The sequence below is a fragment of the Marinobacter sp. F3R08 genome (assembly GCF_018860425.1).
Classification (GTDB): Bacteria; Pseudomonadota; Gammaproteobacteria; order Pseudomonadales; family Oleiphilaceae; genus Marinobacter.
The window spans coordinates 170,102-226,664 of sequence record NZ_JAHKPI010000020.1 but is presented as its reverse complement, the minus strand read 5'-3'; the positions used below and the strand labels follow the sequence as shown (position 1 = coordinate 226,664).

Here is a 56,563-nt window from a genome sequence, read left to right as displayed (position 1 = left end):
CGGCACTGGGGGCCTCCCTGGTTCAAGGACTCGCAGGGTAATACCACTAAACAGTCGGCCTATTATCTTTCCGCCAACCGCGGGAAGCATTCGGTGACGGTGGATATCGGCAGCCCTGAGGGTCGCGTACTGATTCAGGAGTTGGCGGCAGAGTGCGATGTGCTGGTCGAGAATTTCAAAACCGGCGGGCTCGACAAGAAAGGCCTGGGTTACGCAGATCTGTCCAAAATCAATCCAGGGCTTATCTACTGTTCGGTCACCGGGTTTGGTCATACCGGTCCGATGGCTGCGGATGCTGGCTACGATTATCTGATACAGGCACAGTCCGGGTTGATGAGCATTACCGGTGTTCCTGACGGTCAGCCCGGCGCAGGCCCGATGCGGGTAGGTATGGCGGTCGCCGACCTGACCACCGGTATGAACGCCGTGATTGCCATCTTGTCGGCTGTTCATCACCGCACGAATACCGGTGAGGGGCAGCATCTCGACATGGCGTTGCTGGATGTTCAGGTCAGCTGGATGGCGAATCAGGCCCAGAATTATTTCTGCAGCGGCAAGGTGCCTGGTCGTACGGGAGAGTATCACCCCAACCTTGCACCCTATCAGCCATTCCCCACGAAAGACGGAAAGGTGATCATTGCGGTCGGAAACGACGGTCAGTTCCAGCGTCTGTGCAAGGCACTGGGCCAGCCGGAGCTGGCGGAAGATCCGCGCTTTGCCACCAACCCGCAGCGTGTCCTCCACCGGGAAGAGCTGGTGGGAAAACTGTGTGAATTCACGCGTACCAGAACCAGCCGGGATTGGATGGATTGCCTGGTCGGCGTACATGTTCCCTGTGGCCCCATTCAGAATCTTGCCGAGGTCTTTGAAGACCCGCAGGTGCAGGCCCGCAATATGAAAATTGAGCTGGAGCATCCTCAGCTGGGCAAAGTGCCGGGCATTGCTAACCCGATCAAGTTCTCCAAAACCCCGCAGGTCTATCAAAAAGCGCCCCCGTTGCTGGGTGAAGATACCGATGCGATTCTTGAGCGCGTGCTTGATAAGTCGCCTGAAGAAATCGCGTCGCTGCGGGCCAGGGGTGTTCTCTAGGTTAGTCGTAAAACTCTTTCAACTTTCTCCATCGCCAGAAGCCGTCGCGCAAGCACGGCTTCTGCTATTCAATCTCACAGGAGAGCCTCACTATGGTGGTTTCCTATCGCCGAGTAGACGAACTTGCTGTTATCACGATTAATAACCCACCGGTAAATGCCCTTTCACACGGCGTCCGCAAAGGCGTTCTTGACGCCATAACCACCGCCCAGGCAGACGACTCCAAAGCCGTTGTTATTGTGTGCGAAGGTCGCACGTTTATTGCCGGTGCTGACATCAGCGAATTCGGCAAACCCATCGAAGCGCCGTCTTTGCCTCAGGTTAATGCGGCGATTGAAGCCTCGGCCAAGCCGGTGATTGCGGCAATTCATGGCACTGCCCTGGGCGGAGGCTTTGAAGTGGCGCTGAGCTGCCATTACCGTTGCGCGCTTGATTCGGCTGCGGTCGGGCTTCCCGAGGTCACCCTTGGGCTGCTGCCCGGCGCAGGGGGAACCCAGCGAGTGCCCCGGCTAATTGGTGTACAGGCGGCGCTTGATATGATCACCAGCGGACAGAAAATTGCCGCGGAGAAAGCACGTGCGTTGGGGCTGATTGATCGCGTGATCGATGGCCCTCTTGAAGAGACCGCACTGGCTTACGCTCGTGAGCTGGTGGCAGCGGGTGCCGGCCCCCGGCGTGTCAGCGATACCTCCATTCCGGCTGAGAGTTTCGATAGTGACGCGTTCGAGGCCTATCGCAAGGTGCTTCGCAAGCGTAAGCGCGGGCAGGAAGCGCCACAGCGCATAGTCGATTGTATCGAAGCTGCCATGGCGAAGCCGTTCGATGAAGGGCTGGCTTACGAACGCTCCCGATTTGTCGAGTGTTGTGAGTCGGAGCAATCGGCGGCATTGCGGCACATGTTCTTCGCTGAGCGTCAGGCGCCGAAGGTGCCGGGGCTGGGTAAATCCATTGCTTCTCGAGCTATTGATCGCGTAGCTATCATTGGTGCCGGAACCATGGGTGGTGGAATCGCCATGTCTTTTGCCAATGCGGGTATCCCGGTCACTTTGCTGGAGCTCAATCAGAAGGCTCTGGATGCTGGACTGGCGCTGATTGGCAAGAATTACACGACCACCGTCAGCAAAGGCAAACTCTCGCAAGAGCAGGCAGCTGCGCGTCAGGCATTGATCGCCGGCACCACGGATTATGAAGCGCTGGCCGATGTTGATCTGGTGATCGAAGCGGTTTTTGAAAGTATGGATGTCAAAAGACAGGTATTCGGTCGCCTTGATGAGGTCTGCAAAGAAGGCGCGATTCTGGCGTCGAATACCTCATACCTGGACGTCAACGAGATTGCGGCAGCAACCTCGCGTCCTCAGGATGTCGTGGGATTGCACTTCTTCAGCCCGGCAAACGTTATGCGGCTGCTTGAAGTTGTCCGTGCGGAAAAGACCGCGGAAGACGTGATCGCGACCGCTATGGCTCTGGGTAAACGCATCGGTAAAGTACCTGTGCTGGCCGGCGTTTGCTATGGCTTCATTGGCAACCGGATGTTGCGGCAGTACGCGCGTGAGGCCCAGCTTTGTATGATAGAAGGGGCAGAGCCCGAGCAAATCGATCGCGTACTGACCGGGTTTGGCATGGCCATGGGCCCGCTGGCCGTGGGTGATCTGGCCGGTCTGGATATCGGCTACAAGGCGCGACAGGCGCTGACGGATGAACAGAAAGGCGACCCGCGCAGCTACTGTATTGCAGACACACTGGTTGAAATGGGACGACTGGGGCAAAAGACCGGTGCCGGGTACTACCGTTACGATCCCGAGACCCGCGCCCGCTCAGCGGATCCAGAGGTTCTGGCTGTCATCGAGGAGCAGGCCGGGCAGCAGGGCGTGGAACGTCGTGTGCTCGGCGATGAGGAAATTCTTGATCGGCACCTCATGGGGTTGATCAATGAAGGCTTCCGCATTCTGGAAGAAGGCATTGCCCAGCGCCCGAGTGACATCGACGTCGTATATGTGCACGGTTATGGGTTCCCTTCGTACCGGGGCGGGCCCATGTTCTATGCCAGCCGTCGCGGCCTGAGCGCGGTGTATGAATGCATAGAGCGTCTTTATAAGAGTACCGGCGAGGCGCATTGGGCCCCCGCCCCATTGCTGAAAAAACTGGTCGAGTGCAACCTGACTCTTGACGACTGGATGGCCGGAAAAGACTGAGTTCAGAAACTCGGAACCGGGGCAGGGCGTAGCGCTCAGTCCCGGGATTTTCCGGATGCAAGCGGCTTGCATAGTCCATTCGTCACTGTCATTATCCGCCGCTTCGAACAACTGTCCGATTATCGAACGGTTGCTGGAGCTAATTAAGAGGGGATGAGTCAGGATGAGTCACCACAAATCAGATGCTGCCGGTGCAGACAAGGAATTCCTGTCTACATTTGCGCGCGGACTCGATGTTATACGGTCCTTTGACACCGATACGCCATCGATGACCTTGTCGGCAGTGGCGGAAAAAAACAACCTTTCGAGGGCTTCTGCGCGTCGTTTTCTGCTGACGTTGCAAAAGCTCGGCTATGTTTCCCAGGATGATAAAAAGTTTGGCCTGACCGCCAAGGTCCTGGAACTTGGCTATTCGTATCTGGCGTCGCTGGATTTCTCGGAAACCGTTACACCGATCATGGAAGAGGTCTCCTATCAGTTGGGTGAATCCTGTTCCGCTCTGGTGCTCGATGGTGTCGATATTGTCTATGTCGCCCGAATTCCCCGTCGTGGTTTGATTCCGATGAACCTTCAGATCGGAGCGCGTTTACCAGCTTACGCCACGTCCGGAGGGCGGGTTCTGATGGCTTCGCTGCAGAGCCCTGAGCTGGAAGATGTCATGGAAAAAACGCAGTTTGAACAACTGACCGCTTACACCAAGGGGCCGGAGGCGCTCAGAACCGAGTTGAGCAAGATTCGCTCTGATGGCTATGCGATTGTGGATCAGGAACTCGAGCTGGGTATGAGGGCGCTGGCTGTGCCGGTGTTTGATCGTCGTGGTACGGCCCGGTTTGCGCTGAACTCCAGTAGTCATGTCAGCTCGGTTTCGATGGAGCACATTGTCAGTGAGTATGTACCCATCATGCAGCACGCTGCCCGAAAACTCACCGAAGTACTGCCCTGAACGCTTACCTGAATGCATTAGCCCCCGTTGAAAAGGGGGCTGTTTACCTTCCTCCTGCGCCGCTTGAAGGCGTCTTTTCCTGATTCGGCTCTGTGCTGTGTTCTGCTCTGAAAATCTCAATGATGGGGTGGGGTTAGCGACACTCGTTGCTTTCATTCGTCCTGCTGCGCGTCTTTTTTCGCTGAAGGTGGTGGATGTGTATGGGGAAAAATCTTGCACCTTGTTCGCGAATATGTGAGATTACGTACCCGCGCAATATGCGAACATAAGTTCGATAAACGAACATTTATCTTTGCTGAGTAGGATAACCATAAAAATGCTGAAATTCGTGAAGAGTCGTGTAAGAAACAAGTTCCTGTACGCCCTGACGGCAGTATCGCTGTCCTGTGGTGGGTTGGTGCAGGCGGATGAATGGCCTGAGGACAACATACGTCTGGTGGTTCCCTATTCTGCAGGTGGTACAACGGATCTCCTGTCTCGGAAGGTTGCTGATCTGCTGCAAAAAGAGCTGACGACCGTGGTCGTGGAGAACCGTCCAGGTGCCGGATCTACCGTGGCGACCGGCCAGCTGGCGCGCGGCGGGCGTGGTTCCGATCATATGCTGTTGATGGCATCTCCCGGTCATACCATTGGCGCCTCCCTGTATCCGAACCTTCGTTATGATCCGGTGGCTGACTTCGCCTTTGTGCGCAACGTGATTAATATTCCAAACGTGATGGTGGTGCCGGGTGATAGCCCCTACAACACCGTCGCTGAATTTGTTGAGGCTGCCCGCAAGCAGGAAATGTCGTTCAGTTCGCCGGGTATCGGCAGTTCGGTTCACATGTCTGGTGAGCTGTTCAAGAACCTGACTCAGACCCAGCTTGTTCACGTGCCTTTCCGCGGCTCGGGTGAGGCGCTTCCAGCCCTTCTGTCCGGCGATGTGGATGTGGCTTTTGAGAACATGCCAACGGTTTATCCCCATATTCAATCCGGCAAACTCAAGGCGTTGGCCGTGACCACACCGAGTGCGTCCGAGTTCTTGCCAGACGTACCAACAATGCAGGACGCGGGCAAAGGCTATGGTCTTGAAACCTATGAAACGTCTGCCTGGTTTGGTCTGATCGCGCACAAGTCGTTTCCTGAAGAAGGGATGGTCAAGCTTCAGGCGGCACTGGATAAGGTCATGGCCGGCGAAGAGTTCACGAAGTTCCTGCCGCAGTTTGGCGCAGAAGCCGGAACCGTTGTGGGCGACGACTTCCGCCAGTTTGTTCAGGGCGAAGTTCAGAAGTGGTCTGACGTTGCAGAGAAAGCAAATCTGAAACGTTGATCCAGGCTGCGTTCGGGGCGGAGCTTACCTACCGGTAAGCCCGCCTTTTTCTTTGAGACAGATCGTTATACAGGGCCTAATCATGGAAAAGTCTGAACTGCAATTTGCCGCAGCCAGTGAATCCCATTATGGCAGGTGCAATCCGAACTCGATTCTGGGGGGCACTTTTTCTATTCTGGCATTGGGCTTTTTGTTCTACGTAATCCCCGCGTTCATCGAGATACCTGCTTACATGCAGCACCCGCTGCTGTCACCGCGATTCCTGCCTCAGCTGGCGGGTTGGCTGGTGTTGGCGCTGTCTCTCCTGCTGATGATTGATGGCCTGATAAAACCACCAAAACGCAGTGAGACGGATGAGTTTCGTCGCGGTGTTCCCATCATGCGCCAGGTTCTCATGGTCGCCGCCGGTATTGTCTACGTGCTGTTTTTTGAGGAGCTCGGTGCCATCGGCAGCGGTGTTCTGGCCAGTGTTCTGCTGTTCCTGGCAAGCGGATTGCGCACTATCTGGGTGTATGCCCTGGCAATTATTTTTCCCGCTGTTGTGACTTTGCTGTTTATTTATGTGCTCAACGTTCCTCTTCCTCCTGGAACGCTTTGGGAGTCGCTCTCACTGATCTGAACCGCGCTCCTGATTCTCAGGAACGCACGTCGATAATGGCGTTCGTCTGTTCTCAGGTATTACGTATTTGGGTTGCTCATAATGGAAAACTTTTCTGAAGTACTGGCCCTCTTTCTGAGTGTCGATAATTTTCTTGCCATTGCGGCTGGGGTGCTGGTTGGCGTTGTGGTTGGTGCTATTCCCGGGCTGACGGCCACCATGGCGGTAGCTCTGGCGTTACCATTTACGTTTTCAATGGAGCCGGTCACTGCCATTCTGCTGCTGGTTGGTATCTATAAAGGCGGGATGTACGGTGGCTCGATTACGGCCATTCTGATCCGTACCCCGGGCTCTCCTGCTTCCGCCTGTACGTTGTTGGACGGCTATCCCATGGCGCAGCAGGGCAAGGCCAAGAAGGCCTTGAAAACGGCGCTCTATTCATCGGTCGTGGCGGATATGATATCCAACGTTGCTCTTATCTTCTTTGCGTCTTATCTGGCGAAGATTGCGCTGAACTTCGGGCCTCCCGAGTATTTCTGGCTGATTTGTTTCTCGCTGACCATTATCGTTTCGGTATCGGGTAGTTCGGTGGTCAAAGGCTTGATTGCGGCTGGTCTGGGTATCATCGTTTCCACCATCGGTCTGGATGCGGTATACGGTACCCAGCGACTGACTTTCGATAACTACAACCTGATGGACCGGGTTTCCTTTATTCCTTTGTTGATCGGCCTGTTCGCCATTCCTGAAGTGATTGAGTTCTATACTTCCAAGGTCGCTCCGCACATTCGTACCGCGGTCAGTGGGGCATCGCTGACATGGAAAGAGTTCAAGGGGCTGTTGAAAACGATTGTCCGCGGTAGCGTTATCGGCGTTATTATCGGTGCGATCCCGGGCACCGGAGCCACCTCGGCAGCGTTTATTTCCTACAGCGAAGCCAAGCGAACGTCACCCCGGAAAGCGAACTTTGGGAAGGGTGAAGTGGAGGGTGTGGCAGCAGCCGAGTCGGGTAACAACGGTGTGGCCGGCGCGACATTGATTCCGCTGCTTTCACTGGGTATTCCGGGCGATGTGATCACGGCTATCATTCTGGGAGCCTTCATGATTCATGGCCTCACACCCGGCCCGGTTCTGTTCCAGGAAAACCTGACGCTGGTCTATGCGCTGTTCTGCGGCATTATGGTGAGCTCATTCGTGTTGGTGTTTGTTGGCAACGCGGCGATTCGTTACTTTTCTCTTATTGCCGATATTCCCAAAACCATCCTGTTACCCATCGTGCTGATGTTCTGTATTTACGGGGCTTATGCGGTCAATAACAGCACTTTTGATATTGGCCTGATGCTGGCTTTCGGTGTTCTCGGTTTCGTGTTCAACCGGACGGGCATCGCCGCGGCACCCTTCCTGATAGGGTTTATTCTCGGTCCTATGTTTGAGGACAACCTCAGGCGGACCATGCTCATCAGCAAGGGAGATCTTTCGATCTTCTTCCGGGGGCCGATTACCTGGGTGTTCATCCTGCTTACCGTAGCTTCCCTGATTTTTGCGATTCGTCGCTATTGGGTGGCCCGGAAAGAAGATGCGTTAGCGTGATGACGTTGGCGTGATCTGAAAAGGCAGGGGGCGAGCTCGCCCTGTGTATGACTGACGAGCCCCGGTATTACCGGGGCTCGTTGCGTTGGGGCTTATACCCGTTCGATCAGGGTCGCAATTCCCTGACCAACTCCGATGCACATGGTGCACAGAGCGTAGCGTCCACCGGTACGCTGCAACTGGTAGGCGGCGGTCATCATCAGGCGTGTGCCGGACATGCCCAGTGGGTGCCCAAGGGCAATGGCGCCACCATTCGGATTCACCCGCGGATCGTCGTCGGCAACGCCAAGCTCCCGCAGGACGGCCAGCCCCTGGGCGGCGAAAGCTTCGTTCAGCTCGATCACATCAATGTCCTGGATGCCGATGCCGTGCTTTTCCAGCAACTTGCGGGTGGCCGGTACCGGGCCTATCCCCATGATGCGCGGTTCAACGCCAGCGGTGGCCATGCCCAGCACTTTCGCCACAGGCTTGAGGTTGTGTTGCTGCACTGCGTCGGCGCTGGCCACGAACATGGCGGCGGCACCGTCATTCACTCCTGACGCATTGCCAGCGGTAACGCTGCCGCCTTCGCGGAACGGGGTGGGCAGTGCGGCGAGCTTGTCGAGGGTAGTGCTGCGGGGATGTTCGTCAGTGTCGAATACCAGCGCTTCCTGTTTACGACGAGGTATCAGAACAGGCACGATTTCTTCGGCAAACACACCGTCGCTCTGGGCTTTGGCGGTCTTTTGCTGCGAGCGCAGTGCGAACAGATCCTGATCTTCGCGAGACACCTTGAACTGTTCGGCAACGTTCTCGGCGGTTTCCGGCATGGAGTCCACACCGTATTCTTTCTTCATCAGCGGGTTCACAAAGCGCCAGCCGATGGTGGTGTCCTCGATTTTCTGATTGCGGGAGAAGCCGCTGTCGGCTTTACCCATCACATAGGGCGCCCGTGACATGGATTCGACGCCACCTGCCAGTACGAGATTCATTTCACCACTGCGAATGGCGCGAAAGGCCGTGCCCACTGCGTCCATGCCGGAGCCACACAACCGGTTAATGGTAGTGCCTGGTACTGAGGTAGGTAGTCCGGCGAGCAATGCTGACATGCGCGCTACATTGCGGTTATCTTCTCCGGCCTGGTTGGCGCAGCCCATGATGACTTCGTCGATGGCGGCCGGGTCCAGTCCGGGAGCCTCTGCCAGCAGCGCTTTGAAGATCTGAGCGGCCAGATCATCCGGGCGCACACTGGCCAGGGTACCGCCAAAGCGGCCGATGGCCGAGCGGCGGGGATGGCATAAAAATACGTCAGTCATAATAAACCTCAATGTTGGCCGGCATGGTGGGCATCGGTGCGTGCTTTCAGGCTGCGCAGGATTTCCAGCTCTTTTGCCGTGGGTGCAGGGGTGGTTCCGAGTTCGTCGGCGAAGCGGATTTCCCAGCCGGTCGCGTTGATCACGTCTTCACGGGTCACACCCGGATGTAACTGGTGCACGACCAGTTCTCTGGTTTCCGGATCTGGTTTGAGAACGCACAAGTCGGTGATGACGACGGTTGGTCCCCGACCAATGTTGGGAACGTTGTCCCGGGCCTTGCCGTCACGACCGAAGCCGACCGTCGTAAGAAAGTCTACGTCTTTCACAAAGGTGCGTTTGGAGTGTTTCAGGGTGATAAACACTTCTTTTGCGTTGGTGGCTATTTCCGGTGCGCCGCCACCTCCGGGCAGGCGGACTTTGGGCGCCCGATAATCGCCAATCAGTGTGGTGTTCAGGTTGGCGTAGCGGTCAATCTGGGCGGTGCCCAGGAAGCCAACACTGATGTGGCCGCCCTGGAGCCAATAGCGAAACATCTCCGGTACAGACACGGTGGTCAGGGCTGACTGACACAGCTCTCCGTCGCCGATGGACAGGGGTAATACATCGGGCCTGGTCTGAAGGGTTCCGGATTCATAGATCAGGGTGATATCCGGCGCATGTGTCAGGCGCGCCAGGTTTGCGGCTTCGCTGGGCAGGCCGATGCCAACAAAGCAGGTCATCTCGCTGGTCAGTGCGCGGGCAGCAGTAACGCTCATCATTTCTGAAGACGTAAATTCAAGGCTCATCACGCAGCTCCTTTCTCAAACACGTTGGCTTTCATCCAGGCCTGGAAGGCCTCCCGGTCTCGGGCAATGCCGTCCCAGTCTTTGTAAAAAGCGTTGTCGCGGTCGTAGTAGCCCAGGGCGTAGGATGGGCTGGCCCCCTTCGGTGCCTCGGCAATTGCCGTAATGGCCCAGGATGGAAGAACACAGGCATTCACGCCGGCGTTGAGGTCATCGACGATTTCCTCAACGGTGACGATGCTGCGACTGGCGGCCAGCACCACTTCCTTCTGAATACCGACAATGCCTTCGATCAGTACGTTGCCGTTGCGATCAGCGCGCTGGGCATGAATTACGGCCACATCCGGACGGACGGAGCGCACTGCGGCCAGGCGCTCACCGGTAAATGGGCAGTCGATGAACTCGATCTGGTCATTCACCTTGGGCAGATCGCTACCTATATAGCCGCGCAGCACCGCGAAGGGCAGACCCGCAGCGCCGGCATCGTAGGCACAGGCCATCGCTGCGTGGCTGTGTTCGAGAATTTCGATACTGTTGGGCCAGTCGTTTTCCAACGCATCACGAAGACGATGCAATGAGCCGACCCCCGGGTTGCCGCCCCATGAGAAGATAAGTTTTTTCGCGCAGCCTGCCCCGATCATCTGGTCGTAGACCAGATCTGGCGTCATCCGGATCAAGGTGAGATCACGCTTTTTCTGCCGAATGACCTCATGTCCGGCGGCGAATGGAATCAGATGGGTGAACCCTTCCATCGCCACGGTGTCACCATCGTGAATGTGCTTGCTCACCGCTTCACGGAGAGAGAGAAAATCAGCCATCGGAGATCCTCATAGTGGTTGATGTTCGCTATCTGAACATAAGTTTTATATGCGAACATGATCGCTTGATTCGATTTACATCGTCAAGGCCAAATGTGCCCAGGCGCAGGGTGTCGGTCCGTTGTTCGCACTGCGAACATGCTGATAGGATATTCGCCCAGATGAAAACACTGAAAGGGTCGAGAATGGATGAACCTAGCCTTAAGCCCGGAGACCGGGATTTTGTAAGTGCCCTGGCGTCGGGGCTTGAAGTGCTGCAAGCCTTCGATGGTGAGTCTCCGCGCATGACGTTGAGCGAAGTTGCGGCGCGTGCCGGTATGGATCGTGCCAAGGCCCGGCGTTTCGTTCTAACGCTGCACGCTCTTGGATTTGTGAAGCGAGTGGGGCGCCAGTTTGAGCTGACACCCAAAGTTCTGCAGCTGGGTTACGCCTATCAGGCTTCCAACCAGTACCGCGCGGTGATCGAGCAGTACCTGGGCGAGATTACGGCGGAATTGGGGGAGTCCTCGTCACTGGCGGTGCTTGATGGCCAGGACGTGGTTTACGTGGTGCGCTCATCGGCCCGCCACAGGTTGATGGCCATTACTCTGTCGGTCGGTACGCGGTTGCCGGCTGTCTATACATCCATGGGCCGGGTATTGCTTGGTCAGCTGACGGATAAGGAGTTGGACAGCTTTCTGGAGAGTGTCGAGCTGCACCCCGCCACGCCCAATGCCATCAGCGCCAAGGAGCCTATGAAAAAGGAAATACTGAACGTTCGGCAACAGGGTTTTGCCATTGTCGATCAGGAACTGGATTCCGGTCTGCGTTCGGTTGCGGTGCCGGTATACACGAGCAGCAATGTGTTGCTGGGCGCGCTTAACATCAGCACCAATGCGGCGAGGGTGGACATGAAAACTCTGATGACGGTCTATTTGCCCCGGTTGCAGGATGTTGCGGCGAGAATACAGAGAATCACGCAATAGTCAGTGCCAGTGCAACGCCATGCTTGCTCTCATTCTAAATCGCTCTCTGGACTCTCTGGACTCTCTGGACTCTCTGGACTCTGTGGGCTTGGGAGACTCAGGCAGAACTCCGGGCACCAAGGCAGTGGGCCTGTTCGGAATTGCAGCTTTGCCCACCCTTCTGGTCTAGAATAATGCGTGTTAATTGTGGAAACGTTAAGTAGCAAACGCTGGTACGTAAGTGCCATAACTTAATAATTACAGTAACCCGCCATGAATCTGTCTGATATTGACCTGAAGCTGTTGCGAGTTTTCCATGCGGTCGTTGAAGCTGGTGGCTTTACCAGTGCCCAGACAGTGCTCAATGTCAGCCCTTCCACGATCAGTTCGCACATGAGTCAGCTGGAGGCAAGGATTGGTTTCGTGCTTTGTGAGCGCGGCCGGAGTGGATTTCGGCTAACCACCAAAGGTGAGGCTTTTCATCAGAATGTACTGGCATTCTTCGGAGCCGTTTATGCACTTGAAGCCAGTGCCGAAGGGCTTCGTCGGGGCACTATTGAAAGTGTGCGTATAGGAATAATTGATAATCTGGTTACTGACAAAAACTGCCCGCTCCACAAAGCACTTGGCGATCTTTTTTCCCAGCCAGACAGCGCCATTGAACTGTCCATTCAGGTGCTTTCGCCCCAGGACATTGAGAGGGAATTGTTGGAGCAGAACCTGGACATAGGCATTGGGATTTTTTATCAGTCTTCGCAGAGTCTGGATTACCGCCCTCTTTATCAAGAGAGGGATGTGTTGGTGTGCTCCGGCAGTAACGCCCTTGCTAACCTGAAAGATCCTCGTAAGCTGGCCCAGGAAATTACGTCGGCGCCCAAAGTTGTTCGCAACTTTATGCAAAAACAGGAATTTCCATTTATTGGGGACGACGATAACAGTGTGATCGCTGCGGTAACGAATGTGGAATCCGCGGCTTTTATGATTCTGAATGGCCCGTTCATTGGTTTTCTGCCCTACCATTATGCTCAGCGGTGGATAGCTTCTGGTGATCTGATGGGGCTTCTCCCTGATAAATTTATTCGTTATTCACAGGTTTCCCTGGTCACGCGAAGAAATGACCTGCAGAGATCTCCCGTTCTTACCAATTTCATTCGTCGCCTTGAAAAAGAGCACAAGGTGCACCGTCACATTGCGAGATGATCTGTTTCGGTGCGAAACCCTGGCTTGCTTCAGGAAAACCGTAGTAAACATGGAAACACCGCTATTTTAGCGTTCCCCGCGAATACCTAGGATCGTTGTCATGAACGAAATGGTGACATGTTCGTTCACCCCGACACTGACTCTGAAAAGGATTCGTCATGAAACGTTCCATCACTTCGCTTGCAGCTTCATGCATTATCACTCTGAGTGCCACTCAGGCGGCCACCGCTGAAGATCTTGCCCATGTTACCGCCGGACACCTGATTGCTCTCGATATGGCGCCATTGTTTGTAGCGAAAGAATCTGGTTGTTTTGCCAAGCATGGTCTGGAAGTGGAGACCCGTTTTTTTGCCAACCCTGGGGATAACAGTGCTGCCCTTGCTGGCGGAGCTATCGATTTCAGTACCAATCCCTTCACTCTGGCGTTCTTCGCGGCCAATAGTGGTGTGCCCATCCGGGTTGTCAGCGCAGCCGGTGGCTGGGGTGTTATGGAGGTAGTTGCAGATGGTGATCTGGGGCTAAATTCCATGGAAGACCTTCGTGAGTATATCGAGTCTGATGGTCCTCGATTGCGAGCAGCAGTATTGCAGGGTGACACCCTGGAGCTGATTTTGGTCGCTGAACTGGAGCGTATGGGGTTGGATGCCGATGCACTCGAGTTTGTGTATTTTGATGATCTTCTGGCGATGGTGGAATCTTTCCGTAGTGGCAACACGGATATTCTCAGTCATATCAAGCCCTACACCTCAGACATGGTTGCTAGCCGCGGCGCCACGGTCATTACCAATAATGCTGAAGCATGGGCTACCAAGGCTCCTAATACGGTTGTCAGTGTTCTGGACAGCACTCTGCAGGAACGGCCGGAGTTGGTTGAAGGCTATCTGAGAGGCCTTCGTTGCGCTGCTGATATCATCAACAATGACCTACCGACGGCTCTGACCTATCTGGAGGATGGCAACTACTTCCGTGTTTCAGAAGGCGCACTTGAACAGGCATTCGAGTCTGCACCTGAACCCATCAGTTTCGATCCCGATATCGAGTCTGTACAGAGAGTATTGGATGACCTTGAAGGTCTGGGCTATATCAAGCCGGGTACAACTGCTGACAGCATATTCCGCACAGCCATGATCAAAGAACTGGAGCAGGAGTAATGTCTACCCCGGCATGGGACAAGGCGGCCCCTTGGGTGGTGGGTGGGATTTCTGTGGCCTGTGTCATCGCTGCATGGGAGATTGCAGGCGTAGCCGAGTTGCCGGTGACTACCGTGCTGCCGCCTCCCAGCCAGTTTATGGCAATGGTGATAGAGAGTGATTTCCGGATAGGGCTGGGGTCGCAGTCCGCCACACTCCTGGAATCTTTATCCTCTACATTCGGGCGGGTGTTTGCTGGCATGTTATTGGCCTTTGTTGCGGCAATCATCACCGGTGCAGCTATCAGCCTGTCCCGGTTCACCACCTGGTGTGTCAGCCCTTTTCTCTATCTTCTGGCACCCATTGCGCCTATCGCCTGGATACCCACTGCTATCGTGGTGTTCGGTATTAACAACGCCACCGCGATCTTTATCGTCTTTATGGGGGTCTACTTCATTCTGACCATAGGCACACTCGCTGAGATCCGGCGAGTGCCGGCAGAGTATGGAATTGTTGCGGGCAATCTGGGGGCTAGTCGTTGGCAGCAGTGGCTGTTCGTGGTGATGCCAGCCATTCTTCCGGGTGTTTTTACTCTGCTTCGGACAAACTTCATAGCAGCCTGGATGGCCGTATTGGTAGCCGAAATGGTTGGGCTTCGAGATGGGCTTGGCGCGATCATCATGATGGGCCGTAACCTCTTCAATAATGAACTGATTATGTTTGGAATGCTCGTTATTGGAGTCTCTGGCTTTGTTGTAGATCGTAGCCTCGCGCTGATTGGAAACCGGATTCTCTGGTGGAGAGTGTGATGGCGGTAGCAACGGAGAGTCAGGAGCCCGTATTCAGGCTCGATGACCTGACTGTGAATTTTCGTGGGCAGTCCGGCCCTGTGCCCAGCCCTTTGCAAGGGCTGAATCTGGACATACGTGCGAATGAGATAACAACGATTCTGGGCGCATCTGGCTGTGGCAAGAGCACGTTGCTGAGAACGCTTGGGGGCTTTGTTATCCCAGAGGATACCGGAGGGGTGCTTTACAAGAAGCAATTCCTGACCGGACCGACAACCGACATCGTTATGATCTTTCAGGAGAATAACCTTTATCCCTGGCTGACCGTAAAGGGGAATGTTCGGTTTGGTCTGCGGTTTCGCAAAAACGCACCCGAGGATCTCGATAAAGCTGTCGCTGACATGTTGAGTAACGTTGGGCTTTCGGATGCTGCGCGGGCATACCCCCATCAGCTGTCAGGCGGCATGCGCCAACGCACAGCCATTGCCCGTGCTCTGATAACGCGCCCGAGAGTGTTGCTGCTGGATGAGCCTTTCAGTGCCCTGGATATTAGTCTGAAGCGGCGGATGCATTCGATGATTCATACGCTGCAGGAAGAAACCGACATATCGATGGTTATGGTGACTCATGATGTTGAAGAGGCCATTACTGTGGGAGACCGGGTCCTGGTCCTTGGCGGGAATCCGGCGAATGTTCTTGTGGATGCGGACGCGAGAGGGCCGGAAATGCGGGATCGCTACTCGAAAGAATATCTCAACCTGCAGAAAAAAATAGAGGAAGTCATCTTCTAGGGGGCGCGTTATGAACGGTATTCACGATATGGGAGGGCTCCACGGTTTTGGGGCGGTGACTGTGGATCCGGATGAACCGGTTTTTACCAGTCGCTGGGGGAGTCGAATCTTTTGCATGACGCAGGTTATTGACACCCTGGGCGTCTGGAACCTGGATGAACATCGTCACGAAATTGAACTGATGGCGACGGAAGCCTATCTCTCGGATACCTATTACGGCCGCTGGATGTTTGCCATGGAGCGGATTCTCGAACGCCGCAATATTCTGAGCAGGGAAGAAGTGGATCATCGCGTTCAAGAAATTGCGAGCGACAAGCGCCAGTTTACGCCGGTCCAGTCTGCCGGTCGCAACTGGCCTTTGGCCGAGGGCGATAAAGTACCTTGGGGTGCATGGCGTAAGGAAAAAACCGTTCAACCGGAATTTTCGGAAGGGCAATGGGTGCGGGTGAGAAATATTCACCCTCCGGGCCATACCAGGGTTACCAATTATACCCGAGGCAAAGCCGGAGAGGTTTTTCGGGTAAATGCTCAGGCCTGGGTCTTTCCGGATACCCGTGCGCATTATCGCGGTGAGAACCTGCAGGCGGTGTATACGGTGCGTTTTGATGCGCAAACACTCTGGGGCGAGGAATATGCCGAACCCAATTCATACGTTTATATCGACCTTAGTGAAAATCACTTGGAATCGATTCAGGAGGATTAGACATGGGTCATAAACATGCGCACCCGGAAAAGGCCTGGCAGGCCATTCGCACGGAGGCCATCGAGAGCCTGCTGAACGAAATCAATGTGTTGTCATCGGATGATGTCGACCGGGTCGTTAAGCACTATGAAGAAAATGTGGGGCCAAAAACCGGGGCCAGAGTTATTGCCCGTGCCTGGGTCGACCCGGAGTTCAAGAAACGGTTGTTGGCGGATGGGCTGGCGGCCTGTGAAGAGCTTGGAATAGGCGGTCCTGAGACGGAACTGCTGCACGTGGTGGAGAACACATCAACGGTACACAACGTAGTGGTCTGTACCCTCTGCTCATGCTATCCGTGGCCAATCCTGGGGCTGCCTCCAGTTTGGTACAAATCCAGTGCCTACCGCTCACGCCTGGTCAGAGAACCACGCAAGGTGCTTTCCGAGATGGGCGTTGTTTTGGCTGACGAGATCGAAGTCCGGGTCTGGGACAGTGTTTCCGAAATCCGCTATCTGGTTATGCCTGAACGTCCTGAGAATACAGAGCAGCTGAGCGAAGCCGAGCTGATTGATCTTATCAGCCGTGATCACATGATTGGGGTTGCCCGCGACATCACGCTGAACAGTCAGGAAAACTAACATGCAATCAGACACACTCTTAACTGCCTTGCGCCAGACAGGTTTTGAAAACCTGACCTTTAATACGCCCTGGTCTGCGCGATTGTTTGGTATGACGCTGGCGGCCAGTAACAAGCAGCTTTTCACCTTGCAGCAATTCCAGACAGCGTTGATCGATCGGATTCGTGAGCAAGAAAAAGACGGATGCATCACCACCGATGAGGATTATTACAGCTGCTGGCTGGAAGCCTTGCAGGGTCTTCTGGAGGCAAAAAACTTATGGCAGGCGGATCAGCTCATGAAGCGGGAAGCCGAGGTCGTTGAGGCGGCGCACCACCGGCAGGAGCATCAACGGCAAGGCCAACATATTATTCGACCCGAGGCTGTCAAATGACTATCCCAGGTGATCCTTACGATTTTCCGATTGAAGGTCCGTTACTGCCGGGTAAAACCGCATTGATGATTATTGATATGCAACGGGATTTTTGTGCCCCGTCGGGCTACATGCATACCCGTGGCGGTGATCTGGGGCCGGCACGGGCGATTATTCCACGCATTGCGGCGGTCCGCGAAGCGTGTTGGAAAGCGGGGATAGAGGTTATCTATACCCGGGAAGGGCACCGCCCCAACCTTTCCGATCTGCCCCGTTGCAAGCGTATGAAGACAGCGTTGGCCGGCGCAGAGATTGGCAGTCAGGGGCCGCTCGGCCGGTTGTTGATTCGCGGGGAGATTGGCTGGGACTTTATTGACGAGTTACAACCGGAAGATGATGAAATCGTCGTTGATAAGGCGGGGACGGGGTCGTTTCACGGCACTGATTTGCATCACATTCTTGGCACCAGGAAGATTGAGAACCTGATTATTACCGGGGTGACCACGGGGGTTTGCGTCAATTCTACGGTTCGTGAGGCCTCTGACCGGGGCTATAACGTGCTGGTGCTGGAGGACTGCTGTGCAGAGCCGGATCAGAATACCCACAATATCGCCATTCAGCTATTGAAGGTTGAAAGTGGTTATTTATCGACGATCTCTGACTCAGTGAAGTTTCTGTCGGCGATGCCTCAGGTATCCAGTCAAATGGATAATCCGAACGCGAAACCATCGGAGATGCAAAGATGAAACTCCTTTCGCTAAAGCATAATCGCAGTATCACTGTAGCCGCTGGATTTGCGTTACTTGCGTTCTCGGGCTTTGCTTCCGCTCACCACCCCATGGGCGGGGAGACGCCATCGACGCTCTGGCAAGGACTGCTATCCGGACTAGGGCACCCAATTATCGGCATGGATCACCTTGCCTTTATCGTCGCCATCGGTTTGCTGAGCGCTTTTGCTCAACTTCGCTCGCTCCTGTTTCCAATGACTCTGGTGGCAGCAACAGCAGTGGGTGCCGCCCTGCAGTGGAGCGGAGTGTCTCTACCGTACGTGGAGTTCCTTGTGGCGCTCTCCGTTATAGTGGTCGGGGTTTTTCTGCTACGTACCCCGGAACATCTGAAAGTCGCAGGGGTGGCCGGCTCATTGGCGGCGGTTTTTCACGGCCTTGCCTACGGTGAATCTATTATCGGAGCAGAGCCCGCACCCTTAGGTACATACCTTTTGGGCCTGAGTCTGATTCAGATGGTCATTGCGGGGACGGCCTTTATTTTAGGTGGCCTGGCGCTGCGCAACGGCTCGGTAGCGTTGTTGAAGATCCGTAAGTTTGCGGCAGCTGCGATAGGGTGCATTGGACTGGTAGCGTTGTCGGCTGCTGTTGGGGGCTAGCCTGGCCCGCGAAATCCGGACAGCTCCGAAGAGTACTTTTTAAAATTCCGACAGAGCCAGCTCCATTTCCTGTGCGAATTTTGCGGCGGCTACGGGCAGAGCGCGATCATGATGCATTCCCATAACAAGCTTTCCCACTGGCAGCCGGCGGTCGGTTAGCGGTAACGCGACGAGGTCGTTTGACTGCGACAGGTCACTGTTCTCACTTCGCGGTGAAATGCCGATATCAACCTGAAAGCAGACGCCGCCGGCCAGTCTGGCGAAGTTTCGCATCATTTCGTATGAGTTCGACTCAAGAGCGGGTTCGATATTAATCGATGAATTGGCGAGAAAAGTGTTCAGCAGCACCCGCCCCCCCAGCGAGGGGGCGGGAAGGGCTACCGGGTAGTCCAGGCAGTCCAGAACTCTGACCGACTCCTGCTGGGTGAGGGGATGATCGGCAGCTACCAGGGCTCTGACCCGCTGCTCTACAACCATCAGGGGCCTGAACTTGGCTTCCGCTGGTGGGTTCAGTGCCAGCCCGAGATCGGCTTCAAAGTTCAACACCCGCTGCATCACCTCTTCCCTGCCGCATACGGTTGTTCTAAAGGCAACCTTCGGGTATCTGCATTGAAAGTCTGCGATCAGACGTGGAAGAAAGTCTGCGCTCGCAGCTTCAATCACCGCCAGCCTCACTTCACCTCGCCGGAGCCCGTTCAGGGCTTCAATTTCCGACCTCATTCGTTCAGTTTCCGCCATCTGGCTGCGGGCATAGACGACGAATATTTCCCCTGCAGACGTCAGCCGGACACCTCGTGGCAGGCGCTCGAAAAGCTGTGCGCCCACTTCACGTTCGATGTCCAGGATTCGTCGGTTAACCGCTGAAGAGACGATGTTCAGGCGCTCTGCCGCTTTGCGGATTGAGCCGGCTCTGGCCACTTCGTCAACGTAGTGAAGGTAACGGGTGTGCTGCACGCTGGAGGTCTCTTTGTGTGGATGGTTACCGGGCAGGGCGCCTTGGGTTCGGCGCCTGGCATAGTGATGCCTTTTGAGCATCACTATGAGCTTAAAACATCGCTTGTCAAGCTCACTGGTCGATCTCTATTGTGGTGTTGATTCACGGTATTCCCGTTGCATATGAGAGGCAGACATGAAAAACGACCGAATGAACGCAGGCGTAGTAAGGCCGATCCTGATGATGTGGCTGACAGTTCTTTTTACAGTGGTTTCACAGACAGCCGCTGCAAGCGATCTGAAAGACGTGACACTCCGGCTGAAATGGGTGCATCAAGCTCAGTTCGCCGGATTCTATGCTGCGAAGGAGAAGGGCTTTTATGAAGAGGCCGGGCTCAATGTCGAGATTCGTCCTGGCGGTGTCGACTTTCCCGCTGTGCAAATGGTTGCATCCGGCAGTGAAGATTTCGGTATCACCGGTGCCGATCAGATCTTGCTCGCCAGAGAAAAAGGCGTACCGATTCAAGCCGTAGGAGCTGTCTACCGGAAAACACCGTTTGCCTTGTTCGCACTGGCGGACTCGGGTATCGAAACGCTTGAAGACCTGCAAGGAAAGCTCGTGGGTGTAAAGCTCGGAGGCAATGAGGAGTTGACCTATCGGGCGATGGTCCAGGCTGCCGGTCTGAATAAGACGGCGATAAGAGAGATCCCGGTTAAATACGATCTCAGCCCTTTGTTGAACGGTCAGGTTCAGGCGTGGCCTGGCTATGTCATTAATGAGGTTATCTCAGTGGAGGAGAAGGGGCATGACGTGAATGTTATCTCCCCCGAAGACTACGGCATCAACTTCTACGCCGATACGCTGTTTACCCGTAATGACCTCATGGAGTCCGATCCGGCAGTGGTGCAGGCGTTTGTGCGTGCCAGCTTCCGAGGCTGGGCCTATGCCCTGGAGAATCCGGAAGAAGCGGCCCGTTTTGGTCTCGAATACAGCGACCGACTGAACTTTGAGCACGAGCTGGCAATGATGAAAGCCAGTATACCTCTGCTTGCTCCTGAACAGCCCCCGCTGGGCAATATGACCGAAATGGCATGGCAGGATCTACAGGAGCAATTGCTATCCCTGGGGTTCCTGGACGAGAAACAGGAACTTGGAGATGTCTACACAAACGAATTCCTGGAACAGGCTGAATAATGCAACCGAACGCGCTTCATGCTTCGGCGGACTCTCCTGGCGGTGACGCCCTGTCGGGAGATCCGCTCCTGACCCTGAAGAACTGCAGCCTCACCCTGAACGATACGCACATATTGCGCAATATTGACCTGGATATCAGGCAGGGTGAGTTCGTATCGATTATCGGGCCGAGCGGCTGCGGGAAGTCCACCACGCTCAGGCTGATGCTTGAACTACTCAAGCCGGATGCGGGAGCCAGGGGCGATGGGGGGCAGGTGACGTTCCCGAAGGTTAAGCCGCGCCGTGGCATGGCATTTCAGAAGCCGGTTCTCATGCCCTGGCTGACCATTCGGGCAAACGTAGAGCTGAGTCTCTCTCTGGGGCCGCAAAAAACGCCCCAGAGCCTTCGCAGGGGCAAGGCTGAAACCGCTCTTGAACTGGTCGGATTGCTGGATTACGCCAACTATTACCCGAAACAGCTGTCCGGGGGTATGCAGCAGCGCGTCGCACTTGCCCGGACACTGGCGGCTGAACCGGAATTGCTGTTGATGGATGAGCCGTTCGGGGCGCTCGACGAGATGACCCGAGACACCCTGAATCTTGAACTGCTCAGACTCTGGGAGAACCGGGCAAACGGACTCAAGAGCATTGTCATGGTTACTCATTCGCTGCACGAAGCGGTCAGTCTGTCCGATCGGGTGGTGGTGCTGAGCAGCCGTCCTGCGGGAATACGGACCATTATTGATGTGCCGCTGCCGAAGCCACGAAGCGCCGGTTTTGTCAGCATTGAGGAAACGCCGCTGTACCAACAGACAATCGCCAGGCTGCGACGGGAGCTGCATAGTGATGACTGATGTATCCAAACGCCGGCCCCTGGAGATTCTCAAGCGTTACGACGCACTGTTGTACCCGTTGGTGTTTATCAGCCTGCTGCTTGTTGCCTGGGAAGTGTCCGTCGATGCTTTCGACATCCCGGCCTACATGCTGCCGGCGCCGTCTGATGTGCTGGATGCGATGGATTCGGCCTTGTTGCACCATACATGGGTAACGCTCCAGGAGACTTTGTGGGGCTTTTTGATTGCGAACATTGCCGGCTTTTTTGTTGCCGTCATGTTTGTGCATTTCCGGCCTGTGGAGCTAGGCCTTTTCCCCGTGGCCATTGCCCTGAAAACAACACCTTTGGTGGCACTGGCGCCCTTGCTGGTGGTTTGGCTGGGCACCGGCATGGCGTCAAAAATTGCAGCGTCAGCCCTGATCTGCTTCTTCCCTGTGTTGATTAACAGTGTAAAAGGCTTGCGATCCATCGACGCCGAGAGTGATGAGCTTTTCCGGACCTATCAGGCCAGCCGGCAGGAAATATTCTGGAAGCTACGTCTGCCGGCCAGTCTGCCGTATGTCATGTCGGCCCTGAAAATCTCCAGCTCGCTGGCGGTAGTCGGAGCGATTGTTGGTGAGTTTGTGGGGGCAAACGCCGGGTTGGGCTACGTGGTGTTGGTATCGTCTTACCATCTGGATACCGACATCATGTTCTCCGCTATTTTTGCTGCAGCCTTTATCGGGCTGGCTTTTTTCTGGATTCTTGAGGCGATCGATCGCCGTTTTATCTTTTGGCAGCAGGAAGGAGCTGACTGATGCATTGCCATATCCATACTATCCCGATTGATCATCCCGGGGATGTGAGTGCGCTCCGGATCGCCCTCGACAACGGCGACATCCTGGCCAGTGAGGTTATTGCCATACTTGGCAAGACCGAAGGCAACGGTTGCGTGAATGATTTCACCCGGGCTTACATGTCGAGTGAACTGAAGGCGTTGTTCCGGGAGTATCTCGGTAATGAGCGGGCAGCGACCATTTCCATGGTTATGTCAGGGGGGACGGAAGGTGTTCTGAGTCCTCACCTGACGGTAGTGAGCCGCACGGGCAAGGCATCGGCGGATTATCGTCGAACGGACGGTAAAAAAGCCTTTGCTGCCGGTGTTGCAAGAACGCCTGTGATCACCCCGTCGGCCTTGGGCCGCGAGGAACAGATTCGTCTGGTATCCGAGGCAACCAGAGCCGCTATGGCGGACGCCGGCATTGTTGACCCGGCAGATGTTCATTTTGTTCAGGTAAAATGCCCGTTGCTGGTGTCTTCTGACCTTTCAGACACGGAGGGGAGCACCATTACCACCGAAACCTATAAATCCATGGCCTATTCCCGGGGGGCATCGGCACTTGGCATTGCGATAGGCCTTGGCGAAAACGGGTTCGCAGATGCGGCCGCCGCTGCCGGGCTCAATTGCACGGATTTTCAGAGTTACTCTGCGGTTGCTTCTGCGTCCGCGGGTGCAGAACTGGATTGTTGTGAGGTGGTTGTACTGGGTAACTCCCCTGCGGCTGAGGGTGACCTGTTTATATGTCACGATGTTATGGCTGATGCGCTGGATGCAGGCGTGCTTGAGCGAGCGTCTCAGAGCGCCAGGGCGCTTGCACCCGAAGGGTTCGACATTGTTCAGATACTTGCAAAAGCCGAGGCCGATCCCAGCGGCCGTGTTCGGGGCTATCGCAACACCATGTTGGACGATTCGGATATCAATCACACCCGTCACGCCCGCTCTGTGGTCGGTGCGGTGCTGGCCGCAGCGACGAGCAACCCGATGATCTATGTGTCTGGTGGCGCTGAGCATCAGGGGCCGCCCGGTGGTGGCCCGCTTGCACTGATTGCCCGTCGCGCCGTGGATTAGGCGCGACGGGCCGGCTTCACAGATCGATGACGATCTGATCCTCTGACGGGACAGCGCAACAGGTCAGCACCTCGCCTTTGGCGGGAGTGATCATCGGTTGGCGCGGGTAATGCACATTTCCGGAAATCAGCCGGGTCGCGCAGGTGCCGCATTTGCCCGAGCGGCAGTTGTAGCTCGGCGTCAGGCCAGCGGCCTCGGCGGTTTCCAGGAGCGTACCACTGTCATTGACCCATTCTGCCCCGACGCCGGATCTGGAGAAAATGATGTTTGCACGTTCAGGAAGTCTGGCTGTCGGAATGGCCTTCTCCGGTTGATCAAGTTCGCCGGCGCCGAAGAACTCATAATGGATATGCGAGCGGTCGACCCCGATTCCGCGTAACCCCGAATACAGTGACCTCATAAAGCTCTCAGGACCGCACAAGTAAAACTGGTAGCCGCCAAACGGGAGAAACCTGACGAGAGCATCCATGTTGAGCCGCGACTCGATGTCGTGTGTATCCCCGAGTTTGTCTTCCTGCCTTGGTGCGCTGTATGCAGTGAACAGGTGAAGCCAGTCGTATCGGCGGGCCATTGCCTGGAGTTCGTCCCGGAACACCTGACTGGCACTGTTCTGGGTGGCATGGATAAAGTAAACCGTGCGCTCAGGCGCGCCGTCTTGGAAGGCCGTTATCTGTGCGTCGAGCATGGCCATCATCGGTGTGATACCGACGCCGCCGGAGAGCATGACGACCGGCTGGGTACCCTCATCCAGAACAAAGTCGCCCGCAGGTGTGCCGACCTCGATGACATCTCCATTGTCGAATCGATCGTGCAGGAGACTGGAGGCCAGACCATCGTCCTCACGCTTGATCGAGAGGCGATAGTCCTTCCCGTTGGGCCCTTGCGAGATCGTGTAACTGCGCTGAATCTGCTGGCCTTTGTGCTGAAGCTTTATTGGCAGGAACTGGCCCGCCGCATGCGGCTCAATCGGGCCACCGTCGGCAGGCGTCAGATAAAACGAGGTGATGGTGTCGCTCTCTCTGAGTTTCGAGTCGATCTGGAAACGCCGGTAACCACCTGTTTTGAGAGCCGCCAGATACGCTTCGTTCCAGATCCCTGTGGTATTGAGACCAGGCCATTGCTCGGAAACAGTCGCGTTGGCGGGCACCGCCTCGGTGGCGTACCACATCTCCTCTGGCACCACGTCAACGATACGTTCTGCGCCCTCGAACAACCTGACGCGGTCGGAACTCCAGTCGATGGTCCCTTGTCCGGTCAATATTATTGCCTCCCCCGTTTTGAAGTCCGGCACGAACAAGCTGACTCGTCCATCACTCTCAATGTTGCCCAGTGTGTTGAAAAAGCGATTGCCGGAGAAGTCGGGAAAGGAGAGCGCGCCGTCGTCGTTGATGCCGAGAAATCCCGGCCGACCGCCCCGGTGCGATGCATCGATTCCAGCACTCCCTCCGTCAAGTGCACCGGCTGCGCGGGAGGCGATAAAAAAGGTGTCGGCAGACTCGATAATCCGGCGAACCTTCGGATCACTGATGTCAGCGCGCTGACGCGTTGCCGCCGGGAGTTTGCCCCGGGTAAGGGGTAGGGAGCGGGTTTGAATGTATTGCGGGCAGTTCCCGAAGCTCTGATCAACCACGATGGTCATCGCGTCAGTCGTGGAATGTTGTATCCGACCGTTAACCCGGTTGCGGCGTCGGTTGGTCAGATCAATGCCAACCATGCCAATGCTGGCGCCGGGCGACCGATCCAGGCCGAGTTCGTTTGAAAGAACCGGGGCCCGTTTCACGGCAAGCGTATTCGCAGTCGGAGAGGCCAGGAAGCCCGGTGGTCCGAAAGCAGGAACGCACCATGGACGACCGGTTTGATCGAGCAGCCCCATAAACAGCATTGGCAGATTCTCAAAGAAGTCACGGTGCTGCTGAGGCATCTCGGGGCGCACAAAGCTCTCCGCCTGCTTCAGCCACTCACCCGACACATCGGCATGCGTCTGTACGGCACGCTCACCGGCATGAAAGACACTGGGAACCTGTGACATGGGGCCTTCCTCGGTCAGGCGTTTTCAGGGAGCGGGGTACGGGCCATGCCAACGAAACGGTCCTGGCTCTCGATTTTTTTCAGCCATGCCCGGATTGATGGGTAATCGTCCAGGCTCACACTACCCTCTGGTGCATGGGCGGTATAACTGTAGCCGGCCACATCGGCAAGTGTCATGGCCGATCCGCTGAGGAAGTCCCGGCTTGCCAGAGTTTGCTCCATGACTGCAAACAACCGATGCGATGCAGCCTTGGCAGCCTCATGATCCAGTGTTGCATTGAATACCACCGCCAGTCGCGCAGCGCAGGGGCCATAAGCGATTTCTCCGGCGGCCACTGACAGCCAGCGCTGGACTTCAGCGGCGGATGCGGGACTATCGGGTAGCCAGGTGTCATCCGTGGAGTAGGATTTCACCAGGTAGATCAGAATGGCGTTCGAGTCCGCTAGCGTGAAGCCGTTGTCGTCGATGGCGGGGATCTGTCCAAACGGGCTAATGGCTAAAAACGGAGGTTCCTTGTGTGCCGCATTGGCGACATCGATGTCTATGACCTCGTAAGGAAGGTCAAGCAGCGCCATCATGAGCTCAACCCGATGGCAGTGGCCGGACTTTGGATGTCGGTACAGTTTGATCGGAGCAGCATGGGTTGGGAAGTTAGTGTTCATCATTGGAGTCCTGCAGGCGAAGAATGGAGAGTTTTTGCGCTCAATGTCGTTAGGTGTTAATAAAAGGTAGGGCTTTCCATAAAGATGCGGTAGACCGTAATTTTGAGACATCGCCTTCCATTTTATGGATACCTCAGGCAGGAACAGAGTTGGGCCGGGTATCCTTTTCCCGCGATCACGCCCAGTTCCTGTTTGGACATCTGAACGTCAAAAGCGATTGGTTACTCTATGCCTGACAGACTAAAAACGATGGCCATGCTGGTGAAAGTCATTGACGAAGGCAGTATCTCGTCAGGTGCAAGGGCGTTGAGAATGCCTGTTGCAACCGTCAGCCGTCGGATTTCAGAACTGGAAGCCGATCTGAAGGCAGAATTGGTGTTGCGCTCCCCTCGAGGGATTACGTTAACCGATACCGGAACCGCCTACGTGGCGGCCTGCCGGAGGATTCTGGATGAGGTGGCTGAAGTTGAGCGTGATGCGTCAGGCGAATTTTCTTGTCCTCGTGGAACCTTGACGCTGACAGCTCCAATTGTATTCGGGCGCATGCATATGTTGCCGGTGGTCACGGATTTCCTGCAGAACCATCCGGACATCAATATCCGGCTGCAACTCGTGGATCGCCAGGCGAACCTTGGCGAGGAGCACATTGATATGGCCGTTCGCATTGGTTTGCTTCCAGACAGCAGTCTCATCGCGCGTCAGGTCGGCGAAGTACGACGTATCGTCTGTGCAAGCCGGTCTTATCTGGATGAGCACGGAAGACCCCAGACGCCACGTGATATCGAAGGGGCTCCGTGCATCAACTTTGATCAACAGTTAGCTGGCCAGACATGGCCATTCGAGGCTGGAGGGGAGGCGCTTCGGATTCCTGTCGACACCCGTTTGTGGGTAAATACGGCTGAAGCCGCCATTGATGCGGCCGAGGCAGGACTTGGCTTTACGCGGGTGCTTTCCTATCAGGCCGCGCCAGGGCTGGAAGCCGGGCGCCTTGAGACCGTTTTGCCGGATTGGGAAGCAGCGCCTTGGCCGATCCATTTTGTATATGAGCAACGGGCTCTGATCCCCCAGAAGCTGCGTGCCTTCATTGATTTTGCTGCGCCACGTATCGCACGCCGGCTTGGTTAGTCTCGTTTCTCCAGCGCTCGGCGGGTCAGGGCACGGGGTGCTGCAGACCGCCTTCCCTCACCCAATCCCGTTACCGCCTGTTTGAACAACCTGATAGAAGCTATAATCTCGGGGCCATGATCGTTTGATCCGGCAAGTCAACTATAGAGGGGATGTGGGTTTGCTGCCGGATAGTTGTCGTTGGGTAAGTCGGTGTTTTGCCCTTATAGGGATTTTGCTGTGGGCGTTACCGGGCTGGAGTGCAGAACGTCTGCTGGTGCTGGAAGACGGCATGGCGCAGCCGTTGGACAGCTTTGTGTCGCTGTTGCAGGATCCCGGCGGTGAGCTGACGTTTGAGCAGGTACGCAGAGAAACCAACGCTTTTGAGGCAACAGAGCCAGGTGACCTCCATCAGGGCTACACGCCTGACGTGTTCTGGATGCGAATTGAAGTGGCGTCCCGCTCGAGCCGGCGTCTGGACCGAATACTTGAGTTTACTTACGCCTATCTGGACGACATTCGCCTCTATCGGGTGAATCCCGATGGCACGTTTGAACGGATGCGGTCAGGGCGTACCCTGGCGCCGGCAGATCGAGTTGTGAGTCATCGCAAACCGGTGTTTCCTCTTTCGTTTGAGCCTGGGGAGCGGGTGACGCTGTATCTGCGGATAAGCACCCATGCCAGCATGACTCTCAACGCCCGTTTGGCGCCGACCTTTACCTTCTACGAAGACAGTGATCAGGAATATGTCTGGCTGGCATTGTATTTTGGAATGCTGGTGGCGTTAGGGGCTTATAATTTCCTGCTGTTTCTTGGTACCCGCCAACGTTCTTTCCTGTTGTATTCGCTGTTTGTTTTCAGCTTTGGTATCGCCGCCTCCAGCATGAATGGCCTGGGGCCTTTGCTGTTGTGGCCCGGAATGGTCGGGGAGTGGGGTAACCGCATTCTGCCAACCGGGTATACCCTGGCCGCGACCCTGGCGGTGATGTTTGCCCGCAGCTTTCTGAATATGCGCCGGATTGCTCCGCGCTGGGACCGGGCGCTGTTGGTCCTGGCAATCTGTTGGTGGTCTGGGACTCTGGTAACACTGCTGGTGCCAGTGCAGGACGCTCTGAAGATCATGTCAGCGATGGGCGTGTTGACCACCGTATTCCTGATAACCAGCGGCATTGCAGGTATACGTTATCGCATTCCGGCGGCCCGGATATATTTGCTGGCCTGGTTGATGCTATTGGTGGGCGCAGCGTTGCTGTCGGTCCGTAATCTGGGCTGGATCCCGTCCAATTTTTTCACGGTGTACGGCCTGCAGGTAGGCTCCGCCATTGAGATGGTCCTGCTGTCCTTTGGCCTGGCGGCCCGGTTTAACGAGCTCAAGCGTCAGAAGGAGAGGGCTCAGCGCAAGTTGGTGCTATCACTGCAGCGACAGGAGCGTGAACTGGAACAGCGGGTTATTCAGCGTACGTCAGAGTTGGAGGTCGCCAAGGCCGAACTGGAACGCCGGGTAGTGAAAGACCCGGTCACCGGGCTCTACAATCGTTATGGCCTGATGATTCATCTTGAAAAATACACACAGCGGGCGTGTCGGAGGGATGAACTTCTGGCGGTGATCCTGATCGATCTGGATGGCTTTAAGGCGGTGAATGACCGGCACGGCCATGAAGCGGGGGATGTCTTGCTGGCGGCCATTGCTCAGCGCTTGCAGAAAGAGGCGAGGGAAAGTGACTGCGTGGCCCGCATGGGGGGGGACGAATTTGTGGTGGTCACCGAGAACGTTGTCTCGGAAGCCAGCGTTCTGGAAATCGGCCAGCGGTTACGCGAAACCATCACGCAGCCGGTAACTCTGCCTTCGGGACAGTCGGTCCGGGTTGGCGCCAGCGTGGGTATCTGCACTGGCCGGGGTGGGGAACAGTCCGGCAATGACCTGATTCGAGGCGCGGATGAGGCCATGTACCGGGTTAAAAAGACGCGAAAAAACGACGTTTGTCTGTTGGATTAGGAGGTGGGCACAGCCAGCATTGTCAGATGGGTTACGCCATGTTCGCAATCAGGCTGCGTTGATATCTAACAGATCTTTGGACAAGGGCCGAGAGCCCCCGGTAGGTTTCCGGGGGGCTCGACTCTAGTCAGCCTCTGGCTAAACTCTCACCAAAATACGCCCACCCTGACTGAGTATTCTGGATTCAAGGTTGAATCTATGCGTTGACCTTCTGGAAGGTACTTCCACATCGGGCAGAGACGCCGATATCCAGGCACAAAGCCTGCTCCAGTTCATCTGCTCTCAGCGACTGCTTGGCCCGCTAACGCGCCCATGACGACTGCGCTCAGTAAACCATTTCCTGACAGATAACCGCTGTCTCCCGCGCCAGATACGCCCCGAGCTGCTCCGCCTGCAGCAAACAAATTAGGAAGTCTCTCGCCTCGCTCATCGAGTACTCGGCCATTGGCAAGTATCTCAAGTCCGCCTTGAGTATGAAAAAGTGCGCCGGTCACTTTGATCACATGGTAGGGCGGCACTAATTCCTGAACTGCAGGGAAGGTTCGGCCAAAGCGGTCTGCGGTTCCATTCGTCTGCAGCGTTCGAATCTCATCAAAGACCTGGTGAACGTCTGCTGACGGGAGTTGCAGCTTTTTTGCCATATCATCTATCGACTGGAAAACTTTCACGGCTCCCGCGGCATGTGCATTACGATAGTCTTCGAACTGCAGGCATTGCTCATGAATGCGCTCGTCAAAAACGTTGAAAGCGACGCCTTCAGGTTGAGAGAGAACCTTTGCGGCCTGCTCGGAATAGCCACCATGTTCGTTAGAAAATCGTTGGCCGTGCAGATTAAGCTGAACGCCACCCTGCATCATGACCGCCCACGAAATAAGAGTCTGATGCGGCCACGCGAGAGATCCATGGCCTTGATAAGCTGCAAGGTCTTTCAGGCTGGCATTCAGGGCTTTACCCCATAGAATTGCCTCACCTTGATTACCTTCATGGCCGTAATACAGAGCACTCTTCATCTTTGGAATGTGTTGGCCGATCAGTTCGGGATTACCTCCGTATCCATTGCATGCGAGTAACAGGTTTTTGCAGCCAATCGTTTCGATGTTGCCGTCAGGACGTTGATACGAGATCCCATGAACCCGTTTTTCTTTATCAATATGCAGGGTGGTTACCCTTGCTTCAGTCAGGATCGGAAGCTCTGCCTTTTCTGCTGCGTTCAACAAACACGCCATAAGCTCTTCACCGGTACGCCGTGGAGTGCAATGCATTCGCATGCTTGTATGGCCCGGATAAAGAAACCCCTCAACTAATTCGAAAGGGATGTTATGTTCATCCGCCAGCCACTCAATCACTTTTCCAGAAGCCTCCGCCAACGCCTTTACAATTGCTGGATCAGATTCGTGACCGTTCTTTCGGGCAATGTCCTCAGCCATTTGCTCAGGGCTGTCTTGAACACCTGCGGCCTTCTGAAAGCGGGTGTTGGCTGCGGGCACGAAGCCAGAGGACATGAAGGTGCTGCCTCTCGGAGTGTCATCGCGCTCAAGAATCACGGTTTCTATTCCGCGAGACATTGCAGCCAGGCCGGCGACAAGACCGCAAGCACCACCACCTACAATCACCAGTGGAACTTCGAGTTCAAAATCTATTGAGCTGCCATCTTCTCTGACATCTGCCATGGATCAGCCCTCCCGAAGCGTTTGCTGTTTGACAGCGTCGAAAATCTCTCCGGCTGTCGCTTGCCAAACCCCCGAATGGCTCATTATGTATTCCAGTACCAATTCCAGGCTGCGGATACGATGCGGCTGGCCGATTAACCAAGGGTGAATGTTTAAAGCTAACATTCGCCCCCCCTGACTATTGGACTCTTCCAGGAGAAAGTCGAAAGCATCTTTAACTTGTTCTACCCAGGAGTCTTCCGAGTGCAGGTTCTGGCCAATGATGAATTGATCCTCAATCTCAGTGGACAGTGGCATCATGGTCAGTGGGCCGCGTTCGGTGTCGAAGCGGTAGGGCATGTCATCGTTTACCCAGTCGCAACAGTACTCTATGCCATTTTCTGCCAGCAGTTCCGGCGTGTTCCAGCTTTGGTTTTTTGCTGGGCTCAGCCAGCCGCGAACCGGTGAGTCTACGAGACGTCGAAGAGTGTCAACAGATCGTTTTACTATCTCGGACTCCTCTTCGATATCCTGGCCACCATAGTGAAGGTGATCCATGTTCCAGCCGTGACAGATAAATTCGCCACCGGCTTCTTCGAGTTGTTCCATCAGGTAGGGGGTTTCGAGGGCCAACTGACTGTTGATGGCAAAGGTTGGTTTTATATCGTAACGTTCGAAAGCCTTCAGGCAGCGATAGATACCCACTCTATTGCCGTAATCCCGCAACGTGAAGTGGCGCAGATCCGGGTAGGGCATGGTCATGCCGTTGGGTACTTTGAAAGGTTTTCCCCGCTGATTCAGAGGATAAAACTGCAGCGAAGTGTTAATCCAAACGGCCAGCGTTTTGCCATTGCCCCACTGAACAGGCGGTCGATCGGTAAGCATTGACCATTGGAAACGGTTGTGGTCGTGGCCATAGGAACGTTTTGAATATTCAAGATAGTTCTTGTCGAGGGTCATTTTGCAAGCCTCTTTTTGTTCTCAATGTCCGCCAGCGTGGAATCGTAATGATGAGTTATGTAGTGCTCGGCAATCTCTCTGCCGGTGGCAACCCAAACGTCGCTGTGTCCAGTGATGTATTCCAACGCCTCCTCAAAAGCTTTCATCCGATGAGGGCAGCTAACCTGATAGTTGTGCGTTGGAATGCACATAACGGTACCTGATTCTTTGCCTTCCTCGTAAAGGCGATCAAAGTGCCGCTTCAGCATCGTGGCGTAATGACGAGGCTCTACTTTGTTAACGGCGTATACGATGGTGTCGTTCATTTCCAGGGAATAGGGCATCGAAATGAACTGCTTGCCATTGCGAACACGGACCGGGGTGGGTTGATCATCGTGGAAGAGATCGCACGTATAGAAGCCTGCTTCGTTCCCAAACAGGTCTGATCCTGCCTCAGCAAATAGATCCAGGGTTCGCTCGGAATGCGACAGTGCTGGAGCCAAATACCCTGCGCATTTTTGACCTGTATGCCTATGAATGGTTTCAATAGAGTCGCGAATCATTTCACGCTCTTGTTCTTCGCTTAGGCCATAGGTATATCGGGTGTTGTAAATGCCATGGCTGAACAACTCCCAGTCTCTGTCGCAAACCATTTCAATGATTTCTGGATGGTGCTCACACAAAGCCACCGAGAGGGACACTGAGCCTCGGATGCCATACTTGTCCAATAAATCCATCTGTCGGCGATGGCCGACCCGGTTTCCATAATCGCGAATTGTATAGCCAGGTAAGGCCGGGCTTGGCTGTGGCCAGGCCTTTCGGTGAGGGTTGTTTGGTGGGTCAAGCTCGTAAAATTCAATGTTGGGCGCAACCCAAAAAGCCACTTTTGCGCCATTGGGCCATTCGATTTTGGGGCGATTATGGTAGGGCCAATAATCGTACACTCCCAGACTCTCTTTCATAACATTCAGCCTCTTGTTTCCGTGAGTCCATAGCGGCGACCATGTCCTTGGATGGGGCCGCCGCGTACAGAATCAGCAGGTCCGCTCAGTCCTTCGGTGCGGCCGTTTCGTCCAGCCAGTTCAGGACGTCATTAACCTTCATCACGTCGGCGTATTTGAGGTGCAGGTCTGTCAGGTTGGCGTAGTGGTAACTTTCATGCTTGTCCGCGACGCATTCCTCAGGGACGATAGTTCGGTACCCGCGCGAAAGGCTTTCAACTGCAGTTGCCCTGATACAGCCGGAGGTTGATCCACCGGTAATGATGACGGTGTCGACCTGATGCCAGACCAGCAGAGACTGCAATGGGGTCTCGAAAAACGCAGAAGGCATCCGTTTGGTGTAGATCACGTCCTTGGCCGTGTCTATGTCAACGCGCTCGTCGAAAGCAGCTCGATCAGACCCATATTTAATATTCTGAAGCGAGTCGGGAGTGTCGGTGCGCGTGCCCCATACACCTGCGTCTTCCGCCGAGTCCAAGAAGGATACGTGGGTCCATACAACGGGCCACCCCAGAGCACGGAATCGCTTGGCAAGCTCGTTTACGTACTCCAGCTGACGAGGATCTGTCTCGTAGGCTGTTTTGTACAAGTCTGTGCGTGTGTAGGACTTTTGTGGATCTACGTTAACCAGTACCGCTTTTTTGCCGAATCCAAAAGGAACCCTCTGTGGGTTTTGCATCACCTCGTGGAAAATTTCTTTTGCAGTTTTGTCTGTGGTAATCATGTTAGCGTTCCTGAATTCTGTTGAGTTCCGGTTTCAGCGTGAAGAGTCTTCGTATTGTTGCCCTAATTCCAGCATATCTTTGGTGCCCAGATAATCGTTGAGCTGCTGGAAATCCAGCATCCGATCCCGGAAATTATTGGTCGTACCGTCGCGCTTGAGAGTGTCAAAGAAATTGGATGCCATGTGCGTGAATGCACGCACCAGCGCTCCTGGGAATATCACCAGAGAAAACCCCATGTTTTGAAGCGCTGAGGCATCTTGAAGTGGAGTGTCTCCCCCCTCAACCATGTTCGCCATCACGGGTGTTTTTCCTTTGAAAAGACCCATAACGAGGTCAATCTGGTCGGACGAGCGGATTCCTTCCACGAAAATCAGATCGGCTCCTGCTTCATGATAAGCCTGAGCGCGTTCCAGAGCTTTCTCGATACCTTCGGTCGCTATGGCATCAGTTCGACCTATAATCAAAGTCTGATCGCTTAACCTTGCATCCAGGGCGGCCTTGATTTTGCCTACCATCTCGCCCTTGCTTACCAGAGTTTTACCGCGCAGGTGACCGCACCGTTTTGGATAGGTTTGGTCTTCCAGTTGAATTGCATTCGCGCCAGAACGTTCTAGCAAGCGTACGCTTCGCATGACGTTTAGTGCATTACCAAACCCCGTGTCACAGTCGACAACGATCGAGATATCACTACGTTCACGAATGTGGGCAAGCGTGTCGTTTACTTCAGTTAAACTCATGAGCCCGATGTCGGGGCGTCCAAGTTTGGTGTAGGCAAGACTGGCACCGGACAAATAAACCGTATTGAAACCCGCCTGTTCAGCCAAGGATGCGCTTAGAGCATCGTAAACGCCGGGAGCCACTACAATGTCAGGGCCCTGCAGTCGGGTTTTGAGGCTGGTGTCAGCATTGATTGAATGTGTATGAAGCATGATTGTTTTATTGACCTATTGACCATGTTGGAGTGATGCGGATGTATCTGGATCCGTGGAACGTGATTAATTTCTGATGTGTCTCATCGCCGGATCTCAGCCAGATCATTCCAGACATCCTGGCGCACCAAAACGTCATCCCGAACTTCAAATCTATCGATGAAACGAACGTTTTTGAAGGCGCTCCCGTCCGGCAGTTCGCCAGCCAGAGTGCCGATGACGAAGACTTGAATAGCTTCCATTTCGTAGGCAACGGTAACGGAATCCAGTGTCTTCTGAACAAAGCGATAACGGCTCTGAGACCACTCTACTAATTGATTCAGAGAGGAGAACTCGGCACTTCCGGGGAAAGTCATTACAAAATTGTCGCTTAGGTAACTTTGTGCTGTATCGAGCTGGCGCTGCTCCATAGCCGTCAAGTAGCTTTGTACTAAAAGCGAGGGGTCTTTTGTGCCACTGCCTGGTTTTCTGATCTCACCGCCGCGGGAATAATCTTCGCTATTGAATTCGTTAATCCAAACGGAAATGGCTTCCGGCTTGGCTTTGGTGATGCCTCCGATTACTGCCGTGAGAGCCTTGGATAAGCGTCCCTTCAGTGCATCGCTGTAGCCCGACAGCAAGTTGACCTGTAACATCGGCATTGGAAATCCTCTTCTTGAGTGAAGACGTTCTCGGTTCTTGTTTGACTGTTTTCCTGTTCTATTAATAATACATTTATATGTGCTATTCCTGTGAGCTGTCAAGTGTTGATGGCCGGGTAATCCTTGAGGTAGATCATATGGCGACATCCTTACAAGTGAGCGGCCCTGGTGGCACGAAGTCTCATCAGCTGTTCCTTTTGTTGAAAGATGCTATTTCTAGCGGGCGCATGGCTCCGGGTACGAAAATCCCTGGGGAACTCAAGTTGGCGGATGAGCATCAGGTGTCGCGTGTGACGGTGCGTCGAGCCCTGGAAGCCCTGACTGCTGAGGGGCTCATAATGCGAAAGCCAGGTGTTGGAACTCTGGTCTGTGAGCAGCCGATTGGAGCCACGGTGATGACTGCGAGTGTATCCAACCTGCTTCCGAACATTTCGAAAATGGGAGAAAACTCGCGCGTTCGCCTGTTGGAGTTTGGCTACGGGAATCCTCCGGAGGGCGTCCGTGAGCGGCTTCGTTTGAATGGGAATGATCGCACCCAGAGGTCTATAAGGGTGCGACTGGCTGAGGAAAAGCCGTTTTCATACCTGACTACTCATGTTCCAGAGCGCATAGCTATCAGTTACAACGAAGATGAGTTGGCAACAACACCACTGTTTAACTTGCTTGAGCGCAGTGGTGTCCATCTGGATCACGCCACACAAAGCATCTCCGCCACTCTGGCAAATAAGGATGTCGCGGAGGCACTGGGTGTTGCTGTGGGGTCGCCGCTAATCTCGTTGACCCGAGTGGTTTACGATAAAGAAGGAAAGGGTGTGGAGCATCTCCATGCTTTGTACCGCCCGGACCGCTACCGCATAGAAATCGATTTGTGTCGTGCCGATGGTGAGGACGGCCGGTATTGGCAGCCCCTGGCGCCAGATCAGACCTGAGCGCTGTAGGGAGCCGGTCAGGTAAAAACGAACTTCATCTAATCAGTGACAGTTGACATCATCTGAAATCTTGTTATACCTTCATCTGTATCGTAAATAATACATTTAATGATCACAATAAAAGACAGCCCGATAGGCCCATGGCGGTAACGGCTGACAAGGATCTACGGATCAAAACGATCACAGAATGAGAGAAGGGCAATGGCAGGTAAGACACTGTTTGACAAGATTTGGCAGGCCCATGAAATTTGCCAGAATGAAGAAGGTCAAAGCTTGTTATGGGTCGACCGACACTTGGCTCATGAGGGTTCTTTTCACGCGTTTAATAAGCTTGCTGAAAGAAACCTTCCAGTTCTCCATCCCGAATGCACTATCGGCATTGCCGACCATTACGTACCTACCAATAGCCGCAACCTAATCGCAGTTCAGCCAAAAGTTCGAAGTGTCATTCAACAGCTGATCGACAATACACGTCGCCATGACGTGACGCTGATTGGTTTGGATGATCCGCGCCAGGGGATTGTGCATGTAGTCGGCCCTGAGCAAGGCATTACACAGCCTGGATTGTTGATGGTTTGTGGTGATAGCCACACATCTACACACGGAGCACTCGGTGCTCTGGCATTCGGAATAGGTGCTTCGGAAGTGGCGCATGTTTTGGCTACGCAGACGCTTTGGCAAACGAAACCAAAGCGGATGCGCATTACTGTGTCCGGAACCTTAACTCCTGGTGTAACTGCCAAGGATATTGCACTTTCTTGGATTGCAAAGTTGGGAGCTGATGGTGCACGTGGCTACGCCATTGAATATGCGGGTGACGTGGTTGAGGAATTGAGCATTGAAGCTCGTTTGACGCTTTGCAATTTATCCATAGAAGGGGGCGGCCGTTGCGGGATGATCGCTCCGGATGAAAAAGCAATTAATTATGTTTCCGGGCGGGCATATGCTCCGAAAGGCAAGGATCTGGAACTCGCAGTCGAGTACTGGCGAACTCTCCGCAGCGACGATGATGCCGAGTTTGATCGCGAAATTGTATTAAATGGCGAAGATATCGCACCGACCGTTACATGGGGAGTCTCGCCGGAACAAGCTCTGCCGATTGATAGCGTTGTTCCTGACCCTGCTGTTGCTGATTCTGTCTCAAGCGCCCGCCAGATCCAGGACAGTCTGGACTACATGGGGTTAACTCCCGGCCAGAAGCTAACGGATATTCAGGTTGATAAGGTTTTCATTGGTTCATGTACGAACGCTCGTCTTGAAGATCTTAGGGCGGCTGCAGATGTTTTGAGGGGTAAGACGTCCAAGGTGCCAGGAATCGTCTCGCCGGGTTCAACTTTGATCAAGGTTAAGGCCGAGGCAGAGGGTTTGGATAAGGTTTTTACAGACGCTGGGCTGGAGTGGCGTGAATCGGGTTGCTCGATGTGCGTGGGTATGAATGGTGATCTCATTGCCAGCGGAGAGCGTTGTGCGTCCACAACGAATCGAAACTTTAAGGGACGACAAGGGCCCGGCTCGCGAACGCATCTAATGTCGCCAGTGATGGTCGCTGCGGCGGCGTTAACAGGACATTTGTCTGATATTCGAAATCTGCGGAGCTGATTGTCCATGAAACCTATCAACAAACTGTCATCACTGGCGTGCCCGATGGCGCTGGAGAACGTCGATACCGACCAGCTGATTCCTGCCCGTTTCATGAAAGAGTCCCGGGATGCCGGATACGGTGGCTTTTTACTTCATGACCTGCGCTTTGGAGATTCGGGGGCACAGAAAGACTTCATCCTTAACCATGTAGATGCATCGAGCTCACAAATTATGGTGGCCAGACGCAACTTCGGTGCAGGTTCGTCTCGGGAAGCGGCTGTCTACGCACTGGCTGACTTTGGCTTTCGGTGCGTGATAGCGCCGAGTTTCGGAGACATTTTTGCTTCGAATTCCGTGAATAATGGGCTATTGCCTGCCTTGGTTTCTGAAAAAGACTGTGAGTATCTACTTTCGGCTTTGGGCGGGGAGTTGCGTCAAGTGTCCGTGGATTTGCAAGAACAAAGCATAACGCTTGGCAACATTAAGGTTCCGTTCGATATCAACCCGACCTGGAGGCTTAAGCTGCTGAATGGATGGGACGACATCGACCTGACTATGGCAGAGACGCCAAAGATAAAACGTTTCAGAGAAAATTATCTGCATCAGTACCCCTGGCAGGGGTAAATCGGGCGGCACGAGGCCCACTTTCATTACGATAGAAAACAAACACGAGAGGTTGCAATGAAAATTAAGAATATTGTTATTACTGCTGGAATGTCCATGCTTTTCTCTGCAGTTGCTATGGCAGAGCAGGAGATCAAAGCAGTTCACGCCTTCCCCTCGTCCCTGATTTATTCTCAGAGCTTTTTGGATTTTGTTGAGAAGGTCAACGAAGAAGGCAAAGGAATCATACAAATCCGTGTTCTTGGCGGCCCCGAAGTCATTGGCCTCTCGCAACAGCCTCAGTCAGTTGTAAATGGTGTGGTTGACATGGCTTACACAGCGGCAAGCTTTTATGCGGGAAAGATTCCTGAACGCGACGCACTGATTTCTTCCAACACCAACGCCATTTATGCTCGTGAGTCGGGCGGTATCGACCTGTTGAATGAAATTCACCAGGAGAAAATGGGTGTGTATTACCTCGGATGGTTCGATAGCGGTGTTAACTACAACCTCTACACCATTAATGAGCCAAAGCTGAATGATGACGGAAGCCTTGATATGTCGGGTATTCGTCTGCGCAGTAATCCAGTATACGACGCCTTTTTCACCGACTACCTGAAGGCTCAGCCGATAAGCCTGCCGACCACCGACGTATATTCGGCTCTGGAGCGGACTGTGGTTGATGCGACTGGTTGGACTCAGATTGGTATGAGCGACCTGAACTGGGACAAGTTCCTGAACTACCGCATCGATCCTGCATTTTACTCCACCGATATGGGTGTGATCATTAACCTGGATAGCTGGAATGAGCTCACGGATGACGCAAAAGAAGTCTTGCAGCGCGTTGCGATTGAGCACGAGCGGGAAAGCGCAGAAAAGTTTGCCAGTGTTTCCGCCGAGCAGCAGTCTGAGCTCGTGGACAATGGTATGACTCCGGTTGTTCTGAAAGATGATGCGGCCGCCCGTTACCTTCAGGCGGCGAAAGATGCGTCATTGAATCGGATGCGCGTTCGCATGGAGCAGCATCCAGATGGCTTGACGCACTATGATGACCTGGTCGAAAAGTTCAATAAGCCAGCTGCAAAATAGTCCGGATTCGCCCGGCTTCGGCTGGGCTATTTCCAATTTTGATGACGAGTACTCCTATGTCTCCCGTTGTTCGTCTCTACGACAGGTTCGTCGATGCTCTGGCAGTGATCTCTGGATTGATGCTGATCTGGTTGATGATTGCCGTGGTTCTGTCGGTTCTAATTAGGAACGTTGGCGCACAACCGCCGGCCTGGTTGTTTACTTCAACCGAATACTCAATGTTTTACCTTACTTTGTTGGGGGCGCCGTGGTTGGTTCGTGAAAAAGGGCATGTGTTCGTAGAAATCGCGATAACCCGCCTTCCTCCGTTACTGCTGAGTGCGTTATCTCGGATAGTTATGTTTATCTGTGCGGGGATCTCGCTGGTGTTGGCGTGGAAAGGTTTAGAGCTGGTTATTTCCAATATTCAGGATGGTGATTACGACGTTCGCTTTTACTTCATCCCAATGTGGATTTTCACGATTACCTATCCAATTAGTTTCTCGTTAATGGCCGTGGAGTTCACACGTTTTATTTTCTCCAAGACGCCTTTCCATAGCGCCGAAAACGGGGACGTTTGATATGGCTTGGTTTGAAGCACTGGCTTTCCTTCTTTCTGTTGTTCTGGTTCTGATGTTGCTTGGCGCACCGGTTGCCTTCGCCTTTATAGGGGCGAATTTGGTTGGCGCCTGGGTTTTCATGGGGGGCGACTCGGGGTTGACCCAGGTCCTCAATAATGGATTCGGAGCCCTTTCTTCCTTTGGGCTGGTTCCTATTCCTCTATTTCTTCTTATGGGCGAGTTGTTTTTCAGAACTGGTCTCGGCATGAGAATGTTCAATGCTATAGACCAATTGATGGGGCGCGTGCCTGGCCGGTTGTCTTACGTGACCGTAGTCGGTGGGACGGCCTTTTCTACGCTTAGTGGTTCTTCGATGGGCTCGACCGCTTTGCTGGGCTCATTGCTGGTGCCAGAAATGGAGCGCCGTGGCTATAAGCGGTATATGTCCATAGGACCTATTTTGGGAACGGGTGGCCTTGCCATCATTATTCCTCCATCCGCGATTGCAGTGTTATTGGCGACGTTGGCAAAGATTGATATCGGTGATGTGCTGATCGGTGGGATTCTTCCAGGCCTGATATTAGCGGGGTTCTATGTGGTCACCATTTGGCTCAAGACTAAATGGAATCCTGATGCTGCGCCGGCATACGATGTGGAGCCCGTGCCATGGGCTTTAAAGCTGAAGTTTTTGGCTCGCGATATTTTGCCAATGCTGAGCATAATCATAATGATCGTAGTCATGATGCTGACCGGATTCGCAACCCCCTCAGAGTCCGCAGCATTCGGTGCGTTGGGTGTTCTTGTCTTGGCAGCCTGTTTCAAAGGTTTGTCTATTGAGACATTTAAACTGTCTGTGATCGGGGCTCTCAAGGTAACCCTGATGGCTTACTTGATAGTTTTCGGGTCAGCAACCTTTAGCCAGTTGCTCGCTTTCTCTGGTGCATCGAGTGGTCTGATCCAGTGGGCGATCGGGTTTGATCTTTCCCCAATGCTTATGTTGCTTGCGATGTTTCTTGTGTTGCTGGCGCTTGGCACCTTTATGGAAGCTATTTCCATTATGATGATTACAGTGCCTTTTTTCTTTCCACTGGCAGAGTCTCTGGGTTTTGATCTGATCTGGTTCGCGATAATAACGTTGGTTGCTTTGGAGGTGGGCTTCTCAACGCCTCCCCTCGGGCTCAACCTGTTCGTTATGAAAGGTGTTGCGCCGCCGGGCACCACAATGAAAGAGATCTATCTGGCATCTATCCCCTACATCATCTGTTCGTTGGTGTTGGTCGGATTGATGGTGTTGTTTCCCTCAATAGTTACGTGGTTGCCAAGCCTCTCTTTCGAGTAACCATAAATCGATACTCACTCCTGCCATGATGCAGGGGTGAGCTTTCGGGAGCGCTCAGATCAGTTCGTAACACCTAAAAAATACTGGTTTAACCGGCCCTCTAGCTCTTTGTTGAAATGCTCAGCAGATTTCATGTGTTCGTACATCAGATCGCGGGCTAACTCCGCTTTGCCTTCACGGAACGCCTCAATAAGCTGTTTGTGATAGGCAATGTTAGCGCAGGAGAACTCGCGTTGCTCCGGCAGCGCGGATTTCTTGAAGATTACCAAGTCACGGATCATGTCGTTCACGAAGCGACCAATGAATGCAAGCATGGCATTGCCACAGCGCTGAGCCAGAAGAACATGAAAATCAAGTTCAGCAATGCGTTGAGACAAGCGTTCGTCGAACGTTTCTGGTTCTTCCTCGCATTTTTCAACCAATTTGACGAGAGCGTTTAAATCGTCCGGACTCAAGCGAGGGGTTGCCAGCATGGCAATTTCTGGTTCTACGAGGGTGCGTAATGCGTAAATGTCAGGCCCGGAAGGCTGCTCAAAATGCAAAAAGTTCCGGAGAAGCTCGCTTGCTTTTTCGTAGGGTACCCGCTCAAGAAGGGCGCCACCATTGGGGCCGGTGCGAATGGATACCAGGCCTTGGACCTCTAAAGACTTTAAAGCTTCGCGAACCGTCCCCTTCGAGCAGTCAAACTGCTCCATCAATTCACGTTCGTTGGGAAGACGATCTCCCGGTTGCATCTTGTTCTGTGCTACCCAGCGCTTAACCGACTCTACTATTTGATCTGACCGCTTGATCCTTTTGGGAATCCGTAGGCTCTTATCAATCATCAGGTTTGGCTGTCTCCAAATTAAAACATCATTTTGCCACAGGGATGATTTTTTTACGATCCGGTTGAATTATTGTATTTATTAGTATAAATATACCGACCATATCACCGCTATCGTGAAAATTGTGGCGGTTCCTAGTGAAGTCATTTCCACATCGGAGGTTTATATGTCGAATTCATCGGGTTTTAACTGGGAAGATCCGCTGCTCCTTAGCCAGCAGCTGAGCACTGAGGAGCGCCAGATTTCTGAGGCGGCGAGGGCTTATTGCGAGCAGAAGTTACGGCCGCGCGTGTTGACGGCTTATCGCGAAGAGCGGTTTGATCGTGAAATTCTGAATGAAATGGGTGAAATGGGTTTGCTTGGCGCTACCGTAGCAGAGGAATACGGTGGGGCCGGGTTGAACCATGTCGCATACGGCCTGATTGCCCGCGAAGTTGAGAAAGTTGATTCTGGCTATCGTTCCGCCATGAGTGTTCAGTCGTCTCTGGTTATGTATCCGATCGAAGCCTACGGCTCAGAAGAGCAAAAGAAGAAGTATCTGCCGAAACTGGCGAGCGGTGAGATGGTTGGATGTTTTGGGCTTACTGAGCCGGATCACGGCTCTGATCCAGGGTCTATGAACACGCGTGCCAAAAAAGTTGATGGTGGCTACGTGTTGACTGGTTCAAAGATGTGGATCACCAACAGCCCAATTGCCGACATTGCAGTGGTATGGGCAAAGTCTGAGGCTCACGACGGAAAAATCCGCGGTTTTATCGTTGAGCGAGGTGTTGAAGGCTTCTCTACTCCCAAAATTGAGGGCAAGTTGAGTCTGCGCGCATCCATCACCGGAGAGATCGTACTGGATGAGGCTTTTGTTCCTGAAGAAAATCTGCTGCCCAATGTAAGCGGGCTCAGGGGTCCGTTTGGTTGTCTGAACAAGGCTCGTTACGGCATCGCATGGGGAGTGCTGGGTGCGGCAGAGTTCTGTTGGCATGCAGCCCGCCAGTACACGTTGGACCGCAAGCAATTCGGTCGACCACTTGCGGCAAATCAGCTGATTCAGCTTAAGCTGGCCAATATGCAGACAGATATCGCATTGGGTTTGCAGGCTGCGCTTCAGGTTGGGCGGTTGATGGATAGCGGTAACTGGGCGCCTGAGATGGTCTCCTTGATTAAGCGAAATAACTGCGGCAAGGCGCTGGATGTGGCTCGCCTGGCTCGCGACATGCACGGTGGTAATGGAATCGCCGACGAATTTGGCGTAATGCGTCATATGGTGAATCTGGAAACCGTAAATACCTACGAGGGCACCCATGATGTCCACGCCTTGATTCTCGGCCGTGCTCAAACTGACATTCAGGCGTTCTTTTGATCACGACAATTAAAAGGGCGGGGCTCTTCTGCCCCGCCTGGGAGGATCATCATGCATAAGCCCCTAGCGGGTATTCGCATTCTAGACCTTTCTCGAATTTTGGCAGGCCCCTGGTGTAGCCAACATTTGGCAGATCTTGGGGCTGAGGTGATTAAGGTTGAGCATCCCGGCCGAGGTGACGACACCCGGGGGTGGGGGCCGCCCTACCTCAATGAAGTGCATGAAGCGGCGTACTATCTCTCGGCCAATCGAGGCAAGCGCTCTATTGGGATCGATATTGCTCATCCTGAAGGGCAGGCTTTGATTCGAGAGCTGGTGTCTTCGTGTGACGTCCTGTTGGAGAATTTTAAAGTTGGTGGTTTGAAGCGCTATGGGTTGGATTACGAAAGCCTTAAGCAAATCAAGCCTGACCTGATTTACTGCTCCATTACCGGTTTCGGACAGAACGGCCCCTATGCAAACCGTGCGGGGTACGACTTTTTGCTCCAGGGGATGGGGGGCATGATGGAGATCACAGGAAAGCCCGATGATGAGCCGGGAGGTGGTCCCATGAAAGTGGGAGTGGCAGTGGTCGATCTGTTCACGGGCATGTATGCGGCCACCTCGATTCTGTCTGCCTTGTTGGGGCGCAATCGGACGGGAGAAGGCACTTGGATTGATGTTGCCTTGATGGATGTCCAGGTAGGGGTGCTTGCCAATCAGGGACTAAATTATCTCACCTCTGGTAAGTCACCAAGCCGTCTTGGTAATTCGCACCCAAACATTGTTCCCTATCAAGCGTTTGCGACTGAGGACGGGCATATCATTCTGGCAGTCGGAAACGACTCGCAGTTTCAGCGTTTCTGTGAGGTGGCTGGTGTGCCTCTGCTGGCCTCTGATGATCGTTTCGCTACAAATCGGAGCCGTGTGCAAAATAGACAGCTTCTGGTTCCACAGATTGAGCGCCTTCTCCGTGCCAAACCCTCCAAGTTCTGGCTTGAAGTGCTTGAACAAGAAGGTGTCCCATGCGGACCAATTAATAATATTGAACAGGTCTTTGCTGATCCCCAGGTCCAACACAGAGGGATGAGGCTTCAGATGGAGCACCCTGAAGTTGGTGAGATGAGTTTGGTGAGCAATCCCGTTCGGTTCAATGACAAACATTTGAACGCTGATGCTCCTCCTCCCAAGCTGGGCGAACATACTCAAGACGTGCTTTCTCGATTGTTCCCGGATCGTGAAGACTATATCGAATCGCTTCGCTCAAAAGGCGTGATCAAGTAGATCGGTACTTTTCTGAGCTGCAGCCAGCTGGCTGCAGCTTCTGGTTAGCCCTACGACCTTTCGTTCCCTCATCGCTCTTCTCCAACTCTGCATTTCTATCCCCCCTCATGTTTACTGGTAGGACAAATGCGCCTACAAATAAAGATCATTTAATTGTATTGAAAAAAATACATCTACGTGTATTCTTGGGTCTGTATCAAAAAAAGAAAGAAAGCAATCAGGAGGTTCACCTACTAAGCGGGCTTTTCGGCCGCGCAAGGCTAGTCGGTCTACTTCTTAGAGCCAAAACAATGAACGCCAACGAGACCTACTTGAGGGGACTTTATGAGTAAGAACGTATCAAGAACATTTTCCGCCGTATCCTTGGGCGCCGCGTCGCTGCTGGTTGCCTCAACTGCCAGTGCTTTCGACTTCAAGGTAAATGAGACAGATGTAGACGTTTACGGTTACGCCAAGCTGGACGTCATTTATGATGTAGATGCAAATCTCAACAATGCAATCATTCGCAGCAATATTAAGATGGATGGCGAGCCTGGTGTTGATGGCCACACTACCTTGAGCGCTAATCAGAGTAGGCTGGGGATCACCACGACGACGATGGTTGGAGGTCACACTCTTAAGACTAACATTGAAGGTGATTTCTACGGTGGTGGTGGTTTCACTGGAGGCGGTGGTGAGTTCCGTCTTCGCCACGCTTACGGTGTGTGGAACGGTATCCTTGCCGGACAGACCTGGAGTAACTTTGGCAATGTGCTGAGCTGGTTTCCGACAGTAGACTTCAATGGTCCTCTGGCTACAGGTGGTGGCCGTCAGGCACAAATTCGTTACACCACGGGTAATTTTTCATTCTCGCTGGAGGATCCCGAGGTTGGCGGTTCTGCGATTTCGGAGGGAACCAATCAGTATCGCATTCCTGATTTAACTGCTCGATATCAGGCTGCTGCGGGCCCGGTTAATTTTGCAATTGCAGGTCTGGCACGGTTCCTTGAATACGATGCTGAAGGCTCCTCTGTGAGTAACCCTAACTGGAGCGATGACTCCGCGACAGGTTGGGGCGTAACGCTGGAAGCGAACACCAAGCTGACCGACGCTATCACGGTCCGGGGTTCTCTGACCCATGGTGATGGCATTGGTGGATATCTGTATCTCACCCCAGCGTCGCAAACTGGTTATGTCGATAATCAGGGCAACCTGGAAACGATCGAGGCGACCGGTGGTGGTGTGAGTTTGAGCGTTGCAGCTGGTCCTGGCTCATTCAACCTGGGTTATGGTGTCGTGGTTACGGATCTGGACGACGCTTTTGCTGAGGGTGCCGTTCAGGGCTCAGCCGATGAGCGCTATTCCAGCACGTTTGTGAACTATATCTGGTCTCCGTATGACCAAATCACCTATGGCCTGGAAGCTGGTCACCACGTTGCTAAGCAAGTAAATGGTGAAGATGGTGATGCGGTTCGCCTGCAAGCCATGGTGATGTTTGGGTTCTAACGCAGTTCCCGAGTAGTCGGAATTCTTCTTTTGAGTTGTTGCTCTGCACTTTTTGCCCCGGCGGTCCCTCCCCGGGGTTTTTTCTTGGTTCAGATTGGGAATTTGACGTATGCGACTGTCCCTGCACTTGTCTTGGCATCAAAAATTGAATGTTCTGATGATGGCCACCCCTATAGGGTTATCCCTCATCGTAGGCGTCGTGATCTGGGGGCTGTCGGAAGTATCGTCGTCCTATCGTGCCCTGTATCAGGTGCTGGAATACAAAGATAAATCCGGCGAAATGTTGTTGGAGTGGAGCGCTGTTGAGAAAGAGATTGCGACCATGGGAGCAGCCGATATTGAGCGTATAAAGCGGGATTTATCCTCCCTGGGAGAACGCTCCGAGGGATTGGTCGATAGTGCAAATAATCTGGGGGACTCTGTATTGGTGGGCACCGCCAGGGAGATTGCGGCTGCCACAGTAACCTATCTCAAATTGCGCGCACAGTGGCTGGAGTATTTGCAGATTCTCGGCTTCTCAGACAGCGACGGTGTCAGAAAGACGCTAGAGGAGGCCATTGCTGAGTTGGAGGGATTATCTATTAGCGTACTTGAACAGCCTGTAAAAACTTTGATTGCTGATGCCCGGCAGTACGCAGGTACTCGAACGCCTTTTCTGGCCGATCAAACCAGAAAAAACCTCGAGAGTCTGGGCGCATTGGTAGAAAAATACGGATGGGAGGACAGTGTCATAGGTGAGGCCGTGAGTCAGTTCGGCCTGGTGTTTGATCAAACCCAGATTGTAGTGTCAGAAATTCTCGACATAGAACAATCATTGCAAATGACAAGCGAAGGTTTGCAGAGGGTGCTCGAGGCACAGAGCGAAAGAATGCAGGAAGGTCTGATTCAAAATTACATTGTGGTCGCACAGGATGCGAAGAGTTCGGCGAACATCGCAAGCGTAGCGACAGCACTTTTCTTCGCCCCAGTTTTGATGGTGTCTTTGATTCTTATTTCCCGCACCCTGGTCGGACGTTTGAACTCTGTTGTGGAGCTGCTCTCTCGGGTGTCGGCTGGAGACCTTACTCAGCGGCTGACGTTAGGAGCAAATCCTCGCGATGAGTTTAACCGGTTAGGTGCAGCAGCCAATCAAATGATTGAGGATGTTGGAATTCTACTGAGAGACTCAATCCGTAGTACCGAAGCTTTACTTGAGGTTCGCGCGGAATTATCGAGGACCACAGAGCGGCTCAAAAGAAGCAGCGAGTCTGTCGAGCAGCAAACTGAGCAGGCGGCGACAGCAACCCAGGAAATATCAGTGACTGTCAATGATGTTGCACGCCGAACTGCAGAAGTTGGTGAGGCGATGCAGAAAACGAATGATACCGCCAAAGTGGGCGAAAAGAATATCGATCAGAGTGTTGCGAATCTGGGGGAACTGTCGGGCCTGATTCAAGATTCACATCAACATTTGGCGTCACTGCATCGCGCTAGTGAACAGGTCACTGGAATCATTGATGTAATAGATGGGCTTGCGGGCCAGACTAACCTTTTGGCGTTGAATGCAGCGATCGAAGCTGCGAGGGCTGGAGAGGCTGGCCGGGGATTTTCTGTCGTTGCAGATGAAGTCCGTACCCTCGCTCAGAAAACAGTCACGGCCACAAACAATATATCTGACATTATCAGTGAACTGAACCAGGCGACATCGAGCATGGATAAGCAGATGGAGGACGGTGTCCAGGCTGCCAGCCAGAGCGCAGGGCAAGGCACCGAGATTTCAAGAACCATCACGCAGATTGTGTCTTCTGTGGATGAACTCACCGCTGAGATGGACCAAGTGGTTGTGGCGATAGAGGAGATATCGGCTACCACTGAAGACATCGCCCAGAAAGTGGACTTGGTGCGTGAGCAGAGTATGGAGTCTCGGGCGATCAGTCTGGAGCTTGAGCGCCAGAGTACATTGCTGTCAGATCATGCGGAGCGGCTTCAGTCGAGCAATAGTCGATTTAGTATTGACTTGGTGTAGCTAGTGGAAGCGGGGAGATATCACTTTCATGAGCAATGCCGTCGTACTGGATACGCCTCGACAGGCGAGAATTAATCTCGTATCGGTTTGCGTTGGACTAACCAGTGCCTTCGTGGTTCAGACCATGTTGATGATCGCTATTCCGCTAACAGCCATTGAGCGGGGAGCCAGCCCGGGGTTGATAGGGGTTATTCTTTCGGCACCGTATTTGTTGCCTCTGTTGTTGGCTATACCTCTTGGAGAGCTGATAACCCGTCATGGCGGAAGAAGAGCGATCGTCATAGGGAGTCTGGGTATGATGCTCGGCGCCTGGGCTACTCTTGCATGGCCTGGATTGTCAGGTCTTTTTGGAGCTCAGTTGCTGGTGGGGATGGCTCACATGGTGATGATTCTGGCAGGCCAGACAATCGTTGCTGGGCTGGGTGAAGGGAAGGTCCTGGAGCGGTACTTTGGATGGTACGCGACGTGCCTTTCGGCAGGGCAGCTGGTCGGGCCCTTGGTGGCTGGTTGGCTGTTAGACCATCATGGTAGTCAGATTGTTTTCCTGATAACTGGCTCTATTGCAAGCATTGGGGTTTTCAGTGGTTTGATTCTTACTGGAAGTGCCCGGACCGGCGCACCCCTTAAGGGGGCAGACAGGGGCTATCGTGTTCAACTTCGACTACTCCGGAGGAATCCCGGAGTTCAGGTCTCCATTGCTCTGACGGTTGCTGTTGTATTCGCATTGGGCGCGTACGGAACCTTTCTGCCTGTCTACCTGAATCACCAGTCAATGTCCGCAACCTCGATTGGCGCTCTGTTAAGCCTGCGAGCCTTGTCGGCGATGATGATTCGGCCATTCACATCGGCAGTGATTCAGGTCATGGGCGGGAGAGTGAAGTCCATGTTTGTTTCTGCTTTGCTTGTCGCATTTGCTCTTTTGGTTACGGGCTTGGTTCAGGGGGTGTTTGCCTTGGGGCTCCTGGTAGTGATCGTTGGTATTGGTTCGGGCATATCTCAACCCTTGTCTATGGTTGTATTGGCCGAATCGGTCTCACCAGGGCAGCGTTCTGGAGCGCTCGGGATGCGTTTAATGGGGAACCGTGCACTTCAATTCCTCGCGCCACTCATTCTCGGGCTTTTGGCTGATTTTTTACCTTATAGCATCACCTTCATTATTGCTGGGGTATTGTCTCTTTTGTTGGTTGGTGTGATGGCCAGCCGAGTCCCTTCGTATGTGAACATGAGGTCACAGCCGTTGGAGTAGGCGGGCCATAGTTATAGGGTGGCGCCAATAGAGTCAGTTTTCGCCGACTTGAAGGGGTAGCGCCCTAACTCCCCGAGACACCCGAATAACAAAGGCCTGCGTTCCAACGCAAGCCTTCGGTAATCGTAGGGATCGTTTGTCGACGGGTTTATGCGGTCATCGATTCTTCGGTCGCGGTTCTTTGTGATGCACCGTTCTGATAAGCACCGATTTGATCAGCCAGGTACTCGGCATCTTGCCTTACCCCTGAAAAACGACCTGACCCCCAGGTGTGCAGCCAGCCAAGACCAAGAAAGTACAGACCGGCTTGGTTGGTAACTCCTCGATGATGCTTCGGGTGGCCTTCGCCGTTGAATACGGCTGCATCCAACCAGCCGAAATCCGGGCGGAACCCGATACACCAGATGATGCTGGTGATGCCATATTCAGCCAGACTCAAGCTGGTGCGTTCACGCTCTGGTTTCCAGGTGGGAATGTACCTGGAAGGGCCCGCTTCGGTTTGAATCCCTTGTTTTTCAATCCAGGCATCGATGCGTTCGTTGATGCTGTTCAGGGTTTCGTCGGCTTTATCAAGGTTTTCTTCCAGATTGGGTTGGAACATCAGGTTTTCACCGTCGAAATCGGTCATTACTCCCAGCAGTTCCATTCCTTCCTGGGCAAACTTGCGCAGATCAATATCACGGCCGCCGTTACGACCTGTCACGTAGTGATTGGTGTTGCTGCGAACATTTTCACCCAACGGGTGCTGGTCAACCGAGATTTCGTAATACCCCATTTCATCAAGCCATTCAACGACGTCCTTACCTCGATATCGGCGCGCCACCCTTGGTGCGTTGCCTGTGGCAAGAATGACCTTGCGACCGGCAAGGTGCAGATCTTCGGCTATTTGCGAACCGGATTGCCCTGAACCGACAACTAATACCGCACCCTCTGGAAACTGGTCACTGTTCTTGTATTGGGCTGAGTGCATCTGAAATACCGATTCGGGAATGCGTTCGGCCATGCGCGGAATGACCGGCACGTGATAACCGCCAGATGCGACGACGACCTGGTCAGCGGTGTAATTACCATCTGACGTCGTGATGTGGTAAGTCCCGTTGGTGTCGGTTTCGACTCTTTTCACCGCCACACCTTCGCGCACCGGAGCGTCGACCTTGGCGACAAAACGTTCCAGATAGGCGATGGTTTCCTCGCGAGTCATAAAACCTTTCGGGTCATCGCCGTCGTAGGGATGGCCAGGCAAATCGCATTGCCAGTTTGGCGTTACAAGGGTGAAGGAGTCCCAGCGTTCGTTCTTCCAGCCGTGCATCAGCGTGTTCTTTTCCAGAACCAGGTGGTCAAGATTGAGCTGTTGCAGTTGGTAACTCATTGAGAGGCCCGCCTGACCGCCGCCGATGACCATGACTGAATAGTGGTTGTCGGTATGAGTAGGTTGTGTCATTACGTGCTCCAGAATATCAGTTTGATTGGGGACAGACGTCAGGAAATATCGAGAATCTCAACTTGCTGTTTGTCCGGGTTGTCGAAGCGGGCTGCTTTCGCCTTGAGTTGCGCCAGTTGATCCATGGCACTTGAGCAGAAGTAGCCGTATTTCTGTTCAACACGTTGGCTGGCGGAGTTAAGTGCCAGTTCCGCCGTGGCGATAAATTCTGAGACAGGCATGGTGGTGCCTTTGCGGAAGTGTTCGCGCACGACCGTTGAAGGTGAATAACAGTTGTCCTGAGAGTTGTCGGGCCAACGTACATTGAAGTTGATTGCAGGCATGTTCGGTGCTCCTTTGGCTTTTGGGATTTACTGCGGTTTAAAGCCTGTTAAAGGGGTGTGGCTTAAGTCTCGGAAGAGCTGGCGCTGATTGGCGTGCGACACCCAAAGCTGCTGGTCCGACATGATTGTTCCAATTGCTGCTGCGCTGATTTCCCGCTGCCTGAAAAGCTCAAGTAACTCTGGCAGCTTGTCGCTGTCTGTGGTCAGCAGGTACCCGAAGCTTGGAAATGCGCAAAGCCAGTCTGTCCACGGGATGGCGTCTGGTTTCGGGATTGCCTCAAGATTGATCTCTGCTCCGACACCTGAGCTTTCCAGGAGCATAAGTGCGGTCCCGAGGAGTCCTGCCTGGCTGATGTCCTTGGCTGCGAAGGCAAGGTTGCGCTCAGCAATCTCTGGTAAAAGGGCAATGTCTCCGCGCAACTGTTCTGATGACGCGTCAGTGGCAGCGTTCCAGTTGAGGTAGGGTTCGCGAAAGTGGCCGCGCTGGTCGATTGCTGCGACCAGGATGTGACCGGGTCGAGCAGCGAATGCGCTCAGTAATCTGTTTGCGTGGCCCAGAATGGCGACGGCCAGCTGAGGCTGAGCAGCTCGCAAGTTGGTGTGGCCCCCAACAATCGGGACGCCAAAGCTCTCAGCGGCGGCGGCCATTCCCTCTGAAATACGTTGTGCATTTTCCTGACTCTTGTCCCAAAGGGCATTGACCACGGCTCGCGGCCGCCCACCCATAGCGGCGATATCGCTGATGTTGACCATTACACCGCACCAACCGGCAAACCAGGGATCTTGCTTGACGAACTCGTTGATGAAGCCCTCAATGGCCATCAGGGTGAATCCTGTTGCGTCTGGAATGGCCGCTGTGTCATCTCCGTTGGGGTGCCAGTTTTGCGGCAGCGAAGGCAATGTCGGGGCTATTGCAGCAATATCCTCTTTATGGCTGATCCCGGTGTACTCGCTTACCTTTTCCAGAATGTGTGAGAGTTCCATCACCAGGTGCTCCGCTCCGTGGCGACGGCAGGCGCTTGAGTGGTGACAAGTTCCAGCAACCCGGGAGCGATGTCGTCGATGTAGTCCGGGGTGTAACCGCGCACCACAAATCCGCTGACAGGATCGTGGCAGGGCGGGTAGTAATCGAGATTGGCTTCCATGACAACGTGTGCCCGGCCGCACACGGTTTCCTCGCCAAGTCGGTCCCAGTGGAGATGACGGAATAGTGCTTCGTTCTGAGACTGGACTCGTGCAAAGAAACGACGGCAACCCAGGGCATGCGCACTTGATACCGCCAGCTTGATCAGCGTTGAACCCAGATGCCCGCAGTTGCGAAAGCCCGGATCGACCGCAAGCCTTGAGCCGTGCCAGGTGTCTGGGCCGGTTGCGTGAATACGAACAGTACCAACGACCTGTTCATGCCAGCCGCCGTATCCTCCCAGAGCCACAAGCAACTGTGCCGATTGATCCGTGACATCGCGATCGTCGTGTTCGAACAGGGTTTGTTCATCGCAAAATACTCGTCTGCGCAGTGCATAAGCCTGCTCTACTTCCCAATCCTGTGTCGCCCATTTGATGGTGTATTCGGAGTACGCTGAAAGACGGCTTGAGGTATCCATAGTGAGTGCTCCGTAGTGTTACTCGTACTCAGAAAGGGTCGAGCAGGCGCCGCAGCGGCCGCAACCTGCCTTAATATCACTGGAACGTATTCCGGCCCGCCTCAGACGCTTACCCAGCGGCGCCAGAATGGCTTCCATAAATTCGCTGCCGGGAGGGTTGAGATCTTCCAGAGGGGTTCCGGTGATGGGCACAAAGGGCACCACAAAGGGGTAAACCCCGATATCAATGAGCTGGTCGCAGGTCTCCAATATGGCGTCGCTGGTGTCGCCAAGGCCAGCCAGGATGTAGGTGCTGACCTGTCCTCGCCCAAAGACCGCAACCGCCTCGCGGAAGGCGATCATGTAGTCGTCAATGGTGACTTCTGCCTTGCCCGGCATCAGCTCATTTCTGATAGCCGGGGTAACGACCTCAAGGTGCATGCCAAGGCTATCCACGCCAGCTTCCTTCAGTCGTGCGTACCAGATGGGGTCTTTGGGCGGTTCACATTGTGCCTGGATGGGGATATCAACCGCCGCCCGGATTGCTTCGGCACTTTCTACGAGAACTGCCGCGCCGCGGTCGGATGTTGCAGGCGTTCCCGTGGTCATCACCATGTGCTGTATGCCGTCAAGTTCTACCGCTGCTTTGGCGACTTCCGCCAGCTGCTCGGGTGTCTTGTGAGCAATGGTCCGACCGGCACGAAGCGACTGCCCGATCGAGCAGAACTTGCACGCTTTGCGTCGGCTTTCGTAGCGGATGCAGGTCTGCAGCACGGTTGTTGCCAGAACGTCCCTGCTGTGAAGGGTCGCAATGTGCGAATAGGGAATACCATCGGCCGTCGACAGATCGTAGAAGCGAGGTTTATCCGCAAAGGTGATATCGGCTATGGGGATTTTGTTTTCGAGCAGTGTGCTGCCTGTGTCTCCGGTCTCAACGCTGAACGGTGAGCGCCAGGCGGACTGGGTATGGATCGGCACCATAAGGGTAACGCCATCAATGGTGACCGCCTGATGATCGGAAGGGCCGGCACCTCCGCGACGACTGACATGCTCCTGTTCCGGGCCGTTGAGACGAAGCCCGCGGTTCTGTAGCTCAGTAATCAATTGCTGGCGACGGACTGGCGTGCTCGTGGACATCATCGACTCCTTTTGAGTGTTCAGGGTCTGCTTTGGTAGCGAGAGGGTGGCTGTAACGGGCCGGACTGTCGTTTATGGCCAGGCTCAGTAGTTCCGGGCGAGCGTAGTGACCGACAGAGTCCATCATCCGCTTGCGTTTGGTAATCAGGTTGAAATCAAGATCGGCGATGACCAGGCCTTCGCCGGTCGTTACGGGTGGCGCCAGGTGCTTGCCTTCGGGTGAAATGATTGCGGTGTTACAGCCATCACGCAGAGCTTGCTGAAGTTTTTCGTCGGTGGTGATGGACTCAATCTGGTCATCATGTAGCCAGCCGGTGGCATTGACGACAAAACAGCCAGACTCAAGCGCATGGTGGCGTATGGTGACTTCGATCTGGTCAGCGAATACGGGGCCGACCAGAGAGCCGGGAAACTGACTGCAGTGAATCTGTTCGTGCTGGGTCATCAGGGCATAGCGGGCCAACGGGTTGTAGTGCTCCCAGCACGCCAGTGCACCCACGCGACCTACTGTCGTGTTGGCAACTTTCAGACCAGAGGCATCGCCCTGTCCCCAGATCATTCGTTCGTGGTAGGTCGGAGTAATCTTTCGGCGTTTCAGTGCGATGCGGCCGTCGCCATCGAAAATGATCTGAGTGTTGTAAAGCGTTCCATGGTCCCGTTCATTGACGCCAAGCACAACGACCATGCAATGCTTGCGGGACCGTTCTGCGATCGCATCGGTAACCGGGCCTGGTACAACCACCGACTCCTGATAAAGGCGCAGGTGCTCTGCACCGCAGGCTACGGCAGGATAAACGAACGAAAAATAAGGGTAGTAGGGAATGAAAGTCTCCGGAAAGACGATCAACTCGACGCCCTTTGCGGCGGCCTCATCTATCGCATTGAGTACCTTGGCCAGCGTGCCGTCACCGCTCCGGAGATCCGGAGCGATTTGAACGGCAGCGGCACGAACCACTCTGGAATCGGTCATGGCCGCTGCTCCTCTTACATGGTCCAGGTGTCAATAATCAGCGCATTGTCACGCACATGGAGGAGTTTCAGATCCAGCACATCCAGAGGATTGATTGGACGAATGCCTTCGATCAATGACGGCTCGCCATGGCCGTAAAGTGCTTGCAGAGCAAAGCGGCAGGCATAGACCTTGCCGCCCTCGGCCATGAATTTCTGCAATTGATTGGTGTAGTTCTGATGGCCCGGAAACGCTTCGTCGCCGATTGTTGGGAAGCCCCGCTGTACGCCGAGTGTTACGCCTGGGCCGTAAAGCAGAATAGAGGTCTCGTAGCCTTTGCGAAGCAGGCGGGTTGCTTGCAACATATTGACCAGGCCAATAGAGCCTTCAAAGGCCACCGTGTGGAATGTAACAAGCGCTTTCTCGCCTTTTTTGGCTTGAACATCTTCGAAGACCTTTTCTTCGTAGTCGACAAAGTAGTCGCCGGCTTTATGCGGTGGTTGGGTTACTTTAGGCATGGTCTTACTCCGTTGTAGTTGGTAATTCGATAGGATCAATGCAGATTGATTTATCCTGTGTCGCAAGCCTTGATCTGCAATCGATATGCCATTTGATTAGATGGTGTAGCAATCAATATGCAATCAATATCCAATCAAAGATCGGAGACTAAGTGCGCATGCGAAGAATATTTTGAGGAGTGTCCGGTGAGCGATGAGGTGTTTGTCCGGCGCTCTCTGCCAGCCCGTGTAGTGGTTGTCCCGTAATGGGGCGGGCGCCTGCTTTTGGTGCGCCATAATGCAATCAATTATGAATATTGATTGGTTATTTTATGCCTGAAACTAGCGTAAGCTTCGTCCATTGACACGGGTTGGCGGCTAAGGGGCTGATATCAAATATGGATGTACATGAACTTCAGCGATGGCGGAGTCGGCTGGAATCAGACAGTGGGTTGCCGGCTTATAGATTGATCGCAGATATGATCAATGAAGATATTGAAAGCGGGCGTTTCCAGGCGCGGGACCGGTTACCTCCTCTTCGGGATCTGGCCAATGCCCTGGGAATCAACTACACCACTGCGGCCCGCGCCTATAATGAGGCGAAAACCCGAGGCCTGATAGATTCTCATCCTGGTTCTGGCACGTTTGTTAAAGGAAAGGTCGCGTCGGTGTCGCCCAGCCGGGGTGGTTATGAGATGACCATGAACTTAATGATCGAGCCCGCAATTCCCACCCTTGTGGAGCAGGTTCGGGATAGCGCCATGTCAGTTTTAGCGAGGCAGGATCTTTACTCCATGCTTCGTTATCAATCGTTCGGCGGATCCGTCCAGGCACGTGAAGCTGCGTTGAAATGGCTGGATCAGAGTCTCAGCCACGCGGTGCCCGAACAGGTGCTTGTCTGCCCCGGTATACACAGTGTGCTGGTGGGTTTGCTGAGTCATCTGGCTCGGCCCGGTCAACAGGTGTGCGTTGAAAGCCTGACGTATCCGGGGCTCAAGGCTATTGCTGCGCAACTGGGATTGACTCTCTATTCCCTGGCGCGTGACTCGGATGGTCCGCTCGTGCGCCCATTTGAAGAAGTTTGCAAACAGGGCGGGGTCGCCGCTCTCTATCTGAACCCGACCATTCACAATCCGACAACGACGGTCATTCCGAAGGGCCGCAGAGAGGCTCTGGCTGACGTTGCGCTGCGCTACAGCATTCCCATCATAGAGGACGATGCCTACACGTTGCTTAATGAGGAGTCAGTCGTTTCCGTTGCGGACCTGGCACCGGAACTGACCTATTACATCATGGGGACGGCTAAGTGCTTTGGCCCGGGCTTGCGTTCGGCATTCGTCCATGCGCCA

Annotated in this window: 54 protein-coding genes (2 of these 54 cut by a window edge); 34 read left to right on the top strand and 20 right to left on the bottom strand. The window is 54.0% G+C overall.

The features are described 5' to 3' along the window. The 6 genes from KO499_RS13410 to KO499_RS13385 form a co-directional block, all read left to right on the top strand. Nucleotides 1-1,089 carry the 3' portion of a CaiB/BaiF CoA transferase family protein gene (locus KO499_RS13410; protein ID WP_215984259.1) on the top strand. The gene continues 135 nt to the left of window position 1, outside the view, so 1,089 of the gene's 1,224 nt are visible here — the last part of the coding sequence; the start codon falls outside the window, past its left edge; its stop codon occupies nt 1,087-1,089. 92 nt (nt 1,090-1,181) lie between these two features. Continuing rightward, a complete protein-coding gene (locus KO499_RS13405; protein WP_215984258.1) occupies nt 1,182-3,281 on the top strand; it encodes a 3-hydroxyacyl-CoA dehydrogenase NAD-binding domain-containing protein in 2,100 nt (699 codons plus the stop codon). A gap of 163 nt (nt 3,282-3,444) precedes the next feature. Then, complete coding sequence (locus KO499_RS13400; RefSeq protein ID WP_215984257.1) at nt 3,445-4,224, top strand: IclR family transcriptional regulator domain-containing protein; 780 nt, start codon at nt 3,445-3,447, stop codon at nt 4,222-4,224. Between the two features lie 316 nt (nt 4,225-4,540). Beyond that, the gene (locus KO499_RS13395) at nt 4,541-5,533 is read left to right on the top strand and encodes a Bug family tripartite tricarboxylate transporter substrate binding protein (RefSeq protein WP_215984256.1); all 993 of its coding nucleotides are present in this window, start codon (nt 4,541-4,543) and stop codon (nt 5,531-5,533) included. Between the two features lie 82 nt (nt 5,534-5,615). Next, nucleotides 5,616-6,152: a tripartite tricarboxylate transporter TctB family protein gene (locus tag KO499_RS13390; protein WP_215984255.1), complete on the top strand. Its 537-nt coding sequence runs from the start codon at nt 5,616-5,618 to the stop codon at nt 6,150-6,152. A gap of 81 nt (nt 6,153-6,233) precedes the next feature. Next, nucleotides 6,234-7,718, top strand: coding sequence for a tripartite tricarboxylate transporter permease (locus KO499_RS13385; RefSeq protein ID WP_215984254.1), 1,485 nt, complete (start codon nt 6,234-6,236; stop codon nt 7,716-7,718). 92 nt (nt 7,719-7,810) lie between these two features. Here KO499_RS13385 and pcaF read toward each other — a convergent pair whose 3' ends face one another. From pcaF to KO499_RS13370, 3 genes are read right to left on the bottom strand one after another with little or no spacing between them, the layout of a single operon-like run. After that, nucleotides 7,811-9,013, bottom strand: a complete 1,203-nt coding sequence (gene pcaF / locus KO499_RS13380) for a 3-oxoadipyl-CoA thiolase (protein WP_215984253.1) — start codon at nt 9,011-9,013, stop codon at nt 7,811-7,813. An 8-nt stretch (nt 9,014-9,021) separates the two neighbouring features. Further along, entirely contained in the window at nt 9,022-9,798 is a 777-nt protein-coding gene (locus KO499_RS13375; RefSeq protein ID WP_215984252.1) for a CoA-transferase subunit beta, read from the bottom strand. Continuing rightward, nucleotides 9,798-10,613, bottom strand: coding sequence for a CoA transferase subunit A (locus KO499_RS13370; protein ID WP_215984251.1), 816 nt, complete (start codon nt 10,611-10,613; stop codon nt 9,798-9,800). Before KO499_RS13370 ends, KO499_RS13375 begins: the two co-directional genes overlap by 1 nt. A 161-nt stretch (nt 10,614-10,774) precedes the next feature. On the opposite strand from KO499_RS13370, the gene KO499_RS13365 reads away from it, so the two are divergent. The 10 genes from KO499_RS13365 to KO499_RS13320 all read left to right on the top strand — a co-directional run bounded on the left by KO499_RS13365 (nt 10,775) and on the right by KO499_RS13320 (nt 18,522). Continuing rightward, entirely contained in the window at nt 10,775-11,578 is an 804-nt protein-coding gene (locus tag KO499_RS13365; protein ID WP_228339951.1) for an IclR family transcriptional regulator domain-containing protein, read from the top strand. 252 nt (nt 11,579-11,830) lie between these two features. Beyond that, nucleotides 11,831-12,757: a LysR family transcriptional regulator gene (locus KO499_RS13360; RefSeq protein WP_215984250.1), complete on the top strand. Its 927-nt coding sequence runs from the start codon at nt 11,831-11,833 to the stop codon at nt 12,755-12,757. A gap of 158 nt (nt 12,758-12,915) precedes the next feature. Then, nucleotides 12,916-13,908: an ABC transporter substrate-binding protein gene (locus KO499_RS13355; RefSeq protein ID WP_215984249.1), complete on the top strand. Its 993-nt coding sequence runs from the start codon at nt 12,916-12,918 to the stop codon at nt 13,906-13,908. Further along, nucleotides 13,908-14,696, top strand: coding sequence for an ABC transporter permease (locus KO499_RS13350; RefSeq protein ID WP_215984248.1), 789 nt, complete (start codon nt 13,908-13,910; stop codon nt 14,694-14,696). Before KO499_RS13355 ends, KO499_RS13350 begins: the two co-directional genes overlap by 1 nt. Beyond that, nucleotides 14,696-15,466, top strand: a complete 771-nt coding sequence (locus KO499_RS13345) for an ABC transporter ATP-binding protein (RefSeq protein WP_215984247.1) — start codon at nt 14,696-14,698, stop codon at nt 15,464-15,466. The genes KO499_RS13350 and KO499_RS13345 overlap by 1 nt, the downstream gene beginning before the upstream one ends. Before the next feature lie 10 nt (nt 15,467-15,476). Then, entirely contained in the window at nt 15,477-16,169 is a 693-nt protein-coding gene (gene nthB, locus KO499_RS13340) for a nitrile hydratase subunit beta (RefSeq protein WP_215984246.1), read from the top strand. Between the two features lie 2 nt (nt 16,170-16,171). After that, on the top strand, nt 16,172-16,786 hold the full coding sequence (nthA, locus tag KO499_RS13335) for a nitrile hydratase subunit alpha (RefSeq protein WP_215984245.1): 615 nt from the start codon (nt 16,172-16,174) through the stop codon (nt 16,784-16,786). 1 nt (nt 16,787) lies between these two features. Then, a complete protein-coding gene (locus KO499_RS13330) occupies nt 16,788-17,159 on the top strand; it encodes a nitrile hydratase accessory protein (protein ID WP_215984244.1) in 372 nt (123 codons plus the stop codon). Then, on the top strand, nt 17,156-17,884 hold the full coding sequence (locus tag KO499_RS13325) for a cysteine hydrolase family protein (RefSeq protein ID WP_215984243.1): 729 nt from the start codon (nt 17,156-17,158) through the stop codon (nt 17,882-17,884). Before KO499_RS13330 ends, KO499_RS13325 begins: the two co-directional genes overlap by 4 nt. Further along, nucleotides 17,881-18,522 carry a HupE/UreJ family protein gene (locus tag KO499_RS13320; protein WP_215984242.1) on the top strand — a complete coding sequence of 214 codons (642 nt, stop codon included), beginning with the start codon at nt 17,881-17,883 and terminating at the stop codon, nt 18,520-18,522. Before KO499_RS13325 ends, KO499_RS13320 begins: the two co-directional genes overlap by 4 nt. Before the next feature lie 39 nt (nt 18,523-18,561). On the opposite strand, the gene KO499_RS13315 is transcribed toward KO499_RS13320, so the two are convergent. Continuing rightward, nucleotides 18,562-19,476, bottom strand: a complete 915-nt coding sequence (locus tag KO499_RS13315) for a LysR family transcriptional regulator (protein WP_215984241.1) — start codon at nt 19,474-19,476, stop codon at nt 18,562-18,564. A gap of 175 nt (nt 19,477-19,651) precedes the next feature. Here KO499_RS13315 and KO499_RS13310 point away from each other — a divergent pair, with 175 nt between their 5' ends. The 4 genes from KO499_RS13310 to KO499_RS13295 are packed head-to-tail and all read left to right on the top strand — an operon-like array spanning nt 19,652 to nt 23,352. Further along, nucleotides 19,652-20,650 (top strand): ABC transporter substrate-binding protein, encoded by a 999-nt coding sequence (locus KO499_RS13310; RefSeq protein ID WP_215984240.1) that lies wholly within the window; start codon nt 19,652-19,654, stop codon nt 20,648-20,650. Further along, nucleotides 20,650-21,483: an ABC transporter ATP-binding protein gene (locus KO499_RS13305; RefSeq protein ID WP_215984239.1), complete on the top strand. Its 834-nt coding sequence runs from the start codon at nt 20,650-20,652 to the stop codon at nt 21,481-21,483. The genes KO499_RS13310 and KO499_RS13305 overlap by 1 nt, the downstream gene beginning before the upstream one ends. Beyond that, nucleotides 21,476-22,261, top strand: coding sequence for an ABC transporter permease (locus KO499_RS13300; RefSeq protein ID WP_215984238.1), 786 nt, complete (start codon nt 21,476-21,478; stop codon nt 22,259-22,261). The genes KO499_RS13305 and KO499_RS13300 overlap by 8 nt, the downstream gene beginning before the upstream one ends. After that, nucleotides 22,261-23,352: a ring-opening amidohydrolase gene (locus KO499_RS13295; RefSeq protein WP_215984237.1), complete on the top strand. Its 1,092-nt coding sequence runs from the start codon at nt 22,261-22,263 to the stop codon at nt 23,350-23,352. The genes KO499_RS13300 and KO499_RS13295 overlap by 1 nt, the downstream gene beginning before the upstream one ends. Before the next feature lie 16 nt (nt 23,353-23,368). On the opposite strand, the gene KO499_RS13290 is transcribed toward KO499_RS13295, so the two are convergent. Together KO499_RS13290 and KO499_RS13285 are read right to left on the bottom strand one after the other, a co-directional pair. Further along, entirely contained in the window at nt 23,369-25,381 is a 2,013-nt protein-coding gene (locus KO499_RS13290; RefSeq protein ID WP_215984236.1) for a pyridoxamine 5'-phosphate oxidase family protein, read from the bottom strand. Nucleotides 25,382-25,395: 14 nt separating this feature from the next. Beyond that, on the bottom strand, nt 25,396-26,046 hold the full coding sequence (locus KO499_RS13285; protein WP_215984235.1) for a glutathione S-transferase family protein: 651 nt from the start codon (nt 26,044-26,046) through the stop codon (nt 25,396-25,398). A gap of 225 nt (nt 26,047-26,271) precedes the next feature. On the opposite strand from KO499_RS13285, the gene KO499_RS13280 reads away from it, so the two are divergent. Together KO499_RS13280 and KO499_RS13275 are read left to right on the top strand one after the other, a co-directional pair. Next, on the top strand, nt 26,272-27,168 hold the full coding sequence (locus tag KO499_RS13280) for a LysR family transcriptional regulator (RefSeq protein ID WP_215984234.1): 897 nt from the start codon (nt 26,272-26,274) through the stop codon (nt 27,166-27,168). A 271-nt stretch (nt 27,169-27,439) separates the two neighbouring features. Then, nucleotides 27,440-29,143 carry a 7TM diverse intracellular signaling domain-containing protein gene (locus KO499_RS13275; protein WP_215984233.1) on the top strand — a complete coding sequence of 568 codons (1,704 nt, stop codon included), beginning with the start codon at nt 27,440-27,442 and terminating at the stop codon, nt 29,141-29,143. A gap of 272 nt (nt 29,144-29,415) precedes the next feature. Here KO499_RS13275 and KO499_RS13270 read toward each other — a convergent pair whose 3' ends face one another. The 6 genes from KO499_RS13270 to KO499_RS13245 form a co-directional block, all read right to left on the bottom strand. After that, the gene (locus KO499_RS13270; RefSeq protein WP_215984232.1) at nt 29,416-30,813 is read right to left on the bottom strand and encodes an FAD-dependent oxidoreductase; all 1,398 of its coding nucleotides are present in this window, start codon (nt 30,811-30,813) and stop codon (nt 29,416-29,418) included. 3 nt (nt 30,814-30,816) lie between these two features. Further along, entirely contained in the window at nt 30,817-31,752 is a 936-nt protein-coding gene (locus KO499_RS13265; protein WP_215984231.1) for a polysaccharide deacetylase family protein, read from the bottom strand. Then, complete coding sequence (locus tag KO499_RS13260; protein ID WP_215984230.1) at nt 31,749-32,693, bottom strand: polysaccharide deacetylase family protein; 945 nt, start codon at nt 32,691-32,693, stop codon at nt 31,749-31,751. Before KO499_RS13260 ends, KO499_RS13265 begins: the two co-directional genes overlap by 4 nt. Before the next feature lie 85 nt (nt 32,694-32,778). Beyond that, nucleotides 32,779-33,456: an isochorismatase family protein gene (locus tag KO499_RS13255; protein WP_215984229.1), complete on the bottom strand. Its 678-nt coding sequence runs from the start codon at nt 33,454-33,456 to the stop codon at nt 32,779-32,781. A gap of 33 nt (nt 33,457-33,489) precedes the next feature. Next, nucleotides 33,490-34,386, bottom strand: a complete 897-nt coding sequence (locus tag KO499_RS13250; RefSeq protein WP_215984228.1) for an isocitrate lyase/PEP mutase family protein — start codon at nt 34,384-34,386, stop codon at nt 33,490-33,492. A gap of 83 nt (nt 34,387-34,469) precedes the next feature. Next, complete coding sequence (locus KO499_RS13245) at nt 34,470-35,027, bottom strand: nuclear transport factor 2 family protein (protein WP_215984227.1); 558 nt, start codon at nt 35,025-35,027, stop codon at nt 34,470-34,472. 137 nt (nt 35,028-35,164) lie between these two features. Here KO499_RS13245 and KO499_RS13240 point away from each other — a divergent pair, with 137 nt between their 5' ends. The 6 genes from KO499_RS13240 (at nt 35,165) to KO499_RS13215 (ending at nt 41,107) form a co-directional block, all read left to right on the top strand. Next, entirely contained in the window at nt 35,165-35,956 is a 792-nt protein-coding gene (locus KO499_RS13240; RefSeq protein ID WP_215984226.1) for a GntR family transcriptional regulator, read from the top strand. A gap of 201 nt (nt 35,957-36,157) precedes the next feature. Then, nucleotides 36,158-37,555, top strand: a complete 1,398-nt coding sequence (gene leuC, locus KO499_RS13235) for a 3-isopropylmalate dehydratase large subunit (protein ID WP_215984225.1) — start codon at nt 36,158-36,160, stop codon at nt 37,553-37,555. Nucleotides 37,556-37,561: 6 nt separating this feature from the next. Continuing rightward, nucleotides 37,562-38,161 carry a 3-isopropylmalate dehydratase small subunit gene (leuD, locus tag KO499_RS13230; protein ID WP_215984224.1) on the top strand — a complete coding sequence of 200 codons (600 nt, stop codon included), beginning with the start codon at nt 37,562-37,564 and terminating at the stop codon, nt 38,159-38,161. A gap of 57 nt (nt 38,162-38,218) precedes the next feature. Next, the gene (dctP, locus tag KO499_RS13225; protein ID WP_215984223.1) at nt 38,219-39,229 is read left to right on the top strand and encodes a TRAP transporter substrate-binding protein DctP; all 1,011 of its coding nucleotides are present in this window, start codon (nt 38,219-38,221) and stop codon (nt 39,227-39,229) included. Nucleotides 39,230-39,285: 56 nt separating this feature from the next. Next, nucleotides 39,286-39,789 (top strand): TRAP transporter small permease, encoded by a 504-nt coding sequence (locus KO499_RS13220; protein ID WP_228339949.1) that lies wholly within the window; start codon nt 39,286-39,288, stop codon nt 39,787-39,789. 1 nt (nt 39,790) lies between these two features. After that, nucleotides 39,791-41,107, top strand: a complete 1,317-nt coding sequence (locus KO499_RS13215) for a TRAP transporter large permease (RefSeq protein ID WP_215984222.1) — start codon at nt 39,791-39,793, stop codon at nt 41,105-41,107. A gap of 59 nt (nt 41,108-41,166) precedes the next feature. Here the strand turns inward: KO499_RS13215 and KO499_RS13210 are convergent, their stop codons facing one another. Then, nucleotides 41,167-41,931 (bottom strand): FadR/GntR family transcriptional regulator, encoded by a 765-nt coding sequence (locus tag KO499_RS13210; protein WP_215984221.1) that lies wholly within the window; start codon nt 41,929-41,931, stop codon nt 41,167-41,169. 166 nt (nt 41,932-42,097) lie between these two features. Between KO499_RS13210 and KO499_RS13205 the strand changes: the two genes are divergently transcribed. From KO499_RS13205 to KO499_RS13185, 5 genes are all read left to right on the top strand, one after another. Then, entirely contained in the window at nt 42,098-43,285 is a 1,188-nt protein-coding gene (locus KO499_RS13205; protein WP_215984220.1) for an acyl-CoA dehydrogenase, read from the top strand. Between the two features lie 51 nt (nt 43,286-43,336). Continuing rightward, the gene (locus KO499_RS13200; protein WP_215984219.1) at nt 43,337-44,548 is read left to right on the top strand and encodes a CaiB/BaiF CoA transferase family protein; all 1,212 of its coding nucleotides are present in this window, start codon (nt 43,337-43,339) and stop codon (nt 44,546-44,548) included. A 324-nt stretch (nt 44,549-44,872) separates the two neighbouring features. Further along, nucleotides 44,873-46,033 carry a DcaP family trimeric outer membrane transporter gene (locus KO499_RS13195; protein WP_215984218.1) on the top strand — a complete coding sequence of 387 codons (1,161 nt, stop codon included), beginning with the start codon at nt 44,873-44,875 and terminating at the stop codon, nt 46,031-46,033. A gap of 109 nt (nt 46,034-46,142) precedes the next feature. Then, entirely contained in the window at nt 46,143-48,038 is a 1,896-nt protein-coding gene (locus tag KO499_RS13190) for a methyl-accepting chemotaxis protein (RefSeq protein WP_215984217.1), read from the top strand. 28 nt (nt 48,039-48,066) lie between these two features. Then, nucleotides 48,067-49,284, top strand: a complete 1,218-nt coding sequence (locus tag KO499_RS13185) for an MFS transporter (protein ID WP_215984216.1) — start codon at nt 48,067-48,069, stop codon at nt 49,282-49,284. 148 nt (nt 49,285-49,432) lie between these two features. On the opposite strand, the gene KO499_RS13180 is transcribed toward KO499_RS13185, so the two are convergent. The 7 genes from KO499_RS13180 to KO499_RS13150 are packed head-to-tail and all read right to left on the bottom strand — an operon-like array spanning nt 49,433 to nt 55,235. Further along, nucleotides 49,433-50,725 carry an MSMEG_0569 family flavin-dependent oxidoreductase gene (locus KO499_RS13180; RefSeq protein ID WP_215984215.1) on the bottom strand — a complete coding sequence of 431 codons (1,293 nt, stop codon included), beginning with the start codon at nt 50,723-50,725 and terminating at the stop codon, nt 49,433-49,435. A gap of 38 nt (nt 50,726-50,763) precedes the next feature. Beyond that, complete coding sequence (locus KO499_RS13175; protein WP_215984214.1) at nt 50,764-51,048, bottom strand: MSMEG_0570 family nitrogen starvation response protein; 285 nt, start codon at nt 51,046-51,048, stop codon at nt 50,764-50,766. Between the two features lie 27 nt (nt 51,049-51,075). After that, the gene (locus KO499_RS13170) at nt 51,076-52,032 is read right to left on the bottom strand and encodes a sll0787 family AIR synthase-like protein (RefSeq protein WP_215984213.1); all 957 of its coding nucleotides are present in this window, start codon (nt 52,030-52,032) and stop codon (nt 51,076-51,078) included. Further along, nucleotides 52,032-52,652, bottom strand: a complete 621-nt coding sequence (locus KO499_RS13165; protein WP_215984212.1) for an MSMEG_0567/Sll0786 family nitrogen starvation N-acetyltransferase — start codon at nt 52,650-52,652, stop codon at nt 52,032-52,034. The genes KO499_RS13170 and KO499_RS13165 overlap by 1 nt, the downstream gene beginning before the upstream one ends. Before the next feature lie 18 nt (nt 52,653-52,670). After that, nucleotides 52,671-53,768, bottom strand: a complete 1,098-nt coding sequence (locus KO499_RS13160; RefSeq protein ID WP_215984211.1) for an MSMEG_0568 family radical SAM protein — start codon at nt 53,766-53,768, stop codon at nt 52,671-52,673. Then, entirely contained in the window at nt 53,725-54,738 is a 1,014-nt protein-coding gene (locus KO499_RS13155) for a Nit6803 family nitrilase (protein WP_215984210.1), read from the bottom strand. Before KO499_RS13155 ends, KO499_RS13160 begins: the two co-directional genes overlap by 44 nt. Before the next feature lie 14 nt (nt 54,739-54,752). After that, a complete protein-coding gene (locus KO499_RS13150; protein WP_215984209.1) occupies nt 54,753-55,235 on the bottom strand; it encodes an MSMEG_0572/Sll0783 family nitrogen starvation response protein in 483 nt (160 codons plus the stop codon). Between the two features lie 377 nt (nt 55,236-55,612). Between KO499_RS13150 and KO499_RS13145 the strand changes: the two genes are divergently transcribed. Then, nucleotides 55,613-56,563: the 5' portion of a PLP-dependent aminotransferase family protein gene (locus KO499_RS13145; protein ID WP_228339948.1), read on the top strand. Its footprint extends 450 nt past the window's final position; the window shows 951 of its 1,401 coding nt (coding positions 1-951); its start codon is at nt 55,613-55,615; the stop codon falls past the right edge of the window.

Excerpts from the sequence above, each read along its gene's own strand:
- KO499_RS13280 (WP_215984234.1), top strand. The coding sequence starts at position 26,272 with ATGCCTGACAGACTAAAAACGATGGCCATGCTGGTGAAAGTCATTGAC.
- KO499_RS13330 (WP_215984244.1), top strand. The coding sequence starts at position 16,788 with ATGCAATCAGACACACTCTTAACTGCCTTGCGCCAGACAGGTTTTGAA.
- KO499_RS13170 (WP_215984213.1), bottom strand. The coding sequence starts at position 52,032 with ATGGAACTCTCACACATTCTGGAAAAGGTAAGCGAGTACACCGGGATC.
- KO499_RS13405 (WP_215984258.1), top strand. The coding sequence starts at position 1,182 with ATGGTGGTTTCCTATCGCCGAGTAGACGAACTTGCTGTTATCACGATT.
- KO499_RS13195 (WP_215984218.1), top strand. The coding sequence starts at position 44,873 with ATGAGTAAGAACGTATCAAGAACATTTTCCGCCGTATCCTTGGGCGCC.
- KO499_RS13250 (WP_215984228.1), bottom strand. The coding sequence starts at position 34,386 with ATGCTTCATACACATTCAATCAATGCTGACACCAGCCTCAAAACCCGA.
- KO499_RS13385 (WP_215984254.1), top strand. The coding sequence starts at position 6,234 with ATGGAAAACTTTTCTGAAGTACTGGCCCTCTTTCTGAGTGTCGATAAT.
- KO499_RS13295 (WP_215984237.1), top strand. The coding sequence starts at position 22,261 with ATGCATTGCCATATCCATACTATCCCGATTGATCATCCCGGGGATGTG.
- KO499_RS13375 (WP_215984252.1), bottom strand. The coding sequence starts at position 9,798 with ATGAGCCTTGAATTTACGTCTTCAGAAATGATGAGCGTTACTGCTGCC.
- KO499_RS13175 (WP_215984214.1), bottom strand. The coding sequence starts at position 51,048 with ATGCCTGCAATCAACTTCAATGTACGTTGGCCCGACAACTCTCAGGAC.
- pcaF (WP_215984253.1), bottom strand. The coding sequence starts at position 9,013 with ATGACTGACGTATTTTTATGCCATCCCCGCCGCTCGGCCATCGGCCGC.
- KO499_RS13205 (WP_215984220.1), top strand. The coding sequence starts at position 42,098 with ATGTCGAATTCATCGGGTTTTAACTGGGAAGATCCGCTGCTCCTTAGC.
- KO499_RS13215 (WP_215984222.1), top strand. The coding sequence starts at position 39,791 with ATGGCTTGGTTTGAAGCACTGGCTTTCCTTCTTTCTGTTGTTCTGGTT.
- KO499_RS13240 (WP_215984226.1), top strand. The coding sequence starts at position 35,165 with ATGGCGACATCCTTACAAGTGAGCGGCCCTGGTGGCACGAAGTCTCAT.
- leuD (WP_215984224.1), top strand. The coding sequence starts at position 37,562 with ATGAAACCTATCAACAAACTGTCATCACTGGCGTGCCCGATGGCGCTG.
- KO499_RS13305 (WP_215984239.1), top strand. The coding sequence starts at position 20,650 with ATGCAACCGAACGCGCTTCATGCTTCGGCGGACTCTCCTGGCGGTGAC.
- KO499_RS13185 (WP_215984216.1), top strand. The coding sequence starts at position 48,067 with ATGAGCAATGCCGTCGTACTGGATACGCCTCGACAGGCGAGAATTAAT.
- KO499_RS13325 (WP_215984243.1), top strand. The coding sequence starts at position 17,156 with ATGACTATCCCAGGTGATCCTTACGATTTTCCGATTGAAGGTCCGTTA.
- KO499_RS13160 (WP_215984211.1), bottom strand. The coding sequence starts at position 53,768 with ATGTCCACGAGCACGCCAGTCCGTCGCCAGCAATTGATTACTGAGCTA.
- KO499_RS13165 (WP_215984212.1), bottom strand. The coding sequence starts at position 52,652 with ATGGATACCTCAAGCCGTCTTTCAGCGTACTCCGAATACACCATCAAA.
- nthB (WP_215984246.1), top strand. The coding sequence starts at position 15,477 with ATGAACGGTATTCACGATATGGGAGGGCTCCACGGTTTTGGGGCGGTG.
- KO499_RS13210 (WP_215984221.1), bottom strand. The coding sequence starts at position 41,931 with ATGATTGATAAGAGCCTACGGATTCCCAAAAGGATCAAGCGGTCAGAT.
- KO499_RS13190 (WP_215984217.1), top strand. The coding sequence starts at position 46,143 with ATGCGACTGTCCCTGCACTTGTCTTGGCATCAAAAATTGAATGTTCTG.
- KO499_RS13355 (WP_215984249.1), top strand. The coding sequence starts at position 12,916 with ATGAAACGTTCCATCACTTCGCTTGCAGCTTCATGCATTATCACTCTG.
- KO499_RS13180 (WP_215984215.1), bottom strand. The coding sequence starts at position 50,725 with ATGACACAACCTACTCATACCGACAACCACTATTCAGTCATGGTCATC.
- KO499_RS13370 (WP_215984251.1), bottom strand. The coding sequence starts at position 10,613 with ATGGCTGATTTTCTCTCTCTCCGTGAAGCGGTGAGCAAGCACATTCAC.
- KO499_RS13260 (WP_215984230.1), bottom strand. The coding sequence starts at position 32,693 with ATGAAAGAGAGTCTGGGAGTGTACGATTATTGGCCCTACCATAATCGC.
- KO499_RS13290 (WP_215984236.1), bottom strand. The coding sequence starts at position 25,381 with ATGTCACAGGTTCCCAGTGTCTTTCATGCCGGTGAGCGTGCCGTACAG.
- KO499_RS13155 (WP_215984210.1), bottom strand. The coding sequence starts at position 54,738 with ATGACCGATTCCAGAGTGGTTCGTGCCGCTGCCGTTCAAATCGCTCCG.
- nthA (WP_215984245.1), top strand. The coding sequence starts at position 16,172 with ATGGGTCATAAACATGCGCACCCGGAAAAGGCCTGGCAGGCCATTCGC.
- KO499_RS13360 (WP_215984250.1), top strand. The coding sequence starts at position 11,831 with ATGAATCTGTCTGATATTGACCTGAAGCTGTTGCGAGTTTTCCATGCG.
- KO499_RS13245 (WP_215984227.1), bottom strand. The coding sequence starts at position 35,027 with ATGCCGATGTTACAGGTCAACTTGCTGTCGGGCTACAGCGATGCACTG.
- dctP (WP_215984223.1), top strand. The coding sequence starts at position 38,219 with ATGAAAATTAAGAATATTGTTATTACTGCTGGAATGTCCATGCTTTTC.
- KO499_RS13220 (WP_228339949.1), top strand. The coding sequence starts at position 39,286 with ATGTCTCCCGTTGTTCGTCTCTACGACAGGTTCGTCGATGCTCTGGCA.
- KO499_RS13345 (WP_215984247.1), top strand. The coding sequence starts at position 14,696 with ATGGCGGTAGCAACGGAGAGTCAGGAGCCCGTATTCAGGCTCGATGAC.
- KO499_RS13350 (WP_215984248.1), top strand. The coding sequence starts at position 13,908 with ATGTCTACCCCGGCATGGGACAAGGCGGCCCCTTGGGTGGTGGGTGGG.
- KO499_RS13275 (WP_215984233.1), top strand. The coding sequence starts at position 27,440 with ATGGCGCAGCCGTTGGACAGCTTTGTGTCGCTGTTGCAGGATCCCGGC.
- KO499_RS13270 (WP_215984232.1), bottom strand. The coding sequence starts at position 30,813 with ATGGCAGATGTCAGAGAAGATGGCAGCTCAATAGATTTTGAACTCGAA.
- KO499_RS13320 (WP_215984242.1), top strand. The coding sequence starts at position 17,881 with ATGAAACTCCTTTCGCTAAAGCATAATCGCAGTATCACTGTAGCCGCT.
- KO499_RS13265 (WP_215984231.1), bottom strand. The coding sequence starts at position 31,752 with ATGACCCTCGACAAGAACTATCTTGAATATTCAAAACGTTCCTATGGC.
- KO499_RS13365 (WP_228339951.1), top strand. The coding sequence starts at position 10,775 with ATGAAAACACTGAAAGGGTCGAGAATGGATGAACCTAGCCTTAAGCCC.
- KO499_RS13255 (WP_215984229.1), bottom strand. The coding sequence starts at position 33,456 with ATGATTACCACAGACAAAACTGCAAAAGAAATTTTCCACGAGGTGATG.
- KO499_RS13200 (WP_215984219.1), top strand. The coding sequence starts at position 43,337 with ATGCATAAGCCCCTAGCGGGTATTCGCATTCTAGACCTTTCTCGAATT.
- KO499_RS13285 (WP_215984235.1), bottom strand. The coding sequence starts at position 26,046 with ATGATGAACACTAACTTCCCAACCCATGCTGCTCCGATCAAACTGTAC.
- leuC (WP_215984225.1), top strand. The coding sequence starts at position 36,158 with ATGGCAGGTAAGACACTGTTTGACAAGATTTGGCAGGCCCATGAAATT.
- KO499_RS13390 (WP_215984255.1), top strand. The coding sequence starts at position 5,616 with ATGGAAAAGTCTGAACTGCAATTTGCCGCAGCCAGTGAATCCCATTAT.
- KO499_RS13300 (WP_215984238.1), top strand. The coding sequence starts at position 21,476 with ATGACTGATGTATCCAAACGCCGGCCCCTGGAGATTCTCAAGCGTTAC.
- KO499_RS13395 (WP_215984256.1), top strand. The coding sequence starts at position 4,541 with ATGCTGAAATTCGTGAAGAGTCGTGTAAGAAACAAGTTCCTGTACGCC.
- KO499_RS13400 (WP_215984257.1), top strand. The coding sequence starts at position 3,445 with ATGAGTCACCACAAATCAGATGCTGCCGGTGCAGACAAGGAATTCCTG.
- KO499_RS13310 (WP_215984240.1), top strand. The coding sequence starts at position 19,652 with ATGAAAAACGACCGAATGAACGCAGGCGTAGTAAGGCCGATCCTGATG.
- KO499_RS13150 (WP_215984209.1), bottom strand. The coding sequence starts at position 55,235 with ATGCCTAAAGTAACCCAACCACCGCATAAAGCCGGCGACTACTTTGTC.